52 protein-coding genes and 1 pseudogene (2 of these 53 cut by a window edge) are annotated in these 57,671 nt (G+C 56.4%); 22 read left to right on the plus strand and 31 right to left on the minus strand.

Annotated features, from left to right (window positions below; genetic code table 11):
* Nucleotides 1–147 (minus strand): annotated as a pseudogene (locus AVI_RS26275) (IS6 family transposase) (it extends 577 nt beyond the left edge of the window).
* A gap of 483 nt (nt 148–630) precedes the next feature.
* Between AVI_RS26275 and AVI_RS26280 the strand changes: the two are divergent.
* From AVI_RS26280 to AVI_RS26295, 4 genes are all read left to right on the plus strand, one after another.
* The gene (locus AVI_RS26280) at nt 631–2,001 is read left to right on the plus strand and encodes a cytochrome P450 (RefSeq protein WP_015918297.1); all 1,371 of its coding nucleotides are present in this window, start codon (nt 631–633) and stop codon (nt 1,999–2,001) included.
* Between the two features lie 89 nt (nt 2,002–2,090).
* Entirely contained in the window at nt 2,091–2,747 is a 657-nt protein-coding gene (locus AVI_RS26285; RefSeq protein WP_187152423.1) for a class I SAM-dependent methyltransferase, read from the plus strand.
* Between the two features lie 40 nt (nt 2,748–2,787).
* The gene (locus AVI_RS26290; protein WP_015918299.1) at nt 2,788–3,483 is read left to right on the plus strand and encodes a sulfotransferase family protein; all 696 of its coding nucleotides are present in this window, start codon (nt 2,788–2,790) and stop codon (nt 3,481–3,483) included.
* Between the two features lie 21 nt (nt 3,484–3,504).
* The gene (locus AVI_RS26295) at nt 3,505–4,443 is read left to right on the plus strand and encodes a sulfotransferase domain-containing protein (protein WP_015918300.1); all 939 of its coding nucleotides are present in this window, start codon (nt 3,505–3,507) and stop codon (nt 4,441–4,443) included.
* A gap of 102 nt (nt 4,444–4,545) precedes the next feature.
* Here the strand turns inward: AVI_RS26295 and AVI_RS26300 are convergent, their stop codons facing one another.
* Nucleotides 4,546–5,460 carry a phytanoyl-CoA dioxygenase family protein gene (locus tag AVI_RS26300; RefSeq protein WP_015918301.1) on the minus strand — a complete coding sequence of 305 codons (915 nt, stop codon included), beginning with the start codon at nt 5,458–5,460 and terminating at the stop codon, nt 4,546–4,548.
* Between the two features lie 319 nt (nt 5,461–5,779).
* Nucleotides 5,780–6,454, minus strand: a complete 675-nt coding sequence (locus AVI_RS26305; RefSeq protein WP_015918302.1) for an IS6 family transposase — start codon at nt 6,452–6,454, stop codon at nt 5,780–5,782.
* A gap of 449 nt (nt 6,455–6,903) precedes the next feature.
* On the opposite strand from AVI_RS26305, the gene AVI_RS26310 reads away from it, so the two are divergent.
* The 11 genes from AVI_RS26310 (at nt 6,904) to AVI_RS26360 (ending at nt 19,012) form a co-directional block, all read left to right on the plus strand.
* The gene (locus AVI_RS26310; protein WP_015918303.1) at nt 6,904–8,310 is read left to right on the plus strand and encodes an LLM class flavin-dependent oxidoreductase; all 1,407 of its coding nucleotides are present in this window, start codon (nt 6,904–6,906) and stop codon (nt 8,308–8,310) included.
* A gap of 125 nt (nt 8,311–8,435) precedes the next feature.
* On the plus strand, nt 8,436–9,230 hold the full coding sequence (locus tag AVI_RS26315) for an ABC transporter ATP-binding protein (RefSeq protein WP_015918304.1): 795 nt from the start codon (nt 8,436–8,438) through the stop codon (nt 9,228–9,230).
* Nucleotides 9,227–10,108 carry a branched-chain amino acid ABC transporter permease gene (locus AVI_RS26320; RefSeq protein WP_015918305.1) on the plus strand — a complete coding sequence of 294 codons (882 nt, stop codon included), beginning with the start codon at nt 9,227–9,229 and terminating at the stop codon, nt 10,106–10,108. Before AVI_RS26315 ends, AVI_RS26320 begins: the two co-directional genes overlap by 4 nt.
* Nucleotides 10,109–10,111: 3 nt before the next feature.
* Nucleotides 10,112–11,164 carry a branched-chain amino acid ABC transporter permease gene (locus AVI_RS26325; protein ID WP_015918306.1) on the plus strand — a complete coding sequence of 351 codons (1,053 nt, stop codon included), beginning with the start codon at nt 10,112–10,114 and terminating at the stop codon, nt 11,162–11,164.
* Nucleotides 11,165–11,181: 17 nt separating this feature from the next.
* Nucleotides 11,182–12,510: an ABC transporter substrate-binding protein gene (locus AVI_RS26330; RefSeq protein ID WP_015918307.1), complete on the plus strand. Its 1,329-nt coding sequence runs from the start codon at nt 11,182–11,184 to the stop codon at nt 12,508–12,510.
* Nucleotides 12,511–12,572: 62 nt separating this feature from the next.
* Nucleotides 12,573–13,922, plus strand: a complete 1,350-nt coding sequence (locus AVI_RS26335) for an ABC transporter substrate-binding protein (protein ID WP_015918308.1) — start codon at nt 12,573–12,575, stop codon at nt 13,920–13,922.
* A gap of 151 nt (nt 13,923–14,073) precedes the next feature.
* Nucleotides 14,074–14,874 carry an ABC transporter ATP-binding protein gene (locus tag AVI_RS26340; protein WP_015918309.1) on the plus strand — a complete coding sequence of 267 codons (801 nt, stop codon included), beginning with the start codon at nt 14,074–14,076 and terminating at the stop codon, nt 14,872–14,874.
* A gap of 39 nt (nt 14,875–14,913) precedes the next feature.
* Nucleotides 14,914–16,140 (plus strand): acyl-CoA dehydrogenase family protein, encoded by a 1,227-nt coding sequence (locus tag AVI_RS26345; RefSeq protein WP_015918310.1) that lies wholly within the window; start codon nt 14,914–14,916, stop codon nt 16,138–16,140.
* A gap of 154 nt (nt 16,141–16,294) precedes the next feature.
* On the plus strand, nt 16,295–17,305 hold the full coding sequence (tauA, locus tag AVI_RS26350) for a taurine ABC transporter substrate-binding protein (protein ID WP_015918311.1): 1,011 nt from the start codon (nt 16,295–16,297) through the stop codon (nt 17,303–17,305).
* Nucleotides 17,306–17,372: 67 nt separating this feature from the next.
* On the plus strand, nt 17,373–18,164 hold the full coding sequence (locus AVI_RS26355) for a taurine ABC transporter ATP-binding protein (RefSeq protein WP_015918312.1): 792 nt from the start codon (nt 17,373–17,375) through the stop codon (nt 18,162–18,164).
* Nucleotides 18,161–19,012 carry an ABC transporter permease subunit gene (locus AVI_RS26360; RefSeq protein WP_049777526.1) on the plus strand — a complete coding sequence of 284 codons (852 nt, stop codon included), beginning with the start codon at nt 18,161–18,163 and terminating at the stop codon, nt 19,010–19,012. Before AVI_RS26355 ends, AVI_RS26360 begins: the two co-directional genes overlap by 4 nt.
* An 82-nt stretch (nt 19,013–19,094) precedes the next feature.
* Here AVI_RS26360 and AVI_RS26365 read toward each other — a convergent pair whose 3' ends face one another.
* The 9 genes from AVI_RS26365 to AVI_RS26405 form a co-directional block, all read right to left on the minus strand.
* Nucleotides 19,095–20,165, minus strand: a complete 1,071-nt coding sequence (locus tag AVI_RS26365) for an LLM class flavin-dependent oxidoreductase (RefSeq protein WP_015918314.1) — start codon at nt 20,163–20,165, stop codon at nt 19,095–19,097.
* An 85-nt stretch (nt 20,166–20,250) separates the two neighbouring features.
* Nucleotides 20,251–21,309, minus strand: a complete 1,059-nt coding sequence (locus AVI_RS26370) for an isopenicillin N synthase family dioxygenase (RefSeq protein WP_015918315.1) — start codon at nt 21,307–21,309, stop codon at nt 20,251–20,253.
* Nucleotides 21,310–21,323: 14 nt separating this feature from the next.
* Complete coding sequence (locus AVI_RS26375) at nt 21,324–21,926, minus strand: alkylhydroperoxidase domain protein (RefSeq protein WP_015918316.1); 603 nt, start codon at nt 21,924–21,926, stop codon at nt 21,324–21,326.
* A 12-nt stretch (nt 21,927–21,938) separates the two neighbouring features.
* A complete protein-coding gene (locus AVI_RS26380; RefSeq protein WP_015918317.1) occupies nt 21,939–22,517 on the minus strand; it encodes a CMD domain protein in 579 nt (192 codons plus the stop codon).
* 32 nt (nt 22,518–22,549) lie between these two features.
* A complete protein-coding gene (locus AVI_RS26385) occupies nt 22,550–23,596 on the minus strand; it encodes a putative FMN-dependent luciferase-like monooxygenase (protein ID WP_015918318.1) in 1,047 nt (348 codons plus the stop codon).
* On the minus strand, nt 23,593–25,236 hold the full coding sequence (locus tag AVI_RS26390; RefSeq protein ID WP_015918319.1) for a dipeptide ABC transporter ATP-binding protein: 1,644 nt from the start codon (nt 25,234–25,236) through the stop codon (nt 23,593–23,595). The genes AVI_RS26385 and AVI_RS26390 overlap by 4 nt, the downstream gene beginning before the upstream one ends.
* Nucleotides 25,233–26,111: an ABC transporter permease gene (locus AVI_RS26395; RefSeq protein ID WP_015918320.1), complete on the minus strand. Its 879-nt coding sequence runs from the start codon at nt 26,109–26,111 to the stop codon at nt 25,233–25,235. The genes AVI_RS26390 and AVI_RS26395 overlap by 4 nt, the downstream gene beginning before the upstream one ends.
* On the minus strand, nt 26,108–27,052 hold the full coding sequence (locus AVI_RS26400) for an ABC transporter permease (protein WP_015918321.1): 945 nt from the start codon (nt 27,050–27,052) through the stop codon (nt 26,108–26,110). The genes AVI_RS26395 and AVI_RS26400 overlap by 4 nt, the downstream gene beginning before the upstream one ends.
* Before the next feature lie 62 nt (nt 27,053–27,114).
* Entirely contained in the window at nt 27,115–28,746 is a 1,632-nt protein-coding gene (locus AVI_RS26405; protein ID WP_015918322.1) for a TIGR04028 family ABC transporter substrate-binding protein, read from the minus strand.
* A gap of 118 nt (nt 28,747–28,864) precedes the next feature.
* Here AVI_RS26405 and AVI_RS31310 point away from each other — a divergent pair, with 118 nt between their 5' ends.
* Nucleotides 28,865–29,014 (plus strand): hypothetical protein, encoded by a 150-nt coding sequence (locus AVI_RS31310; protein WP_156600337.1) that lies wholly within the window; start codon nt 28,865–28,867, stop codon nt 29,012–29,014.
* A gap of 164 nt (nt 29,015–29,178) precedes the next feature.
* Here AVI_RS31310 and AVI_RS26410 read toward each other — a convergent pair whose 3' ends face one another.
* The 4 genes from AVI_RS26410 to AVI_RS26425 all read right to left on the minus strand — a co-directional run bounded on the left by AVI_RS26410 (nt 29,179) and on the right by AVI_RS26425 (nt 33,355).
* Entirely contained in the window at nt 29,179–29,418 is a 240-nt protein-coding gene (locus AVI_RS26410) for a hypothetical protein (protein WP_041699706.1), read from the minus strand.
* A gap of 26 nt (nt 29,419–29,444) precedes the next feature.
* On the minus strand, nt 29,445–30,629 hold the full coding sequence (locus AVI_RS26415; RefSeq protein ID WP_015918323.1) for an acyl-CoA dehydrogenase family protein: 1,185 nt from the start codon (nt 30,627–30,629) through the stop codon (nt 29,445–29,447).
* Nucleotides 30,626–31,660, minus strand: coding sequence for an ABC transporter substrate-binding protein (locus AVI_RS26420; protein WP_015918324.1), 1,035 nt, complete (start codon nt 31,658–31,660; stop codon nt 30,626–30,628). The genes AVI_RS26415 and AVI_RS26420 overlap by 4 nt, the downstream gene beginning before the upstream one ends.
* A 66-nt stretch (nt 31,661–31,726) precedes the next feature.
* A complete protein-coding gene (locus tag AVI_RS26425; RefSeq protein WP_015918325.1) occupies nt 31,727–33,355 on the minus strand; it encodes an ABC transporter substrate-binding protein in 1,629 nt (542 codons plus the stop codon).
* Nucleotides 33,356–33,620: 265 nt separating this feature from the next.
* On the opposite strand from AVI_RS26425, the gene AVI_RS26430 reads away from it, so the two are divergent.
* The 6 genes from AVI_RS26430 (at nt 33,621) to AVI_RS26455 (ending at nt 39,892) form a co-directional block, all read left to right on the plus strand.
* The gene (locus AVI_RS26430; RefSeq protein ID WP_015918326.1) at nt 33,621–34,610 is read left to right on the plus strand and encodes an ABC transporter permease; all 990 of its coding nucleotides are present in this window, start codon (nt 33,621–33,623) and stop codon (nt 34,608–34,610) included.
* Nucleotides 34,607–35,614 (plus strand): ABC transporter permease, encoded by a 1,008-nt coding sequence (locus tag AVI_RS26435; protein ID WP_015918327.1) that lies wholly within the window; start codon nt 34,607–34,609, stop codon nt 35,612–35,614. Before AVI_RS26430 ends, AVI_RS26435 begins: the two co-directional genes overlap by 4 nt.
* The gene (locus tag AVI_RS26440) at nt 35,611–36,609 is read left to right on the plus strand and encodes an ABC transporter ATP-binding protein (RefSeq protein WP_015918328.1); all 999 of its coding nucleotides are present in this window, start codon (nt 35,611–35,613) and stop codon (nt 36,607–36,609) included. Before AVI_RS26435 ends, AVI_RS26440 begins: the two co-directional genes overlap by 4 nt.
* Nucleotides 36,587–37,528: an ABC transporter ATP-binding protein gene (locus AVI_RS26445; RefSeq protein WP_015918329.1), complete on the plus strand. Its 942-nt coding sequence runs from the start codon at nt 36,587–36,589 to the stop codon at nt 37,526–37,528. The genes AVI_RS26440 and AVI_RS26445 overlap by 23 nt, the downstream gene beginning before the upstream one ends.
* Before the next feature lie 15 nt (nt 37,529–37,543).
* Complete coding sequence (locus AVI_RS26450; protein ID WP_015918330.1) at nt 37,544–38,593, plus strand: aldo/keto reductase; 1,050 nt, start codon at nt 37,544–37,546, stop codon at nt 38,591–38,593.
* A gap of 69 nt (nt 38,594–38,662) precedes the next feature.
* The gene (locus AVI_RS26455; protein WP_139192471.1) at nt 38,663–39,892 is read left to right on the plus strand and encodes an acyl-CoA dehydrogenase family protein; all 1,230 of its coding nucleotides are present in this window, start codon (nt 38,663–38,665) and stop codon (nt 39,890–39,892) included.
* Between the two features lie 50 nt (nt 39,893–39,942).
* On the opposite strand, the gene AVI_RS26460 is transcribed toward AVI_RS26455, so the two are convergent.
* The 15 genes from AVI_RS26460 to AVI_RS26530 all read right to left on the minus strand — a co-directional run.
* On the minus strand, nt 39,943–40,803 hold the full coding sequence (locus AVI_RS26460) for an NADPH-dependent oxidoreductase (RefSeq protein WP_041699709.1): 861 nt from the start codon (nt 40,801–40,803) through the stop codon (nt 39,943–39,945).
* A gap of 11 nt (nt 40,804–40,814) precedes the next feature.
* Entirely contained in the window at nt 40,815–42,509 is a 1,695-nt protein-coding gene (locus tag AVI_RS26465; protein WP_015918333.1) for an ABC transporter ATP-binding protein, read from the minus strand.
* Nucleotides 42,506–43,432: an ABC transporter permease gene (locus AVI_RS26470; protein ID WP_015918334.1), complete on the minus strand. Its 927-nt coding sequence runs from the start codon at nt 43,430–43,432 to the stop codon at nt 42,506–42,508. Before AVI_RS26470 ends, AVI_RS26465 begins: the two co-directional genes overlap by 4 nt.
* A 4-nt stretch (nt 43,433–43,436) precedes the next feature.
* Nucleotides 43,437–44,417 carry an ABC transporter permease gene (locus AVI_RS26475; RefSeq protein ID WP_015918335.1) on the minus strand — a complete coding sequence of 327 codons (981 nt, stop codon included), beginning with the start codon at nt 44,415–44,417 and terminating at the stop codon, nt 43,437–43,439.
* 106 nt (nt 44,418–44,523) lie between these two features.
* Complete coding sequence (locus tag AVI_RS26480; protein WP_015918336.1) at nt 44,524–46,110, minus strand: ABC transporter substrate-binding protein; 1,587 nt, start codon at nt 46,108–46,110, stop codon at nt 44,524–44,526.
* Nucleotides 46,111–46,325: 215 nt separating this feature from the next.
* Entirely contained in the window at nt 46,326–47,657 is a 1,332-nt protein-coding gene (locus AVI_RS26485; protein WP_015918337.1) for an LLM class flavin-dependent oxidoreductase, read from the minus strand.
* 42 nt (nt 47,658–47,699) lie between these two features.
* Nucleotides 47,700–48,485 carry an ABC transporter permease gene (locus AVI_RS26490; protein ID WP_015918338.1) on the minus strand — a complete coding sequence of 262 codons (786 nt, stop codon included), beginning with the start codon at nt 48,483–48,485 and terminating at the stop codon, nt 47,700–47,702.
* Between the two features lie 2 nt (nt 48,486–48,487).
* A complete protein-coding gene (locus tag AVI_RS26495) occupies nt 48,488–49,306 on the minus strand; it encodes an ABC transporter permease (protein ID WP_015918339.1) in 819 nt (272 codons plus the stop codon).
* Between the two features lie 23 nt (nt 49,307–49,329).
* Nucleotides 49,330–50,403 (minus strand): ABC transporter substrate-binding protein, encoded by a 1,074-nt coding sequence (locus AVI_RS26500; protein ID WP_015918340.1) that lies wholly within the window; start codon nt 50,401–50,403, stop codon nt 49,330–49,332.
* Nucleotides 50,404–50,469: 66 nt separating this feature from the next.
* Nucleotides 50,470–51,306, minus strand: a complete 837-nt coding sequence (locus AVI_RS26505) for an ABC transporter ATP-binding protein (RefSeq protein WP_015918341.1) — start codon at nt 51,304–51,306, stop codon at nt 50,470–50,472.
* Between the two features lie 125 nt (nt 51,307–51,431).
* Complete coding sequence (locus AVI_RS26510; RefSeq protein WP_015918342.1) at nt 51,432–52,772, minus strand: NtaA/DmoA family FMN-dependent monooxygenase; 1,341 nt, start codon at nt 52,770–52,772, stop codon at nt 51,432–51,434.
* Nucleotides 52,773–52,794: 22 nt separating this feature from the next.
* Complete coding sequence (locus AVI_RS26515; RefSeq protein ID WP_015918343.1) at nt 52,795–54,426, minus strand: dipeptide ABC transporter ATP-binding protein; 1,632 nt, start codon at nt 54,424–54,426, stop codon at nt 52,795–52,797.
* Complete coding sequence (locus AVI_RS26520) at nt 54,423–55,295, minus strand: ABC transporter permease (RefSeq protein ID WP_015918344.1); 873 nt, start codon at nt 55,293–55,295, stop codon at nt 54,423–54,425. Before AVI_RS26520 ends, AVI_RS26515 begins: the two co-directional genes overlap by 4 nt.
* On the minus strand, nt 55,292–56,338 hold the full coding sequence (locus AVI_RS26525; protein ID WP_015918345.1) for an ABC transporter permease: 1,047 nt from the start codon (nt 56,336–56,338) through the stop codon (nt 55,292–55,294). The genes AVI_RS26520 and AVI_RS26525 overlap by 4 nt, the downstream gene beginning before the upstream one ends.
* A gap of 48 nt (nt 56,339–56,386) precedes the next feature.
* Nucleotides 56,387–57,671: the 3' portion of an ABC transporter substrate-binding protein gene (locus tag AVI_RS26530; protein WP_041699712.1), read on the minus strand. 338 nt of this gene lie beyond the right edge of the window; only the last 1,285 of its 1,623 coding nucleotides appear in the window; the start codon falls outside the window, past its right edge — the gene reads right to left on this strand; the stop codon is at nt 56,387–56,389.

Raw genomic sequence — 57,671 nt, forward strand, 5'->3', positions numbered from 1 at the left:
AATACCGCGTTCGGCCAGCAAATCCTCGACATGCCGCAGGCTCAATGGAAACCGGAAGTACAGCCAAACCGCGTGAGCGATAATCTCGGCTGGAAAGCGGTGACGTTTGTAACGATAGGAGGCGAAGGTAGACGAAGAAATGTTCATGCCCACTGCTCTATCGTACAAAACTTAAGGCGACACTGTCATCTCTGATGATGGTCAACACCGCGTTAAGCCGAAAAATTTGCGAAAAGCCCATTCCCAGCGGCCCATTCAAAGGATAGTTGGAAATGGAATTTCAATTATTTATTATTATGTAAATTATATTTATCTTAAAAAAAATTGCAAAATATCAAGTTGTGAATCATATAAATGCAATTAAATTGACTTCTCCTATAATATAATATATTGCTATTTACCGGCGCTGTATTAGCGTCGACAAATAATAAAGGAGTAAGATATGAAGAAATTTCTTGCCGTCTTTATTGGCGCATCTAAGCTTAATCGTCGTAAGCCCCGTTATATCTATACATACTGATTACCTATTGGTCCTCGGGAGTTTAATTTTAAATTCCCGAGGACGCCGATTCCTTGTTTAAATTGATGTTAGTGAAATAGGCTTTCCAGTTTTGGCGGTTGCTATTTTAGATGATCTCAGTTGAGAATTATCAACAAAAAATTCCAAATATTCGGCAGCGATGCCTTTTCAACAATAGCTTCAGATTCCGCAAGGATCCTCTGTCATTGCTGTCTTCGTGCTGTCAAATTAACAGCCCTTTGATCGGCATCGATAAGGGCTTCTATGTTGTCACTGCCCCTGAACTGATTGAATTGGTTCTTCATGACAAGCATCAAGTCTTTCGAAAGTCCCTTCCTGATGACGATAGGGGCATGGTCAATTTTGCTTCTTCGATCATGAATAGCTCGGGTGACGATTGGCGCCACAAGCGAAAGGTGTTGCAACCCGGCTTTAATCTCGACGCCGTTGCAAAGGGCGTGGATGCAACAATCGAAATTACCCAGGGCCATCTCGATCAGTGGCAGGTCGAGCCTCCATCTTCCGACATCAGAAAATCCCTGCAACGGCTGTGTTTTGACATCGGCTGTCAATTTTTTCTCAAGACCACGCTTGGCGAGAAGGAACAATCCGCGTTCGTGATCCTATCAGATTTGATCATAGCGAAGACGCGCGACGGTATACGCTTTCCACTCGGTCCATTCGACAGGACGGAGGCACGACTTGCCAGCGCCCGCGATGCCGCGAAGGAACTGGCTGGCGCTGCCCTTGCCCGTGCGCGACAGCAGCGCGAGGGCAGAGACAAGAGCGTTGCATCGCACGACGGGTTCGAACGATCCTTCGATGAGGGGTCTGATGAGGATGACAACTGGCTGCGCGACGAGTTTTGCACCATGATCCTCTCGGGGCTGGAGCCGATGTCTGCCGGACTTGCCTGGACCTTGCACTTGTTGACAGCGCACCCGGACGTTCTGCAACGTGTGACCGCAGAAATAGATGCATTGGCTATGAGCGGCGACGGCCCGATCAGTCTTGACGGATTGCCCGAAACAAGGGCTGCGCTCAAGGAGGCCCTGCGACTGTTCCCACCGGCCTGGCTGACGGGGCGGACTGTCTTTGAGGATACGGTGCTCGGCGACTTCCTTCTTCCAAAGGGGAGCGCCTTGATGATCAGTCCCTGGGTCAATCACCGCAGTGGCCGCTATTTCGACTTGCCCGAGCACTATCGGCCCGACCGTTGGCTGGACGGCACGCTGGAAAAGCGCTTGCCGCGCTACGCTTTTTTCCCCTTTGGCGGGGGCAGCCGACGCTGCATTGGCGAGCATTTCAGCATGATCCACATGACAGCCATATTGGTCTGTATTTTGAGGCGCTTCACCTTGAAACGGATGCCACATACCAAAGTGCGACCCTATCCAGCACTCGTTTTACGCCCTTTGGGGGTCACTCTGACTTTAACACCCCGCGCTCCGGAAGCCGGACTAGATAGGAACTTCATATGACGGCAAGCTCGGTTAACAACTATGACAGCTATGCAGAATTTTACGATAGCTGGCAGGAATCCTGGCCCGAAAGCGTCATGGCTCCCTGCGTGAATGTTCTGGCGGACATCGCCGATGGCCGCCCTGCGCTTGAACTTGGCGTTGGGACAGGACGCATAGCCTTGCCACTGTCTCAACGCGGCCTTGATGTCTCCGGCGTTGACCTTTCCGAAGCGATGCTCGAACGGCTAAAGCGAAAGCCGGGAGCGGAAAAACTTTCCCTGGTTCTCGGCGACATGGCGGATGTGCCCATCGAGGGAGAATTCGGTCTCATTTATTGTGTGGCGTCGTTCGACTATCTCCTCACCCAAGAGGAACAGCTGCGCTTCTTCGCCAATGCAGAAAAGCATCTTGCAGAGGGCGGTTCGCTGGTTGTCCAAACGATCATTCCAAACGAGGCGATTTTTAGCAGCGACTTCCGGCTTAACCGCATGGGGGACCTGCCATCGGACGAGGACGGGATGGCGTCCGTCATGCTCATGGGGGTGAAGGGCGATCCGATCTCTCAAGTGCTTGAGCAGCGCATCATGGTCATCGGTCAACATCCCAAGGTCTTCCGACACAAGATCCGGTGCGTCTGGCCGAATGAACTGGATTTGCTCGCGCGGTCTGCTGGCCTCTTTCTTCATGCTCGCTGGAGCAATTGGCAGCGTGAATCGTTCGTTTCCGCCAGCCGAACAGCGATTTCAGAATACCGCAGATCCTGACTGGCATAGATGGCGCCATTGATAGAATGAGGGAAATGTTATGAGCCTTTGTGTTATTGGTGCCGGATTAGGTCGAACAGGGACTTTATCCCTTAAGCTCGCTCTCGAGCATTTGGGGATAGCGCCCTGCTATCACGCCATGGAAATCGCCGCGACGGTTCGGACCTCACTGCCACTTTGGAACGATGCTATTGGTGGAACGGCCGATTGGGACCGTATCTTCGAAGGATATCGCGCCACTGTCGATTACCCAAGTTGCCTGTTCTGGCGCGAATTGATGGAGCATTACCCGCAAGCGAAAGTCATTTTAACCAGACGAGACCCGGATGGCTGGTTCGAATCCGTCAGTGAAACAATCTTTCCAGCCAAGCGAAAAGGGATGTTGTTGGGCGATGATGGCCTTGCCCTCAGCGACTTTTTGCGCAGGGATTTCGGCGACAATATCAGCGATCGGACGTTCATGACCAACTATTTCCGTCGGTGGAATCAGTCCGTTATCGATGACGTTCCCGCCGATCGCTTGCTTGTGTTGGAGGCCGGTGACGGATGGGAGCCGCTTTGCGCGTTTCTGGGCGTTGCACGCCCCGATGTGGCTTATCCCTGGCTCCATGCGCGGCCTAAGAAATCCCGCTGGAACCTGTTCAGGAGGCGGTCGATGCCTGAACAAAAGCCAGAAGAGCTTGAAGACAATACGCGCGATTACCTGGACGGCTTACATCAAACGACATTTCGTTAAGACGTGGTTTCGGAGGACGTCATGGATGCGAACGATCACCTTTTGAAGAAGCGGGAGTTTGCCAACCGCTATTTTGATGCCAGCATCTGGAACGACATAAAATATCGTGATGGAGATATCGTTGTCGCAAGCTATGCCAAAGCAGGAACGACACTGGTTCAACAGATTATTGCGCAACTCATTTTTGATCAGGATGACGAGGTGGACGTGGCGGCTATTTCGCCTTGGATCGATTCAGTCTATCCCGACAAAAAGGTTAAACTGGACCTGATCGAGGCGCAAACCCATCGCCGGTTTCTCAAAACACATTTGCCCATGGATGCGCTGATCTTTTCGGAGAAGGCGAAATATATCTACGTCGGGCGGGACGGCCGAGATATCGTCTGGAGCCTTTTCGATCATCAAAATGCGGCCCGCCAAGATGCGCAACTGCTGCTAGACAAGGAAGCGGGGCCTTCTGGACGGCTGCGCGTGGCGACACCGCCGCAGTCGTCCATCACCGAGTTTTTCGATGCCTGGCTTGATAAAGATGGTTTTCCGTTCTGGCCGTTCTGGGAAAATCTACGGTCGTGGTGGTTGGCGCGGATTGTCCCGAATGTCCTGTTTGTGCATTATGCCGACCTGATCACGGATATGGCCGAACAAATCCTTCGGATCGCTGCCTTTTTAGAGGTCCCATTGTCGCTTGATCGGCTACCGCGCATTTTGCACAACTGTAGCCTCGGACATATGAGGGACCATGCCCGTCGCTATGTTCCGCATGGAGCAGGCCTGTGGAAAGACGATGGCAAGTTGTTTTTTAACAAGGGGCAAAACGGGCGATGGATCGATATACTGACGCCGGAGGCTAATGCAAAGTTTGAACAGCATGCCATGGCAGAACTTGGCGTCGATTGCGCCAAATGGATGATGTCTGGACGTGCGGGTCTAAAGCATGTCGCGTTTCATTGCCCTCAATGAAACGATAACGTACATGCGACAAAATAAGAGCTAAAGCGAGCTAAGATCTTGTTTTTTGAACTTACGCATTCAAAACCACCAGAAGCAGTTGGCGGACGCGCTTTAGCCTGCTGGTGCGCTCTCACCGATCCGGGAAGCCTTTGGCTCGACATAGCCCAGCGATCCCTTGTATCCCGCATACCCCAGGAGATGTCGCTCGTCGCTGGACAAGGCCTCGAATATTTCGGGCAGGATATTCGCCGGAAAATTCTCGTATTGCCTGATAAAAGGCAGTACATAGGATGACGCCACAGCATATCGGGTAACTCCGGGTGCGGCATGCGCTCCCGCGCCGTGCCATACGCGACCGTCGAGAATAAGGGCGCTGCCTGCCGGACCTTCTACCGCAATTGTAGTCATCGGCGGGGCTGGAATGCCCATGGTGCGGAAGGGGTAATCCGGGGCGGTATTGGGGCTGCGCGACCAGGGCGGGCGCGGCCAAAGGTGCGAGCCCGGAATCACCCGCGTGGCACCGTTTGCTTCTGTAAAATCGCTGACCATCACCAAGATGTTGGCGACGTAAGCCTTCGATGGATCGAGCGGCAACTGGTCCTGATCGGTGTGCAATTTCTGTGCGGGTCTGCCATGGTTGGTAATCTGGGCCGCAAGCCCGGACAGGTTGAATTCCCGCCCCCCAAATATGTGCCGCACGCAAGTGAGAAGGCTGGGGTTATGAGCGATTTCGCGAAACACCTTCCCCTTGTTGTACAGCATCATCAGGATCTGTCTGGGCACCAGATGTTGATCTATTGTTCGTGCCACTTCCTGCGATAGTGGCTTGTCATCCACATCATGCAAAAGTGCTACTCCGGCGGCGCATTCCGCATCCGCCTGTTCGACCAGTCGCTGGCGAAGAGCTTCCAGCCCAGAACCCGTCACCAAATCGGCCAGGATCGCATAGCCGAACTGATCAAGGTCTGCTTTCGCTTGAGAAACGTCGCGCGTTGCGACGGGCAGACTGCCAGATGTGAAATTCATTGCACTTCTCCCGGGAATGCAGGACACGGCTTCAGCCTGACTGAGCAAGCTTAATATGAAACAGAATGGATTTACGACTAAACTACCGAGGAAAATCGGCGGGTAAGATGACTAATTGATGCCAACCATTGTGATTGATGTGGTTGCATAAAATTCAATATTGTATTTCATTGTGAGCAATCATGATTTTCGACGAAACCCAAAGAGCTTAGTCGCCTGGTCAGCGATGTTCAAGTGATTTGCGCGCCGTGGAAAGCCGCCGAATGGGCTTGTCGCAAAGATTTTCGTGGGCCTGGATTATCCCCTAAACGGTGTGCATTTATACTTTGTTAACCTTTTGTAGTCCGAAGAGGCGCGCAAGCAGATCGTTCTGGTCGTTGACGGTCCAGCCGCCGGAATAGCCGAAGCCTTTCCTCAACCACAGCATCGCCTCGAAACCCGCGATGGTTCGCCGCGCAGTGTTGAATGACTGAAACCCGCCGATCTTCGGCATGTTCTTCTTCAGCCGGAAGTGGTCGCTTTCGATGCCTTGTTGGAGATGCTTGGTGGCATAGTGCACAGGATCTGGATGCAACAGCCCGCTATCGACCGATGTTTTGATCGCCGACGGAAACGTATTGGCGGCATCAAGATCGCGCTTTGCCGTCAGCAGGAAGTCGACGGGATTTCCGTGCTTGCCGATTGCGCGATACACGTATCGCCACTTGCCGCGGATCTTGACGTAGGTCTCATCGACGCGAACCGAGCCGCAATGTGGCCGACGAAACTGACGTAACCGCTTCTCGATCATCGGTGCGTAGGCCAGAACCCAGCGGTTGATCGTGCTATGGTCAACCTCGAAACTGCGTTCCCGGAACATTTCCTCCAAATCGCGATAGCTGAGCGGATAACGCAAATACCATGCAACCGCCTGCACGATCAGCCACGCCTCAAAATGTCGTCCCTTGAAATCGTCTTTCGATTGGCGTTTCAGCTTCTCGGTAATGGCATTCAGACCATCGGTACGCTCCGCAACAATTGGAGCGGAATTTCTCTTCCGATGGTCAACATACCGTTAACCGAAAAAATTTGCGACAAGCCCCACGATCAGATAAACGCCATCTTTCCTCCCCGCCGGTACAACCTCTCAACTCTCATATCGCCACGCAAGCGCAGATTTCTTCTGACTTTGGGCCGATTATACTGCAGAAATGGGGGCTTGAAAAAGCCAAGGCATCACAGCCTTCCAACCAATGACAATTAAGTTGGCAATGCCCCCTAGTTTTATCACTCGACATTAAACAACCATAGCGAAAGCTGTCAAACTCGAAATTTACTGACGAAGAGTGATCATGATCAGGCAAAATTATACCTCTATAAAATCTATAAAGATAATAGATTTTCTGTCTTGTCCGTCAGCCTGATCTTACGCTGCACCAGCATTAGACACGGCTGGAAACTCTCATGACAAAGACGATACGCTTCAATGCCTTTGAGATGAATTGCGTTGGCCACCAATCGCCGGGTCTATGGCGGCATCCGCGCGATCGGTCCTGGCAATATAAGGATCTGGAATATTGGACGGATCTTGCCAAAATTCTGGAGACTGGCTTTTTTGAATCCATCTTCATCGCTGACGTTATCGGTTACTATGATGTCTATAAGGGTAATCTGGATAATGCGCTGCTTCAGGGCGTGCAGATACCCGTCAACGACCCGCTGCAATTGGCCAATCCCATTGCGCAGGCAACAAAGCATCTTGGCATTGGCATCACCGCTTCCACCAGTTTCGAGCATCCCTATACCTTTGCACGCAGGCTCTCTACGGCGGACCACCATACCAAAGGGCGTGTGGGCTGGAATATCGTCACGTCCTATCTGGAAAGCGGTGCCAAAAATGTTGGTCAGGGTGGCTTGCGCTCCCATGACAATCGCTATGATGTGGCGACAGAGTATGTCGAGGTTCTCTACAAACTGTTCGAGGGCAGCTGGGAAGAAGGGGCGGTGATCCGCGATAAGGAGCGCGGCATCTTTGCTGACCCTGCCAAAATTCACGAGATCGGCCATAAGGGCAAATATTTCGAGGTTCCGGGCTATCATTTGAGTGAACCCTCGCCGCAGCGCACACCGGTGCTGTTTCAGGCGGGGGCCTCGGGTGCGGGCAAGCAATTTGCCGCAGGCCACGCCGAATGCGTGTTTATCTCAACGCCGTTGAAGGATGCCACTCGCGCTTATGTCGCGGATATTCGCAAGCGTGCAGCGGAACAGGGCCGTGATCCGAAGAAGGTGCTGATCTATGCCATGGCCACCATCATCGTTGATGAGACAGATGAAAAGGCGCGGGCGAAATACGAAGACTATGCAAAATATGCCTCCTATGATGGTGCGCTGGTGTTGATGTCGGGCTGGACCGGGATTGATTTTGGTCACTACCAGCCGTCTGACACCGTGAAAAAGGTCAAGACCAACGCGATTATCTCCGCTGTCGAGCATCTGTCCGAAGGCAATAAAGTCTGGACCATAGAAGAATTGGCGAAGTGGGGCGGGATTGGCGGCCTTGGGCCGTTGTTTGTGGGATCACCCACCACGATTGCCGATCTGTTGCAGGAATGGGTCGAAGAAACCGATATCGATGGTTTCAACCTCGCCTATGCGCTGGCGCACGACAGTTTTGCCGATGTGATTGGCTATGTGGTGCCGGAGCTGCAAAAGCGCGGCGTTTATGCCACCCAGTACCGCGAGGGGACTTTGCGCGAAAAACTGTTTGGCGAGGGGCCATACTTGCCACGAACCCACCCCGCCCATCAGTTCCGCGACATTGAGCGCGTCAAGCGTGAGGAGGCAAACAAGGCTTCCGGCGAGGCTGCCTGATGACAGGTTAAGCCGCCCGCTCTACCGAAATATCTCTTGGCCAATATGCAAAACGCCACGCCGATCGAGCTGTGGCGAAGGACTTTGTTTGTCCGCTTCACAAAAGAAAGACGGAGCATGACCCGATGAGCACGCCCACAGGTCCAGCGCTGGAAGTTAAACACGTATCGCTCTCCTTCAAGGGGGTGAAGGCGATTTCTGATTTGAGCTTTCAGGTCGAGCGTCAGGAAATCTGCGCCTTGATTGGTCCCAATGGTGCGGGCAAAAGCTCGCTTTTGAATATCCTCAATGGCGTCTATGTGCCGGATTCCGGTGAAATCGTGTTTGAGGGCGAGCATTTCCGGCGCATGCAGCCGCTGGAGGCGGCACGTCGCGGCATTGGTCGCGGGTTTCAAAACAATGCGCTGTTTTCCGGCATGAGCGTGCTCGACAATGTGATTGCGGGGTTATCGCGGCATTCCAAAGTCACGCTGCTTGAGGAGGCTTTCCGGCTTCCCCGTGCGTTAAAGCAGGAGAGAGATTTTCGCGAGCGGGCGCAGGCCGTGCTGCATCTTTTCGATCTGGAAAAACATGCGGCAGCCATTGTTGGCACTCTGCCCTATGGCGTTCAAAAGAAAGTGGAGATCGCCAGAGCCGTTGTTGGCAAGCCCCGCCTGCTGTTGCTGGACGAGCCACTGGCCGGAATGAATGCCGAGGAAAAGCAGGAAATCGCCGCCGTCATTGCCCGGCTGAACACAGAGATGAAACTCACCATCGTGTTGATTGAGCATGACATTGGCATCGTGCTCAAGCTCGCCCACCACGTTGTGGTGCTCGATTACGGTCGCAAACTGGCCGATGGCTTGCCCGAAACCATCCGCGACAACCCGGATGTGATTGCCGCCTATCTCGGCTCCGACCACAAGGAGATTGCGGCATGAACATGTTTATTGAAACCCTGATTGGCGGGCTGCTGGCAGGCACGATGTATTCCTTGGTCGCCATTGGTTTTGTGCTGATTTACAAGGCCTCTGGCGTGTTCAATTACGCGCAAGGCTCGCTTTTGCTGTTTGCCGCGCTGACCTATGTGACGCTGACCGATCAGGGTGTGCCTGCCTTTGGTGCCATTGCCGTCACCATTGCCCTTTTGATCCTAACTGCCATTGCCATCGAAAAACTCTTGCTGCGCCCTTTAACCAACCGCAGCCCGATGACGCTGTTTATGGCAACGCTCGGCCTGTCCTATGTGGTGGAAGGCGTGGCGCAAGGCATTATGGGCTCTCAAGTGCGGGCGCTGGACCTTGGTATTGAAGATCTGCCGATCTTTCTGGGTGATATCATGATCAGCCAGTTCGACCTGATCGCAGCTGGTGTTGCCCTTGCCATTGTTGTTATCCTGTCCCTGCTGTTCAGCAAAACACGCATCGGCATTCAATTGCGCAGCGTCGCCGATGATACGCGCGCGGCCCTTTCCATCGGCATCAATATCAACCGAATCTGGCAGATTGCCTGGGCCGTTGCCGGGTTGGTGGGGCTGGTTGCGGGCCTGTTGTGGGGTGCGCGGCAGGGTGTGCAATTTTCCCTGTCACTGGTGGTTCTCAAGGCGCTCCCGGTGCTGATCATTGGCGGCTTTACCTCCATTCCCGGTGCCATTGTTGGCGGGCTGATTGTGGGTGCGGGCGAGAGCCTGGCCGAGACCTATCTTGGCCCCTTCCTCGGCGGCGGTATCACGCCGTGGTTTGCCTATGCGCTGGCCCTTGTCTTCCTGTTCATCCGCCCCGCCGGTCTTTTCGGCGAACGCCAGATTGAAAGGGTTTGATCGATGACGAACCTTGAATTGCCGTTGGTGACCCATCCCGTGCAGAACATTGGCCTGAAGGCTGTGGGCCTTGTGGCACTTGTTATCCTGCTGTTGGCTGCTCCCTTTCTGACCTCTGAATATTGGATCAATGCCATCATTGTGCCCTTCCTGATCCTGTCGCTTGCAGGGTTGGGGCTGAACCTTCTCACCGGTTATGCGGGGCAATTGTCTCTGGGCGCAGGCGCTTTCATGATGGTGGGGGCCTATGCAACCTTCGCCTTCCAGCTTCGGGTTCCAGAATTGCCCTTGCCGCTGGCGCTGATCATCTCCGGCCTGATTTCTGGCGTGGTTGGCTTGGCCTTTGGCCTGCCCTCCACGCGCATCAAGGGCTTTTACCTGATTGTCAGCACACTCACGGCGCAGTTCTTCTTTGAGTGGTTGTTTTTGAAATTTCCGTGGTTTTACAATGGCAATTCATCCGCAACCATTGCCCTGCCGCATGGACTTTCCGTGTTTGGGCTGGATCTCAACAATCCCCACGGTCGGTATTTTCTCACCCTTGGCAGTGTGGCATTGCTGACCTGGCTGTCGTTCAATCTGGTGCGCAGCCAGACAGGCCGCAACTGGATGGCCATCCGCGATATGGATACGGCGGCAGCCGTGATTGGTGTTCCCACCTTCCGCGCCAAGCTGCAAGCTTTCGCGGTGTCCAGTTTCATCCTTGGTATTGCCGGTGCGCTGTGGGCCTTTACCTATCTCGGATCGGCCAGTGTTCAGAGTTTTGGCCTCACCCGTTCTTACCAGATCCTCTTCATCATCATTATCGGTGGCCTTGGCACCATCAGGGGTGCCTATCTGGGGGCGGCTTTCGTCAGTCTGCTGCCTTTGGCGCTCGATTGGCTGTTTCAATATCTGTTCAGCGGCCATGTGGATGCAGGGCTGCTGCAAAATATCCAGAAGGCAATCTTCGGCATTCTCATCATCTGGTTTCTGATCAAGGAACCTGAGGGTCTGTCGCGCCTGCTCGGTTTGCGGCGTGCGCATGGCGCACGTCGGCGTCTCTTTCCCTCCTAACCACAAGAGTGAACCCTATGAAACGTTTTGTTATTGCTGCACTTTTTGCCAGCACCATCTTCTCGGCAAGCGCGCCAGCCTTTGCCGCAGATGTCAGTCAGTACATTCCCCTGCCAACCTATCGCGTCGGGGCCTATGCCTCCTCCGGCGAACTGTGGTGGGCGGGAGAGCGCGACTATTTCCGCTATATCAACGAGGTGGAAGGCGGCGTTGAGGGCGTGAAGCTCAACTATGAAGAGTTTGAAACCGAATGGAGCCCGGACCGCACCGTTGAAGTCTATGAGCGGGTCAAGGCGGGCAAGGACGGCTCGCCGCTGGCCTTCTTCTTCACCCACGGCACCCCTGCCACCTATGCCCTGCTGGAAAAAGCCGCAGCCGACAAGATTCCGCTGATTGATCCCGCAGGCGGCAAGACGGAAACCGTGGATGGAACGGTGTTTCCCTACGCCTTCCCGCTGCTGTTCAGCTATTACAGTCAGGCCTCTACCGGCATCAATTATATTGCCTCCAAGGTCGGCGGTCTTGATAAGCTGAAAGGCCTGAAGATCGCAACCCTCTATCACGATAGTGCCTATGGCCGCGCCAGCCAGCCAGCAATTGAGCTTCTGGCCAAGAAATATGGCTTTGAGAATATTCAGATTCCGGTGGCCGATCCCGGCAACGAACAGTCACCACAATGGCGCCAGATCCGCGAGCAAAAGCCGGATTGGGTTTTCCTGCGCACCTGGGGGGTCTCCACCGTTGTTGCCCTCAAGACGGCACAGCGCTTTGGCTTTCCAGCCGATCATATCATTGGTGATGTCTGGGCCGGATCAGAGTCAGACGCGATCCCCGCAGGCGCTGCCGCCATCGGTTATTCAGCACTCGCACCTTATCCCGGCGGCACGGATTTTGAGATCCACAAACGCCTGAAGGCCGAGATCCTCGACAAGGGCAAATCCGATTTGCGCGATCCGAAACTGTTTGGTGCGGTCAATTACAATATCGGTCTCGTCAACGCGGCATTGGCGGTTGAGGCGCTACGCACCGGCTACAAGCATTTCGGCCCAAAGCCGCTGAATGGTGAGCAAGGCCGCTGGGCCTTTGAGCATCTGACCATTGATGACAAGCGGTTGGAGCAAATCGGTTTCAAGGGCCTGCTGCAACCGATCAAAATCACACCCACCGACCACGAAGGTGGTGGTGCTGCCCGCATCCAGAGCTGGGATGGCAAGAAATGGGTGCTGAAGACCGATTGGATCAAGGCAGATCACGATCTTCTCAATCCGCTGATCAAGCAAGGGGCGGAAGCTTACGCCAAGGAACACGGCATCACGCCTCGCACACCGGAAACAGAAACCAATTGATCCATTGAGATCGGGCGCGCGCGGTATCGCCGCGCCCATTTTGGGAACACAGGGGATATCGGATGTTCAAGATATTTTTGCGAAATGCCCTTGCTGTCGCAGCATCGGCTTTTGTCTTCGCAAGCGCTGCACAGGCCATTGAGACGACGCCGGGACCAGATAGCAACAAGCAGTTTTTCCCAATCGCCAGTTTTCGCGTCGGTCCTTATGCGGCCTCCGGTGCATCCATCTGGGCGGGACGTATCGATTACTATCGCTATATCAACGAGGTGGAAGGCGGCATCAATGGTGTTCCCATCGTCTGGCAGGAATGCGAAACGGAGTGGACCGCCGAAAAGGGTATTGAGTGCTATGAACGTTTCAAGCGCGGCCTGAATGGCGCGCCGATTTCCGCCTATTTCCCCAATGGTGCTCCGGCAGCCTATGCTCTGTCTGATCGCGCCACCAAAGACAAGATTCCGCTGGTAACTCTGGCCTATGGCCGCACAGAAGCCACCGATGGCCGCGTCTTTCCTTACAATTTCCCCGTGATGGTGACCTTCTACAGCGAAGCCTCAGCGGTGGTGAATTATATTGCCCAGCGTGAGGGCGGGTTTGACAAGCTCAAGGGCAAGAAGATCGCCACTGTCTATCATGACAGCGCCTATGGCCGCGAAACCCTTGATCCGCTGGCGCTGCTGGCCAAGAAATATGGTTTTGAAAACATCCAGATTCCGGTTGCCGATCCCGGCAGCGAGCAATCATCACAATGGCGGCAGGTGCGCGAGCAGAAGCCGGATTGGGTTTTTCTGCGCACATGGGGCGTGTCCACGCCCGTTGCCATCAAGACCGCCCAGCGCTTCGGTTTCCCCGCTGATCATGTGATTGGCGATGTTTGGGCTTCGTCCGAAGAGGATGTGATTCCGGCAGGGGATGCCGCCAAGGGGTATCTCGCTCTGACACCATACCCAGCAGGTGCGGATTTCGACATCCATAAGCGTCTGAAGCAATCTATCATCGACACGGGCAAATCGGACCTGCGCGACACCAAGGCTTTTGGCAGCGTCTATTACAATTCCGGTCTGGTGGATGCGCTGATTTCGGTCGAAATCGTGCGACAGGCGCAGGCCAAATTCGGCAACCGCCCGATCACCAGCGAAGAGGCACAGTGGGCTCTGGAACATTTCAAGCTCGATGATGCCGCGCTGAAAAAGGCAGGCTTCCTTGGCCTTGTGCAAAACCTGCAACTGACACCCGCCGATCACGAGGGTGGCGGTGCCGTGCGCGTGCAGCAATGGAATGGTAAAAACTGGACGCTGATCAGTGACTGGGTGCAGGCGGATCGCCAAACCCTTCGCCCGCTGATTGACGCGAAATCCGCAGCCTATGCCAAGGAAAACGGCATTACCCCGCGGGATGTTGGCACCAACTGATGGGTCATGCACCGGAGCGGCCCCCGCTGCTCCGGTTTTTGGCGTTTGTCAGGGAAAAGTGGAACCCGGTTTTCCCGAAAAGACAAACGAAAACAAAAGAATCGAGAGTCTGTTGGGTTCAATCTGAACCAGACAGACACGAAGGAGATGGATGATGTCATTTGCGCTTGAGCCAACTGAGAAACAGCCGGAAGTGACTGATATTGTTGCAGATAATCTTCTGGACGTGTCCGGCATTGAAGTTGTCTATGGCGGTGCCATTCTGGCGGTTGCAGATGTTTCGCTCACCGTTGGCGCAGGCGAGATTGTGGCATTGCTTGGTGCCAATGGTGCCGGCAAAAGCACGGTTTTAAAGGCGATTTCCGGTCTGGTGAGCGCTGACAGGGCAACCGTGCGTAAAGGCCACATCCGCTTTGATGACAGTGATATTCTCGGCTCTGCTGCCAATCATCTCGCAGCACGGGGCATTGTCCATGTGCTGGAAGGCCGCCATGTGTTTTCTCATCTGACGGTTGAGGAAAATCTACAGGCAGGCGCATTCCTGCACAGGCCTCGCCGCCGCGATCTGTTGCGGCAGATTGAGGAGGTCTACGATTGGTTTCCGAGGCTCAAGGAAAAGCGGAAGACACTGGCTGGTCTGACATCCGGCGGTGAGCAGCAGATGCTGGCCATTGGCCGCGCTCTTCTCACCCAGCCCCGGCTGGTGTTGCTGGACGAGCCATCCATGGGTCTGGCCCCGCGCATTGTGCAGGAAATTTTCGAGATCATCGGCAGGCTCAACCGTGAAAAAGGGGTGGCCTTTCTGCTTGCCGAGCAAAACGCCGCCTTGTCGCTGGCCCATTCCAGCCGCGCTTACATTCTTGAAAGCGGCAAGGTGGCTTTGGTGGGAACCTCTGCTGAGCTGACTGCGCGCGATGATCTTCACCACATCTATCTCGGAGCGTCCGCTTAAATCCGGACACCAACAACGACCAACAGGAAAAGCATCTTCATGTCACAAATTGATCTAGGCTGGGGCGAGGGCCCTTCAGAGCGCTATGAAAGCCTTGCCGAAAAATTCCGCCCGATCTTCGCTGAAATTTCCACCGGTGCCATTGAACGCGAGCTCAACCGGACACTGCCCACCGAGCAAATCGCCAAGCTCAAGGCGGCTGGTTTCGCAGCCCTTCGGGTGCCGGAATCTGAAGGGGGTACAGGCGTAACACTGCCTGAACTGTTCAATCTGCTGATCGAGCTGTCTGCTGCGGATTCCAATATCACCCAGGCGCTGCGCGGTCATGTTGGCTTTGCCGAGGATGTGGTGAACAAGCTTGATGGCCCAGACCGCCGACGCTGGACGGAACGTCTGGTGCGGGGCGACCTTGTTGGAAACGCATGGACGGAAATTGGCAACGCCCAACAGGCCAGCTTTTCAACCACCGTATCCAAGCGGGATGGTCAATTCGTCATCAACGGCCAGAAATATTACACAACAGGTTCGCTGTTTGCCGACTGGATCAATGTGGGTGTCACCGGGCTTGATGGTGCCAGCAGCGCCGCGCAGGTCCGACGTGATGATCCGGGTGTCGAGGTTATTGATGATTGGAATGGCTTTGGCCAGACATTGACGGCAAGTGGCACAACGACATTCACTGACGCCGCCGTTGATCCGTTAGACATCGTTGCCGATGACAATCAGTTTCGCTATGGCGCGGCTTTCTACCAAACAGTTCATCTCGCCACGCTTGCGGGCATTGGCCGCGCCATTGCCGACGAGACGGCTGCGGCCGTTGCCAAACGGGTGCGAAACTACTCCAACGCCGCAGGCCCGCGTTCCAGCCAAGACCCGCAGGTGTTGCAGGTTGTCGGTCGCATCCGCAGCAATGCCTACACGGCAACCGCAATTGTGTTGCAGGTGGCACGCGCCATCGAGAGGGCCTATCAGGCCCATTTCAGCGGTGATCGTGACGCCGAAGATCGTGCCAATATCATTGCAGAGCTGGAAACATCTCAAGCCCTGACGGTGGTGACCAACCTCATTCTTGAGGCCTCAACCATTATTTTCGATGCTCTTGGCGCATCGTCGACAAGCAAACCCATTGGTCTTGATCGCCATTGGCGCAACGCCCGCACTTTGTCCTCTCACAATCCCCGGATCTACAAGGATCGCATTGTCGGTGATTTCGCCGTCAATGGCACGCCTCCGCCATTTCAATGGCGCATTGGGCTTGCTGGGTGACGTTGATACGAAATACTTCAAAATTGAGTACAATATTCCCGCCAATAAACTACAAAAATATATATTTTCTATTCTTTAAGTATCCAATCCTTAAGATCGTCTGCATACAAGTGAACGGCATTTCGCCAGTTCTCGACTTGGAGGAAATCACAAAATGTCGCTTAAAAAACTCGTCACATTTGCATTGGCATCCGTTGGCATTGCCCTTGTCGCGCTTCCAACATTTGCTGCTGACAAAAAGGTGGTTGTTGCCTATCAGACCGATGCGCTTCCGTCTTCGGTGGCGATTGCCAATGGCGAATTGGCCAAGGCAACGGGCTATGACATCGATTTCCGCAAGTTTAATTCCGGCGCAGAAATTTTTGCAGCTATTGCCTCCGGCGATGTCCAGGTCGGTTATGTTGGCTCCAGCCCGTTTGCGGCTGCGACATCGCGTGGCCTTGATGTCAAGGCCTTCTATCTGGCATCGATTTCCGGAACGGATGAAGCGCTTGTGGTGCGCAATGGGTCCGGAATCAATTCTGTCAACGACCTGAAAGGCAAGAAGCTGGCGGCAGCGCCCGTGTCCACCGACCATTACCAGCTGTTGGCGCTGATCAAATCCTTGGGTTTGAGCGAAAAGGATGTGCAGGTGTTTGCCATCCCGCAGCCGGAAATTGTTGCCAGCTATAATCGCGGCGACATTGATGGCGGGTTTGTCTGGGACCCGGCGCTGACCGAACTCAGCAAGAATGGCAAGGTGCTGGTGACATCCAAGGATGTTGCAGAAAAGGGCGCTCCCACATTTTCCGCCTGGGTGGCCGCTGGAAAATTTGCCAAGGCCAATCCTGATTTTCTGAAAGCCTATGCGGGCGTGATCAACAAATATTACGCCTCCTTCGCCAAGGACAAGAGCGCATGGGGTGCCGATAGCGACAATGCCAAGCAGTTGGCCAAACTGCTGGGTGGCACAGCCGAACAACAGGCTGCCGCCTTGAAGAACCTCAACCTGCTGACACCTGAGGTGCAGGCTTCTGCTGCATGGTTGGGTGGCGGTGAGAATTCCGGTGCCGCCAAGATCCTCAAAGACACAGCACAATTTCTGAAGGCACAGGGCAAGATTGGCGATGTGCTGCCGAGCTATGCCGCATTTGTCACGCCAGAGGCGCTGCAAGTCACCAATTGATTGATTGTTAGAGGCTTTCATCCCGCTGGCACGATTGCCGGCGGGATTGTTTTTGAAAGAGAACCCCATGCTGCGGATTCAAAATGCCACGGTTTACTTTGACGCCCGCGACGGTGGAGATGTCCACGCGCTGGAGAAGGTCAATCTCGATATTCCCGAAGGTGCTTTTGTCGTCGCCCTCGGTGCATCGGGCTGTGGCAAATCCACGCTTCTTAACGCCATTGCCGGGTTTTTGCCCCTGTCGACGGGCTCCATAACCCTCAATGGCCGCGCCATCAGTGGGCCGGGGGCAGATCGTGGGGTGGTGTTTCAGAAAGACACTTTGTTGCCTTGGGCCAATGTGCTCGACAATGTCGCACTCGGTTTGAAATTCGCAGGTGTGTCTGCCAGGGAGCGGCGTGATCGCGCCGAAGAACTCCTCAATCTCGTTGGCCTTGGCGATTTTGCCCGCAGCTTTCCCTATGAACTCTCCGGCGGTATGCGCCAAAGAGTGGGCATCGCACGGGCCTTGACCACCGAGCCGGAGGTACTGTTGATGGATGAACCTTTTGGTGCGCTCGATAGCCTGACCCGGGAGCAGATGCAGGAACTGTTGATTTCCGTATGGCACCGGACGGGCAAACGCATCTTTTTCATCACCCATTCCATCGAAGAGGCTTTGTTTCTGGGAACGCATCTGGTGGTCATGTCCCCCAGGCCCGGCCGGATTATTGCCCGCTATGAGCTGGATTTTGTGCGTGAATTCGTCAAGACCAATGATGTCCGCGCCATTCATCTCTCGCCCCAATTTGCCTTGCTGCGCGAGGAAATTCGTGAACTGCTGCACGCAACCCATTCTCCGAAAGAGGCTTTCGCATGACCTTGATCAGCAATGATGTGCGCCCCGTCGTGGTGCCAACACCGGGTATCAAAACGGTGCGCATGCGCGAGTTCGGCATTGGCCGAAAGCCGACGGTGTTGATCAGCGTGGTCACGGCGCTTGTGCTTTTATTTGCGTGGTGGCTGGTCTCAGCGCTGGGCGTGGTGCCGCATCTGTTTTTGCCGCGCCCAGATGAGGTTGTGCATCAATTTGTGGTCATTTTCAGCGATGGCTATGCGGGGGCATCGATTGGCGATCATGTGGGAGCCAGCCTGTTTCGCATCGGCGTGGCCGCCATTCTCGCCATTGCTGCGGGGATTCCGATTGGCTTGCTGATGGGCCTTAATCGTTGGGCCAAGGGCATTCTGGATACGCCCATCGAGTTTTACTGGCCTTTGCCGCCGCTCTCTTATCTTCCCCTGATGATCATCTGGCTGGGTATTGGCGAAACCTCGAAAATCATGGTGTTGTTTCTGGCGATGTTTGCGCCGATCTGCCTCTCTGCACAGGCGGGCGTGAAGTCGGTGCCGATTGAGCGGGTGAATGCGGCGCGATCCTTGGGCGCAAACCGCTGGCAATTGTTCTCCAGCATTGTCTTTCCCTCGGCGCTGCCGGAAATTCTCACGGGCATCAGGATCGGACTTGGCATTGGTTGGGGCACGCTGGTGGCCGCTGAACTGATCGCGTCCACGCGCGGCATTGGCTATATGATCATGTCTGCGTCGCAGTTTCTGGCCACCGATGTCGTCTTTGTCGGTATCGCGATTATCTCTGTCTGCGCTTTTGCCTTTGGTGCCGCCATTCGCCTGTTGGAGCGCGTGCTTGTTCCCTGGAAGGGCAAGGCATAGTTGCGGCCTCAAGAACGCTCTATAAAAACATCACGAAGTCCTGTTGAGATGGCCTTCGTGATGGTCTTGCTGTGAGCAGTCTTTATCCGCGAAGCAGAGGCAATAATTGCTGTCCCTGCCGCGCAATTTCGCCGAGATACGGCGTATCGGATAAAACAAAGTGGGTGATGCCAAGCTCCTGATATTTTTTTAAGGAACGGGCAACATCCTGTGCAGAACCCACCAGCCAGGTGGTGCCAGCGCCGCCGCCGCCAAATTTGCCGGGTGCAGTGTAGAGATTGTCGTCCAGAACATCGCCGCGCTTGGCCAGATCATAGAGCCGCTGTTGGCCAACGGCAACCGTGCCAGCATGATCGTGCCAAACGACCCCACTGCTTTTCGCCATCGCTTCAACTTTCGCCTCGGCGTCCGTCCATGCCTGTTCTGTTGTGTCACGCACCAGCGTGGTCACGCGCAGACCAAACTGGAGCGGGGGCAGATCACGATCCAGTTTACGACTCAGGTCTTTCAGACGGTTGATCCGCTCCCCGATATCCGCAAGCGGCTCACCCCAGAACAGCTGAACATCGGCCTCGGTTGCCGATACTTCTTCTGCCGCTGCGGAGGCACCACCAAAATAGAGCAGGGGGTGTTTGCGCTCCCCGCGTGGCTGAAGCCTCGGCTGAACGGTGGACTCTGTGACGTGATAATATTGGCCCTTGAAGGTGACGTTTTCCTCGGTCCACAGGCGGCGGGTCAGCCGCATGAACTCGCGCGTGCGGCCATAGCGCTCGGCCTGATCGCCCTCGGTATCGCCATAGGCGGAGACCGAATCTTTGCCGGAAACGATATTGATACGCACACGCCCGCCAGTCAGATGATCAAGCGTCGCCGCGGATGACGCAAAATGGGCGGGCTGCCAATAGCCCGGCCGGATGGCAATCAAGGCTTCAAAACTGCGCGTGCGTGTCGCCAGCGCTGTTGCGACGGTGAATGTATCCGGGCGCCCCCACCCGGCACCAATCAGCGCCCCCTGCCAGCCGTTTTGTTCCAGCGCTTCCGCCTGTTTTACCAGCGTTTCAAGAGCATTATGGCCAACGACAGTATCGTCACCGCGATGCCCCGGCACCGTCTGGTTTGGAATATACCAGAGAAATTGTAAATCACTGCTCATGATGTTCTCCAACATGCCTCACCCGTGGTGAGCATGCCAATTGCCGGATTTTCGGCGTGTCGATCATTGTTTTGCAAAGCCGCTGTTAATAGGCCTGCGCTACCGCCTGTCCGGCCAATTGCTCAGGCGTGAGCAAATCAGCGTGGTGGGCGCGGGCAACATCGGGGTGCGACCGCAGGCGGCTTTTGAGATGGTTCTGGCCAACTTCCCGAAAGATCGGGTTCAGCAGATCAACCGTGATGCCGCGCTCTTTTCGATGCAGCTCGTCTGGAAGCGTAATCACCGGAATCGTTGCGTCGTAGCGCGAGCCTAAGAAGAAGGCGACGGAGAAGCGCTCGATACCGGCAGGCGGTGCAACCACATCATGCACGTCGGCCCGCACGAAGCCATTGGTGGCCAGTTCCAGCAATTCCCCGGTGTTAACCACGAAGGTGCCCGGTACGGGCGGAGCATCCAGCCACACGCCGTCTTCAGTCTGCACCCGTAGACCTTCGACCTTGTCTTGCAAAAGAACCGTGACGAAGCCGCCGTTCTTGTGGGCACCAACGCCCTGATCTGTCTCAGCCACATCCCGCCCGGGATAGCGAATGATTTTCAACAGTTGCGATGGTTGCGGCTCGTAGATCTGCGCAAACACATCTTCCGGCTGGTCAAGCGCCACGGCAATGGCCTTCAAAACATCAATGCCAACGCAGGTGACTTCTGCCTGATAGGTCAGCAGCAGGGGCTTTAGTTCTGGAATAGCCTCTGGCCATTGATTTGGCCCGAGCAAACGTTTCCACGCAGGTGTTTCCGGGCCAATCTCGACAGGCGTGCCTTCCGTATTTATATCCAGTTGTTCGCGCCAATCCTGCTGACCACGGGTGTGCTCATAGCCCGCACGATTGTAGCCGCGAAAGTGCCGGGATTTCACCATTTCAATCTTCAGCTTTTCCTCAAGCGGCAGCGCAAAAAAGCGTTTGGCGGTCTCGAGCACATCCGCAATCAGCTTTGGATCAACGCCATGGCCGGTGAGATAGAAAAAGCCGTGATCAAACAGAATGCGACGCAGGTCTGCGATGAAGGCTGCGCGCTCCTCTGGTCCCGCATGGAAGCGGCCAATATCCACAAAGGGCAGGGTTGCGATTTTTTGTTGAAGTGTCATGGGATTATCTCCATTCAAGCCGCTGGCGTTGGCTCGCCCAGCGAGAGCATCAAGCGGTTTGCCCAGTTGAAGAAGGCCGCGCCATGCACGACATCATAGATCTCGTCATCGGAAAGACCGGCGGCGCGAAGCCGCTCCACATGGGTAGTCGCAAACACGGGCGGGGTGGCGGTTAATGCAACAGAGGCGCTGACAATTGCGTTCCAACGTTCATCCAGATCAGCCCCCACGCCTTCATCCAGCAGTTTTTGCACATCATCCTTGCGCGGTGAGTGGTGCGATGCGAAGCGGGAATGGACGGAGGCGCAAAAGATGCAGCCGTTATAGCGCGATGTGGCGGTGGCGCTCAGTTCGCGCTCGGCGCGGGGCAGGCCATCGGCGGTGTTGTAGAAAATATCCTTATCTGTCTTGGTGCGGGCTTCCAGAATATCGGGATCGCGCACCAGAAGAGAGAAATAGGGCGATTTCGCCCGTGCCTTGTCCACCAGCGCTTCGTAGTGGCGCTCGGTCAGCTCAGTCTCGGTCAATGGTTCAAGCCATGGTGTCCAGCCGATCTGGTCTTGCGTGAAGACATTGGGGGCGTTTTCCACCTTGGGGTCGATAATGGTGTCGGTCATGATGGATCGTCCTTATGTGGCGTTCAGGACTTTCAGACCGGCAACAACGCGGATCTGAAAGGCGAGGAAAGAAATCAGCTGCGACAGCGTGACAATGCCGGTGGTGCTCCAGCCTGCTTTGAGAAGGGCATCAAGCGCCTGTGACTTGGAATCGCGCAGGTGAAAAATCAGAAGATGGGCGTGTTCCAGCGCAGCACTCAAGCGCGCACCGAGGATGGCTTTTTCGCTGTCAGCCACGGTAAAGGCAGGCCCTTCGGTGTTTTCGGAGGACAGCGGCCCGGCGGGATAATGGCCATAAGGCCCAATGGCCGTTCCCTTGGATGCAGCGGTCTGAATGGCGCTCAGAAGCGCAGGGTTCGTCGCAAGCTTTTCCGCGTAGAAGGCCGCAATCTCCGGCTGCCCGTGCAGGGCCGCCACAAAAACAGCAACGGCAAAGCGCTCTTCGATTGAAAACTGGCTATCATCGCCGGGTGCAAATAGCGCTTGCCAGCTGGCTTGCGCCCCGTCTTTCGTCACCGGGCGGCGGGCGCGTAAAGCCTCGCCCTTGGAGCCGGGAGCAATGCCGCTGAGAGTGTCAATAATATCGGTCATCAGACTTTACTTTCCTGATTAAATTCAATGGATTATTCTGCGGCGGCCAGCGCTTTGGAAGTCTTGCGGCTCCAGCCCAGTTTGGGGGCAACTTCAGTGGCAATCAGCTCAATGGAGCGCAGAATATCGGCATGGGGCGGATCGATGGAGTGAACCTGAAAGACCAGTTCTGTGGAGCGGGCCAAGGCCGTGTCGGCCTTCAGCGAGGCAATCACATCATCCGGTGTACCCACATGGCTATCCAGCGCCTTGATCAGATCCTCCACGCTGGTGCCATCGATGCGATGGCCTGCGGCGGCAAAGCGGGCGGCGACTTTGGTGAGGCCCTCTTCGGCCAGCTTCAGAGCGCGCTTGCGGTCTTCAGCCACAAACAGGCTGCGAGAGCCAAGAATGCGCGGTGCGCGGCCTTGGGGCAGGGCGCTCAGATAGGCATCGATGATCGGGTTTTGCAATTCATCAAGCCGCGCATGGGGCCTGTCTGCCGGGCGTGGTTGGGTGCGTGATAGCATCAACCCATCGCCGCTTTCCCCAGCAAGCTTTGCGCCAACGGGCGAAAACGTCGCAAGCCAGACGCGATCCAGCAGATGCGGGGCATTGGGATAAAGCCGATTGCCCGCGCCCACATCCTTGCCTGCCCAAGCTTTGCGAACGATGTCGAGATATTGGCCATAAACCTCACCGCGCTTGTCGGCAGCAATGCCAAACGCCTCAAAGGACTCACGGGTGCCGCCCGTGCCAAAGCCCACTTCCAGACGGCCACCGGACAAAAGATCGGTCACGGCAGTGTCTTCTGCCACCCGCAGCGGATTTTCCATTGGCAAGGTGATCACCCCGGTGCCAAGCCGAATGGTGGATGTGCGGGCCGCAACATGGGCGAGGAACACGGCGGGCGATGGCAACCCGCCTTCTTCGGCATGAAAGTGATGCTGGGCAATCCATGCGCTGTCAAAACCATTGGCTTCTGCGTGCTGGATTTGCTCTTCCGCCAGACGATAGCGTCCCGCTGCATCGGTATCATCCAGCAAGCGTGTGAAAAAGCCGAGCCGTTTTGCCTGCTTTGCCAGTGTTATTTGGGTCATGATGGTGATCCTGCTGTCAGTGAATGTTGATGTCTCTTCGGAAAAGCCCGGCCCGGAATGGCCTCGATCAACTCGCGGGTGTAGGCGCTTTGCGGGTGGGTGAAGACCGTCTCAACCGGGCCGTAATCAACCTGTTTGCCATTGTGCAAAACCGAGACCGTGTCGGCGATCTGGCGCACGACGGCCAGATCGTGCGAGACGAAAATATAGGTCAGGCCAAAATCGCGCTGCAAACTGCCAAGCAGGGCAAGGATTTGCGCCTGTACCGTCACATCCAGCGCCGAGACGGCCTCATCCAGCACAACCACCTCAGGCTCCAGCACCAGAGCGCGGGCAACGGCCACTCGCTGGCGCTGTCCGCCTGACAGCGCATGGGGTTTACGGTTGAGAACCGAGAGCGGCAGGCCAACACGCTCAATCATGGCTTCCACGCGGGCGGCGCGCTCTTGCTTGGGAAGCGGTTCAAAATTCAGCAGCGGTTCTTCGACAATCGAGAAAATCGTCTGCTTGGGGTCCAGAGAACTCCACGGGTTTTGATAGACAAGCTGCACCTTGCGCCGGAACGCGCGCAGGCTTTTGTGGTTCAGGCTGCCAAGGTCAAAATCACCCACGCGGATGCTGCCAGATGTGGCTTTCTGAAATCCGGCAATGCTGCGGATTGTGGTGGTTTTGCCAGAGCCGGATTCGCCAACAATGGCGTGGGTGGTGCCTTGGGGAACGGTGAAGGAAAGACCATCCACGGCGCGGAAACGCTCACCCGTTGGCAGTTTAAACTCCTGCACGAGATTATCGACGGTAACACTGATGGGCCGATCCGCCGCAATGGCAGGCCGCACAACCGGGGCCGCCAACGAGGGCGCATCGGATAAAAGCCTTGCCGTATAGGCGCTTTTGGGCGCGACCAGCACCTCTGCGGTTTTGCCTTGCTCCTGAATACGGCCGGACTGAAGGACCACCAACCGATCCGAGCGGTCGGCGGCAACACCCAGATCATGGGTCACCAGCAGCACGGCGGTGCCGTAAGCTTTGCGCAGATCGTCAATCAAATCCAGGATGCGACGCTGCACGGTCACATCCAACGCCGAGGTTGGCTCATCGGCAATGATCAGTGCTGGTTTCAGCGCAATGGCGATGGCAATCAGCACCCGCTGTTTCATGCCGCCAGAGAGTTCGTGTGGATATTGTCTGGCGCGAAGCGCTGGCTGCGAGAGGCCCACCTGTGTCAACAGCTCCACCACCCGCCGATCTGCATCCCGGCGGGAAAGCTTGCCGTGGATTTCCAGAATTTCGCGCACCTGCGCGCCAACCGTGAGTACCGGATTGAGCGAATTCGACGGGTCTTGCGGGATCAGGCTGAGAACGGGGCCGCGAATGCCGCGCAAGCTCTTTTCACTCCAGCGGGAAATCTCCTCGCCATTCAGGCGAATAGAGCCGCTATCAATCTGCCCATTGCCAGAGAGGAGGCCAATGATGGCCTGTGCCGTGGAGGTTTTGCCAGAACCGCTTTCGCCCACCAGTGCCACAACCTCGCCAGCACCGACTTCGAGCGACACATCATGCACCACGCGGGTGCGGCTCTCTCCATCTCCATAGGAAATATTCAGTTCTCTGATATCGAGAACAGAAGGGGTCTTACTCATCGGCTGGTGCTCCCCAAGGATTGGCTGATGCGGTTGGCAGACAGCACCACGGCGACCACAATCAGGCCGGGGGCTGTGGTCAGCCACCAGGCGGTGGCGAGGTAATTGCGCCCTTCGGAAATCAGCAGGCCCCATTCCGGTGTTGGCGGCGGTGCGCCATAGCCGAGGAATCCTAGGGTGGACATTTGCAGAATGGCCCAGCCAAATTGCACGGCGGCATAGGCAATCACCGAGGTCAGCGAATTGGGCAAGATATGCCGCCACAGCACGCTCAAAAACGTACCGCCACTGCCATAGGCCGCTTCAACAAAATCCGCCCGCCGCACCCGCACCACTTCGGATCGGGTCAACCGGGCAAAACCGGCAATGGCCGTAACACCCACCGCAATCGCGGCATTGATCGTGCCAAAGCCAAGCAGAATAATGATGCTGAGAGACAGAAGCAGGGTGGGAATAGACAGCAGCACATCGACAAAGCGCATGATGATCATATCCCAGCGCCCGCCAATGGCTCCGGCAAAAAGGCCAAGCAGGGTGCCTGCCACCAGTCCCACGCCCACGGCGGCAAGGGCACCCGACAGCGAATGAACGGAGCCATAGACCATCCGCGCATAAAGATCGCGCCCAAGGGAGTCCGTGCCGAGAAGATGCGCCGCTGACGGCGCTTTCAACTGCCCGCCGGGAATGCCCTCCAGCGGGTTATAGCTGGTAAAAAGCCACGGCATAGCTGCCCAGAGCAGTACGGTGACCATGACCACCCACGCCAGCACAAGACCGGGGCGCAAGCCTTTAAAACGGGTGAGGGACGCCCGGCGCTTGACGCTATCCGATTTCACGCCATTGGCTTGCAGGGAGAGAATTTCAACACTGCTCATGATGCGGCTCCGTTCCGGCTTCTCAGGCGGGGATCGAGAAGGGGATAGGCAAGATCGACCAGAAGATTGATGATGACAAAGGCGGTGGCGGAAATCACCACAATGGCCTGAAGCACGGCAATATCCTGCGTGCTGACGGCTTTTTCCGTCAATTCGCCTAGGCCGTTCAGGCCAAATACGGTTTCGGTCACCACGGCTCCGGCCAGAAGCTCGCCAAACAGCACCCCGGCAATGGTCAGCACTGGCAAAGCCGCATTGATGGCGACATGCCGCCACAGCACACGGGCGGGCGTGGCCCCCTTGGCAATGACGACAGAGATGAAGGGCCGGGTGCGGATTTCATCAATATTGCGGATCAGGATTTGCGCCAGCGGTGCGGCAATGGGAACAGACAGGGTGATCACCGGCAGGACGAGACTTTCCCATGGTCCGGGATTGATCACCGAGACCAGCTTGAGCCGAAACGAGAAAATCTGGATCAGCATAATGCCCAGCCAGAACACTGGAACCGAGATCAACAGCGAAGGCACTGCCTGTACCAGATTGCGCAAAAATGAAAATGGTGCGAGCGAAGACAGCACCGCCACAAAGACCGCAAGGACGATGGCAGCAAGAAAGGCGAGAGCTGCCAGCGTGAGCGTTGCAGGCAGACCTATGGCCAACTGCGCCGTCACCGGCACGCCCGCGTGCAGCGAATAGCCAAAATCACCCTGTAAGAAATTCGCCAATGTGTGGAAATATTGGACGAACACAGAGGAATCCACGGCATAGGCGGCGCGAATTTCCTTGATTTGATCAGGGCTTAACCCATAATCAGGGCTGAGAAACTTGATCAGCACCGCGTCCCCAGGCATGGCCTGCAACAGAATAAAGGACAGGGTAAAGGCTGCCCAGAGCACCAGAACCGCCTGTCCTATCCGGCTTGCAACATATCGCGTCATCATCGATCTCCGCAGATTTCAAAACCGGGTGGCGGCTGTTGCTGTCACCCGGGTGCTGACCATTACTTATCCAGCCAGACGCTGTAGAAGCTGGGGCGGGCCACGGCATCAAAAGCCACACCCTTCACGTAAGGCGCTCCGGCAAAGACTTGCGGCTCTTCAAAAATCGGGATGGCATAGGCCTGATCGAGCACATAGGCCTGTACCTCTGCCACAACCTTCAATCGCTTCTGTGGATCAGGTTGAGAGCTGATCTCCTCCAGTAAGCTATTGAGCTTATCATCAACAAAGGTCTTGGCTTTATCGCTGAGACCACCCTTCTGACGCAGCGCGTCGCGGTTTTTCGGGTAATATTGGCTCTTGATCACATCCGGGTCGGCGCGACCAACGATGGCAGGAGTCACCGGGGTTTTCAGCGGATCAAGATCATCCAAAGCGGCGCTTCCCGCGTCGCCGGCCAGCACGTTGAGCTTCACGCCCACTTTTTGCCATTGCTGGGCAATCAGCTGCAAAGCCGCGCGGTTTTGCGGTTGCGGCAGGGATTCATAGGCTGTCAGCACCAGTTTTGCCCCGTCCTTGGCACGAATGCCATCGGCATCTGGCTTATATCCGGCTTCATCCAGCAGAGCCTTGGCCTTCTCAACATCAAAGCCCAATTTGTCGGATTGATCGACATAGCCAATGGCCGTGGAGGCGATGATGGAGGTGGCGCGTGGATAGTTCTTGGAGAATAGGGTCTTGATGATTTCATCGCGGTTGGTGGCCAAAGACAGCGCCTTGCGCACCCGCACATCAGCAACCAACGGATTGTCTGGTCTGAACACCACCGAATTGTTCACGCCGCGGGTGCCGGGCGCATAAATCTTGAAATTCTGCGTTTCAACCTGTGCCTCATCATAGGCCTGAATCTGGCGGATCAGATCGGCCTGACCGGCCAGAAGCGCGCCAATGCGCACGCCATCTTCACGGGTGATGATATATTTGATGCCATCGAGATAGGCGCGGCCCTGATGCTCCAGCTTTTTCGGACCCCAAGTGTAATCGGCCCGCACTTTCAAATCGAGCGATTTGCCAAGCGTCTCGGCGCTGACCACAAAGGGGCCGGAGCCGATGATTTTGGTGGCATCGCCCAATTGCTCAAAGGGCAGGGAGAGTGTTTTCAACGACAACAGACCGGAGCCGATAACGGATGTTCCCTGAAGAAAGCCCGGCGACGGCTTTTTGAACACGAATTTCACCGTCAGCGGGTCAATCACTTCACTGTGGTCGTAATTGTTGACCACTTCCGAAACCGGCTGCTTCAAACCCTTATCGCCAAGCCCGAAGCGATCAAAGTTTTTGGCCACCGCATTGGCGTCCACCGGGGAGCCATCGGAGAACGTCACGCCGGGGCGGATTTTGAAGGTATATTCCGTGTTATCGGCATTGACCGTCCAGCTCTCGGCAATCCACGGCTCGATTTCCAGTGTCTTGGGGTTTTGATAGGTCAGCTTATCGGTGATCTGGTTGAGAATGCCGCTGTTGGGGTAAAAGCCGCCTGCTGGTGGGTAAAGATTGGTATGCGCCTGCTGCTCAAGATAGACCAAGGTTCCGCCCTTGACCGGCGCATCAGATGCATGGCCGATGGTCGATAGGCTTACAGAAGCGGCCAGCGCGAGGCTGAGGCCAAGAAAAGTGCGGCGAAGCGTCATCATCAATGTCCCTGGGTAGTGAGTGAATGAACCCGTGGACCAAGGGTAAACTTTTGCGTGTTGCAATCAATATTGTCTATTGATTTACTATTCTAATTTTCAACACCCCTCTGGAAGATTCATGCTTCCCGTTGATGAGTTGGAAAAATTTTATGGAAAGACCGGTTTTGAAGATCGAAAAATCGCGTTGAAAAGCGGATATCGGATTGATTTTTGGCATTTATTGGCTGGCGTTCAAATTGCGCGCAGGCAAAATTTTGCTCAACCCTAGAGTTTGCCAGGGAAAAGTGGTTACCAGTTTTCCCGAAAAGACAAACGACAACAAGAAAAGCGAGAGTCTGTCTGGTTCAATCTGAACCTGGCATACTCGCGCAAGGAACCGATATTTGAAGCATCCTTGCTACGCTGACCTTCTCACGCTGTTTTTTGCCAATATCATCGGCCGCTGATATAGTAAGACAATCCGTGACTGTCTCCCCGGTTCTCTTGTTGTTGTTCAAGCCTGTGTTGGCGTAGATCATAGTCCACGTCAGCCAGCCTCTCCCGCAGGTCCATCAGTCTATCGTCAACGCTATCATCGCAGGAATAACCGCTGAACGTTTCCTGCATGTCGATCATGGTGCTCAGCTCGGCCCGGCGCTGCTGAAGTCTTGCGCTATAGGTGCAAATACTCATGGCTATATCCTTCCAAAGGTTGGGTTTCAGGGCGTAGTGGCAGCTCGCTCCAGTGCGGCCTTGCCGAAAATGGATCGGATCATGTGGCTTTGGGGGGCATGGGCACGGGCGGTAATGGCATCACGATGATGCCGCTCCAGATGATAATCTCGCCTCAGGCCACGGTTGCCGCCGTATTCAAGGGCCAGATCGGTGACGGAGACAGCATTGTCGATCACCACGTGGCGCACGGCCAGCGCGTCGGTGGGGCCTGCTTTTTTTTGGTCAACGTCGCGTGCCAAAGAGCGCAGCAGCCGGGCATTGGTGGCCAGCAGCACTTCAATTTGGCCCACGCCTTCCTGAAGACGCTGAATAGAGGCCAAGGGCGCGCCTAGGCTGGTGGGGGCATGGCTGGTGAGGTGCTTCAAAATATCATTCCGGGCCGATAGAGCCACGCCGTGATAGACCGAAGACAGCAGCGTGAAGAAAATATTGCCGAAATCCGGATCGCGGCGCAGTGGCTCGCTGGCCGGTTGTTCAAAGATCAGGTCAGACAGCGGCACCTGCACGTTTTCCAGCAGAAGATCATCGCTGGCGGTGGAATACATGCCAGTCGCCTCCCATGTGCGCACCTTGCGAATACCCGGCGTATCCAGTGGCACCAGCACCTGAATGAGGCGCGGCACCTCCTCCGTGGTCAATGCCAGCACAACCGCCCATGTCAGCCCGGCAAGCCCGGTGACAAAGCCCTTGTGACCATTGATTACCCAATGATCTCCCTCAATGTGGGCGATGGTTTCGGGCAATCCGCCATGGGCGGGGGAGCCCATGCCCGGCTCGGCCTGCGCATTGTTGACCAGCACCGGCTTGGCTCGGCTGGCTGCCAGCACACGCGCTGCCAAGGCCTCTGGCCAGCGCCCCAGATTGATCACACCATGAATGGTGTAATGCATGGTGAGAATAAGTGCGGTTGAAGGATCACCAACCGCGATTTCAGAAACCACCTTTTGCGCGGTTTCAAGGTTCGCTCCAAGACCGCCGTGGTCTTTGGCAATCAACAGAGCCAGCAAACCGGCTTCGTGAAGCGCTGCGATGTTGTCATGGGGGAAATCACCGCTGCGGTCATATTCGGCGGCACGCGTTGCGAAATCGCGCGCCAGTTCCCGTGCGATCTCGACCGGATCAGGGCTTGGTGCCGCATTGGGCTTGATGGCAGAAACGGTGGCACTCATGCAACAGCCCTCCGATCCAGCGTTTCATAAGGGCGCTGATCCACCCAGGCCTCGAGGTCAAAATCAGCCTGCAAGAAGCCCCATTGATACAGAAAATCCTTATAATGCTTCACAGCAGCCACATGGGCAGGCTCCAGCCCGATGCCGAGATGGCGATGCACATCCCGCCCATTGGCGGCCAGCACCTGCTCTTCGCTGGCTCCCGCCTCGCGGGCAATGAAGCGGCGCGTCTCGTCCGGGTGTGCCTCCGCCCAGCCGGAGGCCTTGCGGATCACCGCAATCAGCCGCTCCACCAGATCGGGGCGTTCATCGGCCAGTCTTGCATCCACCGTGAGAATGCGCGGTGAGCCGGAATTGATGCGGATGGTTGGGTCGGGATGAAAACCGAAGTCAGAGACCGTCACCGCGCCAATCAGATTGGCAACGGCAATGCCCGCCGTGCCTTTCACAAAAATCGCGTCCACCTCGCCACGCAACAGGGCTGCGGCCTCCTCGCCAAAGGATTGGCGCCGTTTCAGGCCAAACAGCGATGCGCCAGTTTGTCCATCCAGCACGGACTCAGTGATGGTGATGTCAGTCAGATCAACCGCGTTGATCGAAACCCCGTCCAGCGACAGAGCCGAGACAAGGCCTTTCAGGGCGGTTGCGCGCATAAAATCAACAATCCCATCCGGTCGCTTTGGCACGCCAAACCGACGGCCAACAAGGTCCTTCAGGCTTTTTATGCCAGTCTGCGGCAGGGTGATGATGGCCTGAAACTCATCGGTCCAGGTAATGCCCACCAGCCGGGTGTTGCGGCCTTCAGAGCGGGCGCGGATGGGTGGCACGTTGCCGCCATGGCGGAAAGACCATTCCAGCGTATGGTTGAAATGGCTCTGCCGGACGGCTTTATCGGGGGAATCAATGATGGACTCCAGTGTGATGCCAATCTCGGCAAAGCTTTGTTCAAGATAGCCAAGCTGGGCAGCAAGCCCCACGGGCGTTGGCACCGGGCAGCGCGTATACCAGAGTTTGGAGATGGGAGTGACCATAATATCCTCAACAAACAGGAGATGAAACCGGCTCAACGCCCGGCGAAAACCTTGAGAAATCCAGCCTTACGTTGACGCGATATAGGCGAAGGCGAGGCTGCTGATGATGCCTTCCGCGCCCAGCGTGTGATCGGCGATACGCTTGTTATAAATGGTGATTTCGGGAGCCGCAGCGATATCGATGGCAGGCACATCCTCCACCAGAATCTGCTGGATTTCCTTCCACTGCGCCACGCGCTTTTTCGGATCAATCTCCACCGCTGCTGCTTCCAGCAGGGCATCGACTTTCGGGTTGCTATAGGCCGCACCATTGGAGAAAGGCACGCCTTTTAGGAAGTTCTTGCTCCAATAAAGCCGCTGTACACCCACGGTGGGATCAAACAGATTGCTCATGCCTTCATAGGCAAAATCGAAATCACGGTCAGTGTAGATGCGTTTGGTATAGGTGGCGAAATCCTGTGTGCGCACTGTGACCTCAATGCCCACCTTGGCCAGTGCTTGACGAATATAATCCGCGCCACGCGGATAGCCTTCACCCGGTACATAATCGAGTTTGAGGCGGGCGCGAATGCCATCTGGCCCACGCTTATAGCCAGCGTCATCCAGCAGGGCTTCCGCTGCTTTGAGATCAATGGGATAGGTCTTCAGGTCCGAAACATACCATTTTGACAGTTTGGGATTGATGGGGCCGGTAATCGGCGCGCCATAGCCGTAATTGACCGTGTTGAAAATCACATTGCGATCAATCACATGAGCGAAGGCGCGGCGCACCCGCACATCCTTGAAAAACTCTTTTTCCAGATTGAATTCAACCCGCGTGACACCGTTGGAGTATTGGTAGCCCTGCGTTTCAAAGCCGATATGCGGCAAGGCTTTCAACCGATCCAGGTCGCCGTAGGACACCGGTGTGCTTGGCGCCAGATCAATCTCACCCGCCTCAATCGCAATCGACCGCGCTGCCGAATCCGAGATGAAGCGCACGATCAGGCTGTCGAGATAGGGGCGGGGCTTGTCCCAATAGTCCTCATTGCGGACATAAACGATATGGCTGCCGCGCACCCATTGCTTGAACTTGTAGGGGCCGGTGCCAACAGGGGCAAGATTGACCGGGTTTTCCTGCACTTTGGTGCCTTCATAGAGATGCTTTGGTACAATCGGCGTCTCGGAAGAGGCAAGGGCGGTGATGAGATAGGGGGCTGGCTTGGACAGCACGAGCACCACCGTGCGTGCATCCGGGGTTTCCACTTCCGTCAAATTGAGGAATGTGTTGCGCCCACGCGGATGGACTTGGGCAATGGTTTTGATGGAAAACGCCACATCTGCCGAGGTGAAGGGCTTGCCATCATGCCATTTCACCCCATCGCGCAGTTTGAACGTATATTTCAGCCCGTCCGGGCTGATCTGCCATTCAGTTGCCAGCAAGGGCTTAGGCGTGAGGTCAAAATCATAGGTCAGCAACCCCTCGGTGACCTTTGGCGAGACATAGACCGAGTTGAACGCGGTATGGGCAATGGTGGTCAAAACCGGAGGCTCAGACGACAAAAGCAGCGTTGCCGTGCCACCCTTTGCCGGCGTTGCGGCGCGCAAATTTGTGCCGCTCACAGCAAATGCGCTGACTGCTGCCGATGCCAGCAGAAAGCCGCGACGGGTTGTGGAATGGGCGGCGTGTTCGGTAGACGGGCGGTTGACGATCATTGTTTTCCCTCGCTGCGTGGGCAGGCTGCAACCAGAGCGACATTTTCCAATAGCTGGATGGCTAAGTGAAAATTCTTCTGTCGCGCAACGCTTTCGTAGTTGGAGTTGGTTAAAATGTCCGATTTATCGGCATATAATTCCTATTATGCGCGACACATCTCATTTTTTCAGAAAAATATTCTTTTCTCATGTTTGACAAAATATATAAAATTAGTCAACTACTGACATAGAACTCAATTTCAAAACTGCACTTCAGGCGATAGTGATGACCGCATCAAACCGAATATTGAAACGCGCAAGCCGTGTGACGTTGCAGGCCATACCCACCGTTGTGGGCATCGTGATCCTGAACTTTTTTCTGCTGCAACTGGCACCGGGCGATGCCGCCGATGTGCTGGCCGCAGAGGCTGGCTCCGCCACCGTCGAGACAATGGCGGATATTCGCGCGCGCTTTGGTCTTGATCTGCCCGTGCTGCACCAACTGGGCAATTATCTTGGTAATCTTGCTCATTTCAGTCTGGGGTATTCGCCGCGCTATGGCATGCCGGTGGCCGAGCTGATTGGGCAACGACTGCCCGGCACATTGGTGCTGATGGGGGCGGCCTTTATCATTGCGCTTGTGCTTGGGGTGGTGCTTGGCTCCGTCATGGCGGTGTTTTCGGGTCGCCTGCCGGACCGGGTCATCTCCCTTGGTTCGCTGCTGTTTTATTCCGTACCCGGTTTCTGGATCGGTTTGATGCTGATCCTGCTGTTTTCCGTCAAGCTGGGTTGGTTGCCTTCCGGCGGTGATAGCACCATTGGCAGCCCGCTGACCGGCTATGCGGCGCTTTTGGATCGCGCTCGGTATATTGTTCTGCCAGCAACTTCGCTGTCGCTTTATTATTTGGCGATCTATGCCCGACTCACCCGCGCCGCCATGCTGGAAGTGAAATCACAGGACTATGTGCGCACCGCCCGCGCCAAGGGTGTCACACCGCTTCGGCTGACGTTGCGCCATATCCTGCGCAACGCTTTGATCCCTATCACCACCATGGCCGGAATGCATCTTGGCGGCATGCTGGGTGGCGCTGTTGTGGTGGAAACCGTGTTCAGCTGGCCGGGTCTGGGGCGGCTGGCATTTGAAGCGGTCATGGCCCGTGATTTCAGCGTGCTTTTGGGAATTCTGCTGCTGTCATCCTTTTTGGTGATCATCATCAATGCTGCCGTGGATCTGTTTCAGGCCTGGCTCGACCCGCGGATTGGAGAAAGCCAATGACAATTATCAATGCAACGACACCGCTCGCCGAGGCTACGCGCCAGCGTGAAGGGGAAAAGGCAAGCGTTGAAACGGCCAAAGAGGCCAAAGCCCCCAAAGGCTGGCCCTATGTCCATGCACCCGACGCGCTGACAGCCCGCACCAGTCTGATACCAAAACGGGGTCTGCGCCGTGAGGTCAAAATCTTTCTCACCAACCCCAATGCGTTGATTGGCGTGGCGTTTCTGGCCATTGTCATCATCACAGCGCTTCTGGCTCCCTTGCTTTATCCCGGCGATCCGCTGGAAATGGTGTCGCGGCCCTTCCTCTGGCCGGGGCAGAACCCCGCCTATCCACTGGGAACCGATTCCATGGGGCGTGACGTGCTGGCGGGTATTGTGCACGGGGCACGGGTTTCGCTCACAGTCGGCATTGCCGCAACCGTGATGGGGCTGACCATCGGCGTCACCATTGGTGCATTTGCAGGCTATTTCGGTGGCGTGATCGATGATGTTCTCGTCAAGATCATCGAGATTTTCCAGACGCTTCCCAGCTTTGTGCTGCTGGTGGTGTTGGTGGCCATTGCACAGCCGTCGATCACCACCGTGACCTTTGCCATCGGTATCATTACATGGCCGATGGTGGCCCGGCTGACCCGCGCCGAATTCCGCGCAATCCGCGAAAAAGATTATGTGCTGGCCGCGCGAAGTCTCGGCTATGGCCATGCCCGCATCGTGTTTGCAGAAATTCTGCCCAATGCCCTGCCGCCGATTATTGTCACATCGTCGGTGATGGTCGCGGGTGCGATTTTGATGGAAGCGGCCCTGTCTTTCATGGGTCTGGGCGATCCAAACCGGGTCTCCTGGGGTTCGATGATTGGCTCTGGCCGTGAGGTGATCCGTACGGCCTGGTATCTCACGGCCCTGCCGGGGCTGGCCATTGTGTTTACGGTCATCTCCCTCAACCTGATCAGTGACGGGTTGAATGATGCGCTCAATCCCCGCTTTTCGGAGGAACGTCGATGAGTGCTTTGATTGATGTTCGGGATTTTTCCGTTGGTTTCGGCAGCGCCCAGCCGGTCAAGGGCGTCAGCTTTTCGGTGGAACGCGGCGAAATGCTGGCGATTGTTGGCGAATCCGGCTCTGGCAAATCCTTGACGGCGCTGGGTCTGATCGGGCTTTTGCCATCGCATGCGCAAAAGGGCGGCTCCATCCGCTTCAAGGGCCGCGAGCTTTTGACCTATAGTGAACGGCAATGGCGCGCCATTCGCGGCGGCGAGATCGGCATGATCTTTCAAGAGCCGATGACCTCGCTCAATCCAGTGCTGACGGTGGGCGAGCAAATCACCGAAGTGCTGCGCATTCACGAAAAGCTGGACCGCAAACAGGCGCGTAAACGTGCTATCGAATTGCTGGATCTCGTCAACATCCCTGAATCGGGAAAAAGGGTGGATGATTACCCGCATCAACTCTCCGGCGGCATGCGTCAGCGGGTGATGATTGCCATTGGCGTGGCCTGCAATCCCGAACTGTTGATTGCCGATGAGGCGACCACAGCGCTGGATGTGACCATTCAGGCACAAATCCTGCAATTGCTGGATAATTTGCGCCGGGATTTGAACATGGCGGTCATTCTCATCACCCATGATCTGGGCATTGTCGCCCAATGGGCGGATCGGGTTATGGTGATGTATGCCGGGAGAAAGGTGGAAGAAGGTCTGCCGCAGCCGGTGTTTGATCAGCCTTATCATCCCTATACCCGTGGTCTTCTGGCTGCGTCTCCGCGCGGCGGGGCAGGGCAGCATTACCGCGATGGACCCTTGGTGGAAATTCCCGGCTCCATCACCTCTTCGGTCAATGAGAAGGGATGTGCCTTTCGCCCTCGCTGTTCCAGCGCGCGCACGTCTTGCGGTCAGGCCGTGCCGTCTTTGACGCAAGTGTCGCCGGGGCGGTTTGCAGCCTGTCCTGTGGTGTCCGCAAACTTTTCGGAGGTGTCCCATGACGCTCTTGTCGGTGCGTAATCTTTCCACCCAATATGCCGGCGCACGGGGAACCGTGCGGGCTGTGGATGATGTGTCGCTGGAGATTGAAGCCGGTGAAACCGTGGCGCTGGTGGGCGAATCCGGCTGCGGCAAATCTTCGCTTGGCAAATCGCTGATGCGGCTGGTGGAGCCATCCTCTGGCCAGATCACCTTTCAGGGCGGCGATGTCACGGCCATGCCAGCCAATGAGTTACGCGGCATTCGCCGCCGCATTCAGATGATCTTTCAAGACCCGTTTGCCTCGCTCAACCCACGCCAGACCATCCGCACCATTTTGACCACGCCGCTGAAAGTGCATGGCATTGGTGATGGTAAACGCCGCCGCGAGATTGTTGAGGCGATTATTGAACAGGTGGGATTGCCAGCCGATTCACTGGATCGCTACCCGCATGAATTTTCCGGCGGCCAGCGCCAACGCATCGGAATTGCCCGCGCCATCATTCTGGAGCCAGAGCTGGTGGTGTGTGATGAGCCGGTCTCCGCACTGGACCTGTCCATTCAGGCACAGATTCTCAATCTGCTGGTGGAGCTGAAGAGCCGCCTGTCGCTGTCCTATCTGTTTGTTTCCCATGATCTATCGGTGGTGCGCTATTTTTCAGATCGGGTGCTGGTGATGTATCTGGGCAAGATCGTTGAAAGTGCGCCCACGGCAGAGCTATGGGCCAACCCGAGACATCCCTATACCCGCGCACTTCTGGCAGCTGTGCCAGACCCGGCGAGGCGCAAGCAGGCAGCCCCGATTTCCGGCGATTTGCCAAGCCCGCACAATCCGCCCTCTGGCTGTCGCTTTCACACCCGCTGCCCGCTGGCGACAGATCTCTGTCGTGAACAGGCACCGGATTATCAACTGTTTGGTCAAGCCCATGCCGTGGCCTGCCATCACGCCAACGAACACTGAAATGGAGTAAGGACTATGGTTGACTATCGTTATCTGGGACGCAGTGCGCTGAAAGTTTCACCCCTCAGCCTTGGCACGATGATGTTTGGCGGCCCAACGCCGGATGAAGTGGCCTTTCGCATTATCGACAAGGCGCGCGAGCAGGGCATTAATTTCATTGATACGGCAGATGTCTATCACGATGGCAAATCCGAGGAAGTGGTCGGGCGTGGCATCAAGGCAAGCCGTGATCACTGGGTTTTGGCGACAAAATTTGTCAATTCCCGCGAAAAAGGTCCCAATCTCGGCGGCCAGTCGCGCAAATGGGTGATCGAGACGGTGGAAAATTCGCTGCGCCGCCTCAACACCGATTACATCGACATTCTCTATTTCCACCGTGCGGTGTTTGATGCCCCATTGGAAGAGCCGGTGCGCGCCATTGCCGATCTGATCCGTGCAGGCAAGCTGCGCTATTTTGGCGTCTCGAATTTCCGTGGCTGGCGCATTGCAGAAATTGCGCATCTGGCCGATCAGCTCGGCATTGATCGCCCCATTGCCAGCCAGCCGCTATACAATATCGTCAACCGCACCGCAGAGGCTGAACAGCTTCCCGCCGCCCATCATTACGGGCTTGGTGTTGTGTCCTACTCGCCGCTGGCGCGTGGGGTTTTGACGGGCAAATATGAGCCGGGCAAGGCACCCGCCGCCGATACCCGCGCAGGCCGTGGCGACAAGCGCATTCTGGAAACCGAATGGCGGCCTGAATCGGTGGAGATCGCCCGCAAGGTGGCCGCCCACGCCCACGCCAAGGGCATTTCCGCTGCCGATTTCGCCCTCGCTTGGGTGCTGAACAACCGCTACATCACCGCCGCCATTACTGGTCCTCGCACAGAGGAGCATTGGGATGGCTATATCCGTGCTCTGGATGTGCGGCTGGATGCAGAGGATGAGGCGCTGGTCAACAGTCTGGTCGCTGAGGGGCATCCGTCTACGCCGGGCTTTAATGACCCAAGCCACCCGGTTGAAGGCCGAGTGCCACGCTATAACGATCAGCCCTCGGTTAAGCCGGTTCGCGCCGTTGCCTGATCATGGATGTGGCAGCCGGGGTGAAGATGAACACTCCGGCTGCCTGCTCAGTTTTGAAGGATGATGACCATGCCCCACAGCGCGCGTGTTCCAGATAGCACCGAGGCCTTAACCCGCGATGGCTTGCTTGCGCAGGCCCGCACCCTGTCCGACACCTTTGCCAAGGATGCAGCCCGCAGCGAGCTGGAACGGGAATTGCCGTTTGAGGCTTTCCGGCTGATCAAGGAGGCACGGCTCGGCACGCTGCGTATTCCCAAAGCCAAGGGTGGACCGGGTGGATCAATTGCCGATTATATCGAGCTGTTGATGATTTTGGGTGAAGCCGATAGCAATATACCCCACGCCTTGCGCAGTCATTTCAACTTCACCGAAGGGCTGGCGCTTGGCCCAACCGTGCTGGAAGACCGCCGACATCTGGACCATGTGCTGGAGGGAAAACTGTTTGCCGGAGCCAGCACCGAGCAGGGCACGAAACGGCCCGGCGAAATCACCACGGTTCTCAGCCGTGAGGGCGATCACTATCGGCTGAATGGGCGCAAATGGTATGCCACCGGCACGGCCTTTGCCGATTTTGGCTCCTTCAGCGCGGTGGATGAACAGGGAGATCCCATCGGCGTGCTGATCCCGCTGGATCGCAAGGGCATTACCATTCTGGATGACTGGGATGGCATGGGCCAGCGCATGACGGCCAGCGGTGGCGTGTTGCTGGAAAATGTCGAGGTGCTGGCGCATGAAGTAACTGGCCGCAAGCTCTCCAGCCAGATTGGTCGCCATTGCGGCGCGCTGCGGCAACTGCATCTGGCGGCATCGGCTGCGGGTGCCGTGCAAGGGGCGGTGAAAGATGGCATTGATTATGTGCTCAACCACGCCCGCACCACCCTGCACAGCACAGCAGAAACCGCCAATGACGATCCTTTTGTGCAAAAAATGCTGGGTGAAATCACCTCGGGTGCCTTTGCGGTTCAAACCTTGATCCGCGAAGCCGCACGCGCACTGGACCGCACGGCAGAGACCTTTGCAATGGGCGATGAAGAGGCGATTGAAACAGCACTGATTTCTGCCTCGCTCATCACCGCCCAGACGCAGATCATTACCTCGCAACTGGCACTTTCGGTGGCCACCAATATCTTCGAGCTGGGCGGCGGCTCGGCCACCTCGCGCCGATTTAATCTTGATCGCCACTGGCGCAATATTCGCACCGTCTACAATCACAATCCGTTGCTGCACAAGGCGCGGGTGGTCGGCGATTATTACCTGAACGGCACCACCACGCATTTGAAAGAAGGCCGGGTGTTCTAAAGTTTGATGCCTGTCTGGTGGAGAGCCACCAGACAGGCTTTATCAGGGCTTTACTTCAAGGCAAAACCAAAGCGCCGCAAAATGGCGGTCAATTCAACCCGGCCTTTGAGAGCGCTCGCACTGCCAATGCGCTTGGCAATCACGCTGGTCCATCCCGCTTGCGGCAGATTTTGGCCTTGCTGGAAGGTTTTTAGCCGCTCATCATAGCTGGCCAGATCCTGTTCACTCACCGTGCCATATTGCTCCCGAAACAGCACTGCCGATTGCGGCAGGCGCGGCTTTACATCGGTTTTTACCGCTGGATCGGGATAGCCCACTGTGAGGCCAAACACAGCGATGGTTTCAGGCGGCAGATTCAATTCCCGCGCCACATCCTCTGGCCGATTGCGGATGCCGCCGATATAACACGAGCCAAGACCAAGCGAGTCAATGGCCGCCACCGCATTCTGGGCGGCAAGGGCGGCATCAATCGCGCCAATCACAAAGCTTTCCAGATAATCCAGTCCTGCACCCTCGCTGTCATTGCTGCGGGCAATGGCTCTTAGCCGGGCGAGATCGACCAGCCAGACCAGAAACAGCGGCGCAGCATTGATTTGCGGATTGGGAGCGGCAAATTCTTCCAGACGCGCCTTGCGCTCCGGGTCTTCAACAGCCACCACGCTCCACGCTTGCAGATTGGAGGAGGTGGGAGCCGATTGTGCTGCTGCTACCAGCAGTTCCACCGTGCCTTGCGGCAGGGCTTTGGGCAGATAGGCGCGTGCGGAACGATGGTTCAGCAACACATCCAGCGTCTCATTCCAGCTGGGTGGCAAAACACTTGGCGGGACGCCATAGCGGGCTTTGATGCGTTCTGCGGCAGAAGCCTGCGGTACATCAGAGGCCGCAGTGAGTGATCCAGAATGCACCGTCATGGTTTTTCCTTTCAATGATCGGATAAGACTTTTGGACGTTGTTTGACATCTGTTGATGGCACGACACTATCATCGATGTCGGGGACGGCTGCGATTAACATTCGGGTGTAGTCATGCTGAGGACGTTCGAACACCTCCTCGACAGGCCCTTCCTCCACCAGAACACCGTTTTTCAACACGCCAACCCGGTCTGCCATTTGCCGCACAACAGCCAGATTATGGCTGATCAACAGATAGGTCAGGCCGAATTCTGCTTGCAGGCTAGCCATCAACTCCAGCACTTGTGCCTGCACCGACACATCCAGCGCCGAGGTTGGTTCATCACACACAATGAAGCGCGGGCGGCTGGCAAGGGCGCGAGCAATGGCTATGCGCTGGCGTTGCCCGCCGGAAAACTCATGGGGAAAGCGGCTGCGCGCATCGGGATCAAGCCGGACTTTTTCCAGAAGATCTGTAACACGCTGCTCAATCACGCGATTGTCTGTTTCCAGGCCAAGGGTTCGGATGGGTTCGGCAATAATGTCACCAATCCGCCAACGGCTGTTGAGGCTGGCATAGGGATCTTGAAAGATCATCTGCACAGCGCCTTTCAGGGCGGGGGCCTTATCCTGCCCCAACACCGTACCGCCGATGGTGACCTTGCCCGCTTGTGCGCCGAGAAGGCCCACGACAATGCGGGCAATGGTGGACTTGCCAGAACCGGATTCGCCCACCAGCGCAAAGGTCTGGCCCTCGCCAATCGAAAAACTGACATCATTGACGGCGCGAAGACTGCGCTGCTTTCGATTTTTGCTGAAAAACGGCAGGCCACCGCCACCCGGCAGGGCAAAATCGCGGATCAAGCCTTCCACCTTGACCAAATCCCCTTTGGATGCCACCGAGGCCCGCGTGTTTTTACGCCTAATCGAAGGGATGGCGGCAATCAGCGCCCGGGTGTAATCATGCTTGGGACTGCCAATCACCTCAGCCACGGACCCGCTTTCCACAATCCGGCCCTTGTGCATCACCACAACGCGGTTGGCGATTTCCGCGACCACGCCCATGTCGTGGGTGATCAGCAGAACAGCCAGCCCGCGCCGCTGGCAAAGAGACTTAAGCAGCGCAATAATCTGCGCCTGCACGGACACATCCAATGCCGAGGTCGGCTCATCGGCAATCAGCAGGTCGGGATCGGCGGCCACGGCCAGCGCAATCACCACCCGTTGGCGCATTCCACCGGAAAATTCATGCGGATAGGCATCCAGCCGCCGTGCTGGCTCATCAATACCCACCTCACGCAACAGGTCTATCGCCCTTTGCCGCGCCTGCCCCTGATCCAGCGGCAGGTGGCGGCGAATGGTTTCAATCAGCTGTTGACCAATGGTGTAAAGCGGATTGAGGCTGACCAGCGGGTCTTGAAACACGGTGCCGATCCGCCGTCCGCGCAAAGTTTCCAGCGCTTTGTCACCGAGGTTATCAATCCGCTCGCCTTGCAGGTGGATTTCGCCAGAGGTGATGCGGCCGGGGGGATCAATCAGGCCAATGATCGCAGCTCCGGTCATGGATTTGCCAGCGCCGGATTCGCCAATCACGCCCAGCACTTCGCCACGGGCAATGGTGAGCGATAGGTCATCGACTGCACGAAAATTGCCATCAAAACCGGGAAAATCCACGCTCAGACTATTGATACGCAGAACGGGTTTTGTTTTGGATAAAGACAGGCTCATCGGCGATTGTTCCTCAGGCGCGGGTTGAGCGCATCGCGCAAGCGGTCTCCCAACAGATTGACGGACAGGGCCAGCAGAACCAGCGTGGCAGCGGGAAAACCGATAATCCACCATTCCCCCGAAAACAGGAATTGCTGGCCAATGCGGATCAGCGTACCAAGCGACGGCCGCGTGGGCGGCACGCCAACACCAAGATAGGACAGGGTTGCCTCTTCAATGACAGCAAGCGCCAGACCGATGGTGGCAATCACCAGAGCCGGCCCGGCAATATTGGGCAGGATATGCGTGAGCAGAATGCGGCTGCGGCTGACGCCGATGAGCTTTGCAGCCGCCACATAATCCTTGCGTTTTTCCACCAGCACGGCCCCGCGCACGGTGCGGGCAAATTGGGGCCAGTTGGAAAAGCCGATGGCGAAAATCAGAATCCACACCGCAGCCTGTTCCTGCTGTGATGCCGGAATGATGCCGTGGGCAATGCCAAAGATCAGCAGGGCGACCAGAATGGTCGGGAAGGTCAGCTGCGCATCGGCAACGCGCATGATCACGGCATCCACGGCATTGCCTGCGTAACCGCTGATTAGCCCCGCACCAACACCCAAAGCCAGCGATAAAAGCGTGGCGGAAAAGGCAACCAGCAAGGACACCCGGCTGCCATAGAGAATGGACGAGAGAATATCACGGCCCTGATTGTCTGTGCCCAGCCAAAACACTTTGCAACTAAAGGCATTGGCGGCCATGGGCGGTGTCATGCCATCCATCAAATCCAGCGTTGCCGGATTGAACGGATCATGGGGCGCAAGAAGCGGGGCAAACAAGGCAGCCAGCACCAACACGACGGCCAAGGCACCCGCCAAGATCGTGACGGGGGAAATCCTGCGCCACCTGTGGCGTTTCGAAAAAGGACGTAGGGTTTGGGTGGTCATGGCATCACTCCGTGCCCGTGCGCACAATCCGCAAACGCGGATCAACAGCGTAATAGAGGCCATCAACAATCAGATTGATGAGCACAAACAGAGCCGAGATAAACACCAGATAAGCCGCCATCACTGGCACATCCACGGACTGCACCGAATTGATGAACAGGGAGCCAACACCCGGCCATTGAAACACCGTCTCCGTCACCACGGCAAAGGCGATGACCGAGCCAAATTGCAGGCCAGCCACAGTGATGACCGGCACCAGCGTATTTTTCAAAGCATGACCAAAGTGGATGCTGCGGCGGGACAGGCCTCTGGCGCGGGCAAAGCGGATATAATCCTGCCGCAGCACCTCCAGCATTTCTGCCCGGATCAGCCGCATCAGCATGGTCATCTGAAAGAGCGACAGGGTGATGGCGGGCAAGATCAGCGAGCGCCAGCCCGAAAGGGTCAAAAGGCCCGTGGTCCACCAGCCAAGCTTGACCGTTTCACCCCGTCCGAAAGACGGCAGCCAGCCAAGCTGCACCGAAAAGACTGCGATCAGGCCAATGCCGATTAAAAACGTGGGCAGCGAAACACCAACCAGCGACAGGGTCATGATTGCATGGGTCAAAACACCCTTGGGCCGCAAAGCACAATAAACGCCGAAAAGACCGCCAAACAGCAGCGCAATCAGGCTGGATGCCGTGGCAAGCTCCAGCGTGGCGGGCAATCGTTCAAAAATCATCCGGGTGACAGGTTCTTGCTGTTTGTAGGACGTGCCGAAATCGCCGCTGATGCCGCGCTTGAGAAAGGTGAGAAACTGGATGGGCACGGGCTGATCCAAACCAAGCCGCGCCTTAAGCTCAACCCTTTCATCCAGCCGCGTTTCCTGACTGGTCAGCGATTCCAAGGGATCGCCAACAAAGCGGATCACAGCAAAGGCAATCAGCGCCACCGCCAGCATGACGCCTATGGATTGAAAAAACCGTCTGAGAATAAAACCTGCCATGCATCCTATCCAATCATCCAGCGCCGGGCGTTTGAGAAACCGCTCGGCGCTGTCAATGTATTGCCTTACAAGATTATCCCACCCCCATTGGGCGGGGTGACAAAGGTTAACTGCCTGTTGTGCCGCGGTTAAACCGAGGTGTGTTATTGGTTGGAATTTCAAGACCAAAACCGTCGCGCACAGCCCAGGCAATGATCTGATTGTGCAGCGGCAGATATAGATGCTGGTCCTTCACGTAGGTCCAAAGCTCAGAGATGGTTTTATCGCGCTTGGCCACATCCACCTCTGTTCCCAGAGATTCGATTTTCGCATCAATGGCGGCATCCGAGAAATAGGTGGCATTCCACGCGCCGTAGTGATCGTTGCGCGAATGGATCAGGTCGTTGAAATTATAGGCACTATCATAGGTCGGAACACCCCAGCCGTAGAGGAAGAAGTCAGATTTCCGATCTGCCAGCAGCGGAGAATGCTGGGTGAAGGGCCGTGATGCCAGCGTGACCTTCACGCCAATGCGACCCAGAAAGCCGACGACGGCTTGAGAAATCGCCTCGTCATTCACATAGCGGTTGTTGGGCGTATCCAGCGTGATGGTGAAGCCGTCCGGGTAGCCAGCTTCTGTCAGCAGTGCCTTTGCTTTGGCAATGTCTGGCTTGGAATAGGTGTCCAGCGCCGGTGTCCAGCCATGCACAAACGGCGGAACAATAATGCCGGTTGGCACGGCATTGCCACGCAGCACCACGGTTTTCAGGGCTTCGCGGTCAATGGCCAGATCAAAGGCTTCGCGCACGCGCAGGTCGCTCAACGGGTTCTTGTCCTTGGCATTCGACGATGCCAGAGGGGCCTTGTCCAATCGATAGCCGAGGAAGATCGAGCGATTTTCCGGGGTGGTCAGCAGTTTGACACCGGATGTTTTCTTCAGGCGCTCAATATCCTGCACAGGCACATCCTGCACAAAATCCACTTCGCCGGAGAGCAAGGCGGCAATGCGCGTGGCGTTGTCGGCAATCGGCGTGTAGACGATTTCCGTAATGCCCTGATTTTTCTCACCCCAATAGGCAGGGTTGGCTTCTAGTACGGTGCGAACACCCACTTCACGGGATTTCAGAATATAGGGTCCGCTGCCATTGGCGTTGCGCACAGCAAAATTGTCTTTGGAGGCTGCGGCATCTTGCACCTCCAGCGCATTGTTCTTTTCTGCCCAGCTCTTGCTGAGAATATCGGTGCCTGTGAGGTTGTTGGGATAGATCAGGTTGGGGGCACGCAACGTCACCTCAACCTTATCCTCGCCAACTGCCTTTACATCCACAACATCGGCATGCAATTGCCGCAGCTTGGATTTGTCCGAGCGGGCGCGATTGATGGAAAACACCACATCTTCTGCCGTCAGAGCGGAGCCGTCATGAAACTTGACGCCCTTGCGGATGGTGAACACCCAGGTTGCCGGAGCGCCATCCTTAACCTTCCATTCTGTCGCAAGCCTTGGCTCCAACGCGCCCTTGGCATCGCGGGTGACAAGCGTGTCATAGATCTGGTCCAGCAACGCACCAGTCACACCATCATTTTGGGCATTCGGGTCGAGTGTCAGCGCGTCCGATGCGCGCGCCCAGCGAAGGGTGGCAGCATCCGCTGTTGTTGCCAGCAGAGATAGGCCCAGAAATGCGGCGGCGAGGCCTGCAATATGCGTTTTGATCATCAATAACTCCATCACGGTGAGGGACAGTGCAGGGGTGCCATGTCCCGTGAAAGCCAAGAGGTTAATTGATGATAAAATATATAGTTTATATGTATTTATAAGGTTGTTTTGTGCTCTCCTGTCACGGTTTAGGAATTGATCCTGCTCTATCTCGGCTTGGTTGTGTTATTCCATTCTCGAAAACGCAATTGCCGACGGTTGTTCAGAACAGTCGATCACGCACCTGGGAAAAACCGGTTTTCCGGGCGCGGCAAGCCCAGATTGTCACGCAGGGTTACCCCTTGATAATCCTTGCGGAAAAGCCCCTGACGTTGCAGCTCAGGCACCAGTTTTTCCACCACGTCATCCAGCCCCTGCGGCAAATAGGGGAAGACCACATTGAAGCCATCCGAGCCATGTTCCTGCAACCATTCGGCCATTTCTTGAGCAACGCTTGCGGCGGTGCCGACAAAAGCAAGGCCGGCGTAACCGCCATAGCGCTGGGCAAGTTGGCGTACGCTCAAACCTTCTTCGCGGGCCAGTTTGAGTACCTGTTCGCGGCTGGATTTGCTGGCATTGGTGTCTGGAATCTCTGGCAGTGGTTGATCGGGGTCGAGCCCGGAAACGTCATGCCCAAGTGCAATCGACAGCGAGGCAATGGCGCTGTCATAATGCACAAGACCGTCCAGCTTCAGCCGCTTTGCGCGGGCCTCTTCCACGCTGTCACCAATGACAACGAAGGCGGCAGGCAGAATTTTCAGATGGTCGGGATTGCGGCCAATCTTGCCCATCCGGCCTTTGATATCGGCGTAGAGTGCTTTGCCAGCCGCCAGATCGCGCGGTGCGCAAAATACCACTTCGGCCGTTTCTGCGGCAAGCTGACGCCCAGGCTCCGATTGACCGGCCTGGACAATCACCGGCCATCCCTGCGGGGGGCGGGCAATGTTCAGCGGTCCGCGCACCGAGAGTTCGGCACCCTTGTGGTCCAGCACATGCATTTTCGCGGGGTCAAAAAACTGACCGCTTTCAACATCACGGGTGAAGGCATCATCGGCAAAACTGTCCCAAAGGCCGGTGACGACGTCATAAAATTCTCGCGCCCGTTCATAGCGTTCGCCGTGTTCGACATGGGCATCGCGACCAAAATTCAAGGCAGAATCGGGGTTGGCGGTGGTGACAATGTTCCATCCCGCCCGGCCACCGCTGATATGATCCAGCGAGGCAAAGCGGCGGGCAAGGTGGTAAGGCTCTTCAAATGTGCTGGAGGCTGTGGCCACAAGACCAATATGACTGGTGAGTGCGGCTAAAGCGGATAACAACGTGAAAGGCTCAAACGAGGTGACGGTGTGGCTGCGTTTGAGCGCCTCTACCGGCATGTTGAGTACGGCCAGATGATCCGCCATGAAAAACGCATCGAATTTCGCAGCTTCAAGCTTTTGCGCAAAGGAAACGATATGGCCGAAATTGAAATTGGCATCGGGAAAGGCTCCCGGATAGCGCCATGCACCCGTGTGAAGACTGACCGGACGCATGAAAGCACCCAGATGCAATTGTTTCTGTGTTGTCATATCAGCACGTCTCCGGAAAATTCCATTCGCAGCATGATGGTGTCAGTTGACCCGCCAACGCAACAGATGTGTTTCGAGGGCAGCGGCGAGACGGTTGAATATAAAGCCAACCAGTCCCAGAATGATGACGCCGACCATCACCAGGGACATATCAAAACGTTCGCGTCCGGCAATTACCAACCCGCCAATGCCCGGGCCAACGGCAAGAAAATATTCTGCACCCACGGTGGCCAGCCAGGAATATATCAGGCCAAGATGAACGCCCGTGGCAATCATCGGCAGGGCCGAGGGCAGATAGATGGTGAAGATCCGCTGGCGTGGCGAAAAACGCAGCGCCCGGCCAACTTCGATCAGGTCACGCGGTACCTGACGGATACCGTCAAATGTATTGAGCGCAATGGGGATGAAGGCCGCCAGCGCGACAAAGACAATTTTTGCCTGTTCGCCAAAGCCGAACCAGATGGAAATCAGCGGGATCCATGCCAGAAGCGAAATCTGTTTCAGCCCGTTGAAGGTTGGCATCACTAGCCGTTCGCCAAGTTTTGTCAGCACCACAAGCGTGCCAAAGCTGATGCCCAGCACGGCACCAATGCCAAAACCCGAGAGATTGCGCAGCAGGCTCGCACCGAGTTCGCCCGCAAGGCCGTTGTCCAAAATCTCTCGCTTTGCCGTGTGCGCCACCTCTTCCAGACTGGGTAGAAAGCGGGGATCGACCAGATGCGTACGGCTGGAAATCTCCCAGATCAGCAGCAACAGCAAAGGCAGAACAACGCCGCGCCGAACACGGGTCCAGTTCACGGCAGAATGAGAGGATGCTGTCTGCGCCATGATCACGCCTCCTCCTGCTTCCAGCGTTGCAGCAGGTTTTCGGTGCGCCGCAAGCCGCGATCCATGATAAAACCAACCAGCCCGATCACCACCATGGCCACAATGACCGTATCCAGCCAAAACATTTGCCGACCCCAGACCAGCAGATAGCCAAGGCCCTCGGATGAGGCCAGCAGTTCAACCCCCACCAGAGAGGTCCATGCATTGGTCAGGCCATAGCGAATGCCGGTGAAAATGGTTGGAGCGGCAGCGGGCAGCACAATCAGCCGAAGTTGCTGCCAAGGGCTGAAGCGAAAACTGCGGCCAATCTCCCGATATTTCACGGAAACATTGCGGATGCCGGAAAAGGTATTGAGCGTCACAGGCACAAACGCGCCCTTGGCGATGATGATGATTTTCAGCGTTTCTTCAATGCCGACCAGCAACATCAGCAGGGGAATCCAGCCCAGCGTGGGGATTTGCGCAAGCGCCAGAAACAACGGTTTGATATAATCTTCAGCCCGCGGGGATAGGCCCATCAACACGCCAAGCGACAGGCCAAGACTGGCCCCGATGGTAAAGCCGATCACAACGCGCCGCAGGCTAACCCCGGTGTGATAGAGCAATTCTCCATCACCAATCAGATTGCTGGCTGTTTCATAGACATAGCGGGGTGCGGGTAAAATCTGTTCCGGCAGCCACCCCTGAACAGAGGTCAGCCACCACAGCAACAGGAGAGCGAACGGCAGCACCAGTGCCAGCAAGAGCGATGTGACACTCTTTGGGATTTTGATCTGTCTTGTTCCCGCATGGGGAACCAGAAGTTCTGCAACGGATGCCATCGTTCGCGCCTCCTTCTCGTGTTTTAAGACGCGCTCGGCTTGCCGTCTGCGCCATAGGCCTTCCAAAAGGTTTTCAGGCCAAGGCGTTCAAAAGAGCTGTTGAGATATTTCGGCTCAAACCAGCCGTTCAGATCGACATCGCGGCGGATCAGGCCAAACTCTTTGCTTTTCACAGCCTGCTCCTTGTATTGCGAAATCAGCAGCTCATCGAGCAGTGGCGCGTTGCGATAGGCCAAAGTGTCGTTGCTGAAATAATCTTCCAGGATTGGCACGGGCGTGCCGGATTTGTGCCACAGCTCAAAAAGCGCGGCACGGTTTGGCTCATCTGACGACCATTTGGCGGCTTTCACAAAGGCATCCACCACCTTCTGGGTGATCTCTGGATGGGCGTCGATAAACGCTTCGCGCGCGACAATGCCAGCGTTGCGGCCAAAGCGCGGATCATCACCCTTGGTGGTGTAAACAATCTCGGCAGAACCGTTGGCGGCCAGATTGATCAAGGCTGTATCACCAAAGGCAGCATCAATATCTTTGCTGGTCAGGGCAGCAACCGTGCCTGCGCTATCCAGATTGATCACCTGCACATCGCGCTCTTTCAGTCCGTGGGCTTCCAGAATCTTGACGGCAGCAAGATGGCCATTGGTGCCGCGTTGATAAGCGACTTTTTTGCCTTTCAGCTCTTCAACCGTTTTGATCCCCGATCCGTTGGCAACAGCCAGGTACAGCGGCTTTCTAGCGCCACTTGCCAGCAAAAATTTGGTTTTCAACCCATTGGCGCGGCCAATAATGGCAGGCAAATCGCCCTGATAGGCAAAATCCAGCTGGTTGTTGGCAAAGCCTTCATTCACCGCTGGCCCTGCACCCTTGAAAAAGGTCCATTCGATCTTGACGTTTGGATCATTGGCGAATTCTTTTTCGAGATATTCGCCAGCGCGGGCCGTGGCCGCCGATGTTCCCTCGGCAAAGGGACGATTATCGACACCGATCGCCGCGTAGCCCACATGGATCACCAGAGGGTCTGCCGCCTGCAAAGGGCCGGATACAAGCGCCAGCAGACCAAGGCTGGTTGCGATACGCAAAAGAAAGGCAGATTTCATCAATAACTCCGTTCATGTCAGGCTACCTACATCGCGTATTTCGGCGGTAAGGGCAGCCAATTGATATTATCCGTGGGAAAAGGCGGGTTGCGCCAAAGTGTTTTCGCGGGTGGGGAGGGGCCTTGCACCGCTTGACTGCCTCACCTCATCGCTTCCATGCAGGCTTTGCAACACGCGGTCGCGGGCAGCCACAATCTCTGCGGAGGTGCGTCTACGTGGGCGCTCAATCTCAACCGGGATGATGTCGCGGATGCGGCCGGGCCGTGCCGACATCACCACCACACGATCGCCAAGATAGACCGCCTCTTCCACATCATGGGTCACAAGCACCATGGTGATGCGCTCCCGCGCCCAGATCTCCTGCAATTCATCCTGAAGCCGGGCTTTGGTCATGGCATCCAATGCCCCAAACGGCTCATCCAGAAACAGAATATTGGGTCGATTGACGAGACCACGCGCAATACCCGCCCGCTGTGCCATGCCGCCGGAAAGTTGGTGGGGATAGGCTTTGGCAAACCCCGTCAGCCCAACCAGTTCCAGATGGTCCCTCACCAATTGCTGACGCGTGGCCTTGGGCAGACCGCTATTTTCCACGCCAACAGCCACGTTGCGCTCGACCGAGAGCCATGGAAACAGGCGCGGCTCCTGAAACACGATACCCCGCTCGAGGCTTGGCTCATTGACCACCTTTCCCGCATGGGTAATGGTGCCAGAGCTTGCGATATCCAACCCAGCAGCAATCCTCAGCAGGGTGGATTTTCCACAACCGCTGGCCCCGACAATGGTGACAAATTCACCCTCAGTAATGTCGAGATTAATGCTATCCAATGCATTCAACACCTTACCATTGATATCGAATAATCGGCTGATATCTCTTATTGTCAGGTGCGCGCCTGCGGTCATGGATGGAATATCTCCCTCGTTTGGAGGGAGTTTAGTTATATTCGATAAAATCCATAGGTAATATATTCTAATTGTCGAACAGTTGTCGGATTTTCGTTTTTACCGAAAATCCGACATTGGCTGTGTCAGCCGAAAACAGCTTTTTGCACCGGACTTTCCTGAAGTGCCGTTTGTTGCCTTGAAATCTCTGGCAGCTCCAGATTGGAGCGGAAATCATGCCCGACATAATCGGTATCGATCAGATCGCGGCGGCGAAGCTCTGGCAAAAGCCCGTTCAGCAACAGGTCTTCCTGATCGGGGTTGCCAAGGCCATGCAGGGAAATGACATCCAGCACACCTGCCCGGAACCGTTCTTCAATTGCATCGGCCAATTGCTCCGGCGTGCCAGCAACCGACCAATGGCCAGTATCCTGCGCGTGAATGATCAATTGCCGCAACGTCAAACCTTCGCGGGCGTAGCGGCGGAAAATCTCCACCCGTCCGCGTCTGCGGTTGATGCTAGTCACTTCCGGCAAAAGCACTTCGGGCAGGGGCTTATCCAGCGGCAGATCGGATAGATCCAGATGGCCACCGAGCATATCGGCCAGTTTCAGGCGGCCTTGCTCATAGTCGATTTTCTCGTGCTTTGCCTTCACCCGTCGCGCCACATCGGCATCGCTTTCACCGATCACCGAGTGGAAGGAGTTCATGATGAAGGGCAGATCATCCCCACGCCCAAATCCCTTGGCCCGATTGCGAAGGTCGGTCGCAAAGGCAATGGCATCCTCCAGCTTCGGCTGGGAGGTATAGACCACTTCCGCATAGCGCGCACCTACATTGACACCAGCATCCGATTGCCCAGCCTGAAACTGCACCGGGCGGCCCTGTGGCAGCGGCGGCACATTCAGCGGCCCTTCGACTTGAAAATGCTGGCCGCGATAATTGATCGGGTGAAATTTGGCGGGATCAATGGAAATACTGCCGGAATTGCGGCGGGTGGCGGCGTCACGCTCATTGGCATCGTAGAGGGCGTTGACCACTTCAATGAATTCGGCTGCCCGTGCATAGCGCTCCTCCGGGCTTGCCAGTGTTTCGCCAAAATTTTCCTCGCCAACAGAGGATGTCACGGCATTCCATCCGGCACGGCCACCGCTGGCGTGGTCCAGCGTGCCAATCTGGCGGGCCAGATTATAGGGGTGATGGAAGGTGGTGGACACGGTGGCAATCAAGCCGATGTGCGATGTCACCTGACTGAGCGCTGCCAGCTGAATGATCGGCTCATTGGTGCCGGTGGTGCCTGCCAATCCTGCCGGGTCAGTTTGCAACAAATCGGCGGTGAACAGGCCGGTGATTTTCTCGGCTTCTGCCTTACGGGCAAGATCAGCGGCGCGCTTGGCTCCGGCCTGCGGGCTTGCATCATTGGCGGCGGCGGTGAGATTGCCTGCTCCGACCAGAGTTTTCAGACGGCGAGACGATGGGCGGGTCATGGGGAACTCCTTTTTTGTATTGTCAGGCAAGTGTGGGAACGGCATCCAGAAGAGCGCGGGTGTAGCTGTGGCGTGGGGTGGAAAACACGTTTTCCACCTGACCGGCCTCGACAATCCGGCCATCCTTCATCACCACCACACGGTCTGTCAGGTGATGCACAACGCCCAGATCATGGGAGATAAACAGCAGCGATGTGCCCGATGCGGCTTGAAGTTCGGCCAGCAAATCCAACACCTGCGCCTGCACCGAAACATCCAGCGCGCTCACCGGTTCATCGGCCACCAGCAGTGTGGGGTGTGGGGCAAAGGCACGGGCAATGGCCACTCGCTGGCGTTGGCCACCGGACAATTCACGGGGATAGCGGGAAAGGAAGCTGCGGTTGAGCCGCACGGCATCCAGCACTTCAATCACCCGCGCACGGCGGGCATCGCCATAGACGCCAACGGAATCAAGGCTTTCGCCAACGATTTTCTCCACCGTGTATCGGGGATCAAACGAGCTGAGGGCATCTTGCGCAATCAATTGCATATGGGCGCGTCTGGGTCTGCGCTGGGCCTCGCTGATATTGCTCCACGGTTTGCCATCAATCAGCACAGAGCCACCATCTGGCTCCACAAGCCCGAGAATGATTTTGGCAACGGTGGTTTTGCCCGATCCTGATTCGCCAACAATGCCCAGCGCTTCGCCAGCTGCGAGATGGAAGGAAACGTCATTGACGGCAAGCGAGGTGCCATAGCGTTTCACCAGATTGTTGGCGCTCAAAACAATGCGGCCATCGTCAATCTGCTTAGGCGGCAGGGCAATGCGGATAGGCTCAGCAGGGCGTTTCAACTCGATCTCTGTCGAAGGCGACAAACGAAAGCCTTTGGAGCTTGCCGATGGCACCGCATCCAGCAATTGCCGTGTATAAGGATGCTCCGGGGTCTTCAGGATTTTAGCGGTTGGGCCTTCCTCAACAATGTATCCATTGTTCATCACCAACACCCGGTCGGCCAACCGTGAGACAACAGCAAGATCATGGCTGATCAGCAGCAGTGTATGGCCCGCCTTGCGCCGTTCTGCCAACAGATCAAGAATTTGCTTTTGCACCGTGGCATCCAGCGCCGTGGTTGGCTCATCGGCAATCAGCAGGGCAGGGTGGCGGGCAATGGCTGTGGCAATCAATGCGCGTTGGCGCAAGCCGCCGGAGAGCTCGTGCGGATATTGCGGCAAGCGTCGATCAGGATCAGGAATGCCGACCGATTGCAGCAGAGCGCGGCTATTTTGCAGCAAATCCGGGTGTTTGAAAAAGCCGCGCCTGCCAAAGGCATCGGACAATTGCTGCGAAACGCGGCGCAAGGGATCGAGCGACACCAGCGCATCCTGAAGCACAAAGCCCACCTTTGTGCCGCGCAAAGCGCGCCATTGTTTTTCACCAAAACCCAACACCGACTGGCCTTCGATGTCGAATTGGTCAGCGCTGATTTTTGCGCCCGGACCAGACAAGCCAAGCAGCGCGCGTGCCGTAACAGATTTGCCAGAGCCGGACTCGCCAACAAGGGCCAGGGTTTCCCCAGCATGGATTGTCAGATCAAGGCCATGCACAACGTTATGGTCACGCCCGTCTTTTGGAAAGCCGATGGTGAGATTGCGGATCTGGATCAGCGGGGTCATGCCTGTCTCCTGCCTTCAAATGCTGCCTGCCAGCGGCGTCCCAGCACGCTGATGGCAATCACGGTGGCGGTAATGGCCAGTCCCGGCCACACGCCAATCCACCACGCCACGCGCAAATAATTGCGCGCATCGGCCAGCATCGCCCCCCATTCGGGTGCTGGCGGCTGCGGACCCATGCCGAGAAAACTCAGGCCCGCCGCATTGATGATGGCAGTGCCAAGGCCGATGGTGGCCAGAATTGGCACCTGCGCGATGGCATGGGGCAGCACATGGCGAAACACCAGAACAGGGCGGGTCAGCCCAAAGGTCTTGGCCTGTTCCACATAGCCACTTTGGGCAATCACAAAGGTTTGGGCGCGCACCACCCGGGCAAAGCGGGGAATGGAGGCAACGCCCAGCGCAAAAATAAGATTGAGCGTGCCGGGGCCGGTAAAGGAGATCAGCACCAACGCCAGCAGCAGATCGGGAAAGGACGAAACCACATCGAGAAAACGGGTGATGAACTCATCCACAAGCCCGCGTGACAGCCCGGCCAGCAAGCCGAGCAGAGAGCCGAACACGGCAGCAATGGTAATGGCGCTGACGCCAATCAAAATGGAATAGCGCGTGCCATAGACCACACGGGAAAACACATCCCGCCCCAGATGATCGGTGCCAAACCAATGGTCTGCTGAGGGTGGCAATTGTGCTTGCAAGGGATCGGCAGTGATAGGATCAGCCGATGTGAGCAGCGCGGGCCACAGGGTGGAAAGAGCAACGAGAACCACGAACAGAGCTGCAATCAGCAAGCCCGGACGGGCGAGAATGCCGCGCAAAATATCACTCGTGCGGCCAAGGTTGCGATCAAGCAGTGTGGAGGAAAGGCTCATCGCGCATCCTCCCGCGCCTTCGTTCGCAACCGTGGATCAAGCCGCAGATAGAGCACATCCACCGCCGTGCTCAACACCACATAGACAAAGGCCGAGAGAATGGCCACCGCCAGCACCACGGGCAGGTCATGGGCGAGAACGGCATTGACCGTGACACGCCCCAACCCCGGCCTGCCAAACACGGATTCGGTAATGACCGCACCCGACAAGAGATTGCCAACCAGCCAGCCGGTGAGCGTTACCGCTGGCAGGGCCGCATGGCGAAGCGCGTGGCGCAACCGCAGCACAAGGCTGTGTGTGCCCCAGCTGCGCACCGTCAAGGCAAAGGGTTCTTCCAGCGCCCGCTCCAATCCCTCACGCAACACCTGCGCAATCACCGCCCCCAGCGGCAGACCGAGGGCGAAGGCTGGAAGCACCAGCGCCGAAAAGCTCCTGTCGCCAGAGACTGGAAACAGTTTCAGCGTGAAGGAAAACACAAACAACAGCAGGATGCCGAGCCAGAAGGATGGCGTGGAAATCAGCAGCAATTCCAACCCACCAGCGATGATGCGCGGCACCCGTTTGGCTGCCGTCAGCACAGCAATGGTGACGGCAAACACAATGGCGACCGTGAGCGCTGCTGCCGTTAATTTCAGGGTTGGCAAGATCTGCGACAACACCAGACCGGAAACATCGGTTTGCAAAATGTAGGACCGCCCGAAATCACCATGCAGAACCCGGCCCAGATAATGGATATATTGCACATACACGGGATCATTCAGCCCCCACTCGGCGCGAATAGCGGCCTCCACTTCCGGCGTGCGCAGCTGTTCGCCAATCAGCAGGCTGACAATATCGCCGGGAGCCAGATGCAGGCTGATGAAGCTCAACGTCACCGCCGCCCACAACACCAGCAAACCAGAGCCAATCCGCGTCAGGATCTGCCCGGTCAGACTGCTGCGTCTGAGCCGGAACCGGCTTGAACGCCAAGTAGTGGGGACCTGACTATGAGTGGCATTAGTATGAGTGGCCGGGCCAAGGGTGGTTGTCTGTTCGGCATCCATGGTGGTCGCTCCTGTTGGGGGTGTCAGAGGGGTGGTAAAGCTCTGGAATTACTGGCTGCGCCAGATGTCGTAGGCGCTTTCCGGCAATTGCTTGAAGGGACGAAACGCAATGCCCTTGATCTGGCTTGCGGCTGCAATCTGGTCTTCCGGCTCATAGAGCGGCAGGGCATAGGCCTGATCAACAATGGCAAATTGTTGCAGTTTGGAGTAAAGCGCAAAACGCTTGGCGTGATCCAGCGTGCCTGCCGCCTCTTTCAGCCATTGCTCCAGTTCCGGGGCTTCTGCGCGGCTGTAATTGATCGAGCCACCCTTGGTCAGCGGTAGATAGTGGAACTCGATATCCACGGCATCGGTTGGGGTGTTGGAATTGGCAATAGAGCCAAACTGTCCGGTTTTGCGCCGCTCCGTATAGGTTCCGGCATCGACAAACACGATGGCCAGATCAATACCGGCGTTTTGCCGCGCCTGCGCCTGCAAGGCTTGCAGCAACACATCGCGCTGGTCGCGCACGGTGGCCTGTGCTTGGATCACCTCAATGGTGAGCCGTTTGCCGTCCTTGGTGCGAAAGCCTTGGGCATCGCGGCTGGTCCAGCCTGCCTCGTCCAGCAGTTGATTGGCCAGCTTGGGATCGGCTCCATAGGTCTTTTCGATGCTCTTGTCATAAAATTGCGTATCGATGGGCGAGGTAATGCCCCAGGCCCGGGTGCGCTCACCCCGATAGACAGCCTTTAGCACCGCATCGACATCAATGGATGCCACCAGCGCCTTGCGGATTTTCACATCCTGCGTTGGTCCCCAGGTGACATTGAGAAACAGTGAATAAGGCGTGCCGGTGTTGAGCGCTGTCTGGTAGCTATACTCGGCATTGCCCTTGAACAGACTGGCATCATTGCCGGAAACGCCTTCAATCACATCCACCTGCCCGGAGGTGAGCGCACCGATGCGCACAGAGGATTCTGGCAGAAAACGATAGGTCACCTCATCCAGATAGGCGGGGCCTTGATGGCCTGCATTGGCGGATGCCCAATGATAATCGGGATTTTTGACAAACTGGATGTCTTGCCCCTTGGTGTAGCGCTTGAGAATAAAGGGTCCGGTTCCAGCAATTTCCGGCCCACCGGATTTCAATTGCTGAGAGTTGAAAGCCGCAGGAGAGAGAATTTCAAGGCTGGCGGCATAATCCAGAAAGGGCGCATAAACATCACTCAACGTGAACGCCACGGTGTGGGCATCCACGGCCTTCGCTTCTGCGATACGTGAGACCGGCCCTGCGCTGGTGCTGCCCGAATAGGCCGCATCCTTCAGCCACTCAAAATTGGTGACCACCGCCTTG

This window comes from Allorhizobium ampelinum S4 (assembly GCF_000016285.1).
Classification (GTDB): domain Bacteria; phylum Pseudomonadota; class Alphaproteobacteria; order Rhizobiales; family Rhizobiaceae; genus Allorhizobium; species Allorhizobium ampelinum.

Coding starts and splice junctions, on each gene's coding strand:
- AVI_RS26280 (WP_015918297.1), top strand. CDS start 631: ATGATCTCAGTTGAGAATTATCAACAAAAAATTCCAAATATTCGGCAG.
- AVI_RS26290 (WP_015918299.1), top strand. CDS start 2,788: ATGAGCCTTTGTGTTATTGGTGCCGGATTAGGTCGAACAGGGACTTTA.
- AVI_RS26295 (WP_015918300.1), top strand. CDS start 3,505: ATGGATGCGAACGATCACCTTTTGAAGAAGCGGGAGTTTGCCAACCGC.
- AVI_RS26300 (WP_015918301.1), bottom strand. CDS start 5,460: ATGAATTTCACATCTGGCAGTCTGCCCGTCGCAACGCGCGACGTTTCT.
- AVI_RS26310 (WP_015918303.1), top strand. CDS start 6,904: ATGACAAAGACGATACGCTTCAATGCCTTTGAGATGAATTGCGTTGGC.
- AVI_RS26315 (WP_015918304.1), top strand. CDS start 8,436: ATGAGCACGCCCACAGGTCCAGCGCTGGAAGTTAAACACGTATCGCTC.
- AVI_RS26320 (WP_015918305.1), top strand. CDS start 9,227: ATGAACATGTTTATTGAAACCCTGATTGGCGGGCTGCTGGCAGGCACG.
- AVI_RS26325 (WP_015918306.1), top strand. CDS start 10,112: ATGACGAACCTTGAATTGCCGTTGGTGACCCATCCCGTGCAGAACATT.
- AVI_RS26330 (WP_015918307.1), top strand. CDS start 11,182: ATGAAACGTTTTGTTATTGCTGCACTTTTTGCCAGCACCATCTTCTCG.
- AVI_RS26335 (WP_015918308.1), top strand. CDS start 12,573: ATGTTCAAGATATTTTTGCGAAATGCCCTTGCTGTCGCAGCATCGGCT.
- AVI_RS26340 (WP_015918309.1), top strand. CDS start 14,074: ATGATGTCATTTGCGCTTGAGCCAACTGAGAAACAGCCGGAAGTGACT.
- AVI_RS26345 (WP_015918310.1), top strand. CDS start 14,914: ATGTCACAAATTGATCTAGGCTGGGGCGAGGGCCCTTCAGAGCGCTAT.
- tauA (WP_015918311.1), top strand. CDS start 16,295: ATGTCGCTTAAAAAACTCGTCACATTTGCATTGGCATCCGTTGGCATT.
- AVI_RS26355 (WP_015918312.1), top strand. CDS start 17,373: ATGCTGCGGATTCAAAATGCCACGGTTTACTTTGACGCCCGCGACGGT.
- AVI_RS26360 (WP_049777526.1), top strand. CDS start 18,161: ATGACCTTGATCAGCAATGATGTGCGCCCCGTCGTGGTGCCAACACCG.
- AVI_RS26365 (WP_015918314.1), bottom strand. CDS start 20,165: ATGAGCAGTGATTTACAATTTCTCTGGTATATTCCAAACCAGACGGTG.
- AVI_RS26370 (WP_015918315.1), bottom strand. CDS start 21,309: ATGACACTTCAACAAAAAATCGCAACCCTGCCCTTTGTGGATATTGGC.
- AVI_RS26375 (WP_015918316.1), bottom strand. CDS start 21,926: ATGACCGACACCATTATCGACCCCAAGGTGGAAAACGCCCCCAATGTC.
- AVI_RS26380 (WP_015918317.1), bottom strand. CDS start 22,517: ATGACCGATATTATTGACACTCTCAGCGGCATTGCTCCCGGCTCCAAG.
- AVI_RS26385 (WP_015918318.1), bottom strand. CDS start 23,596: ATGACCCAAATAACACTGGCAAAGCAGGCAAAACGGCTCGGCTTTTTC.
- AVI_RS26390 (WP_015918319.1), bottom strand. CDS start 25,236: ATGAGTAAGACCCCTTCTGTTCTCGATATCAGAGAACTGAATATTTCC.
- AVI_RS26395 (WP_015918320.1), bottom strand. CDS start 26,111: ATGAGCAGTGTTGAAATTCTCTCCCTGCAAGCCAATGGCGTGAAATCG.
- AVI_RS26400 (WP_015918321.1), bottom strand. CDS start 27,052: ATGACGCGATATGTTGCAAGCCGGATAGGACAGGCGGTTCTGGTGCTC.
- AVI_RS26405 (WP_015918322.1), bottom strand. CDS start 28,746: ATGATGACGCTTCGCCGCACTTTTCTTGGCCTCAGCCTCGCGCTGGCC.
- AVI_RS31310 (WP_156600337.1), top strand. CDS start 28,865: ATGCTTCCCGTTGATGAGTTGGAAAAATTTTATGGAAAGACCGGTTTT.
- AVI_RS26410 (WP_041699706.1), bottom strand. CDS start 29,418: ATGAGTATTTGCACCTATAGCGCAAGACTTCAGCAGCGCCGGGCCGAG.
- AVI_RS26415 (WP_015918323.1), bottom strand. CDS start 30,629: ATGAGTGCCACCGTTTCTGCCATCAAGCCCAATGCGGCACCAAGCCCT.
- AVI_RS26420 (WP_015918324.1), bottom strand. CDS start 31,660: ATGGTCACTCCCATCTCCAAACTCTGGTATACGCGCTGCCCGGTGCCA.
- AVI_RS26425 (WP_015918325.1), bottom strand. CDS start 33,355: ATGATCGTCAACCGCCCGTCTACCGAACACGCCGCCCATTCCACAACC.
- AVI_RS26430 (WP_015918326.1), top strand. CDS start 33,621: ATGACCGCATCAAACCGAATATTGAAACGCGCAAGCCGTGTGACGTTG.
- AVI_RS26435 (WP_015918327.1), top strand. CDS start 34,607: ATGACAATTATCAATGCAACGACACCGCTCGCCGAGGCTACGCGCCAG.
- AVI_RS26440 (WP_015918328.1), top strand. CDS start 35,611: ATGAGTGCTTTGATTGATGTTCGGGATTTTTCCGTTGGTTTCGGCAGC.
- AVI_RS26445 (WP_015918329.1), top strand. CDS start 36,587: ATGACGCTCTTGTCGGTGCGTAATCTTTCCACCCAATATGCCGGCGCA.
- AVI_RS26450 (WP_015918330.1), top strand. CDS start 37,544: ATGGTTGACTATCGTTATCTGGGACGCAGTGCGCTGAAAGTTTCACCC.
- AVI_RS26455 (WP_139192471.1), top strand. CDS start 38,663: ATGCCCCACAGCGCGCGTGTTCCAGATAGCACCGAGGCCTTAACCCGC.
- AVI_RS26460 (WP_041699709.1), bottom strand. CDS start 40,803: ATGACGGTGCATTCTGGATCACTCACTGCGGCCTCTGATGTACCGCAG.
- AVI_RS26465 (WP_015918333.1), bottom strand. CDS start 42,509: ATGAGCCTGTCTTTATCCAAAACAAAACCCGTTCTGCGTATCAATAGT.
- AVI_RS26470 (WP_015918334.1), bottom strand. CDS start 43,432: ATGACCACCCAAACCCTACGTCCTTTTTCGAAACGCCACAGGTGGCGC.
- AVI_RS26475 (WP_015918335.1), bottom strand. CDS start 44,417: ATGGCAGGTTTTATTCTCAGACGGTTTTTTCAATCCATAGGCGTCATG.
- AVI_RS26480 (WP_015918336.1), bottom strand. CDS start 46,110: ATGATCAAAACGCATATTGCAGGCCTCGCCGCCGCATTTCTGGGCCTA.
- AVI_RS26485 (WP_015918337.1), bottom strand. CDS start 47,657: ATGACAACACAGAAACAATTGCATCTGGGTGCTTTCATGCGTCCGGTC.
- AVI_RS26490 (WP_015918338.1), bottom strand. CDS start 48,485: ATGGCGCAGACAGCATCCTCTCATTCTGCCGTGAACTGGACCCGTGTT.
- AVI_RS26495 (WP_015918339.1), bottom strand. CDS start 49,306: ATGGCATCCGTTGCAGAACTTCTGGTTCCCCATGCGGGAACAAGACAG.
- AVI_RS26500 (WP_015918340.1), bottom strand. CDS start 50,403: ATGAAATCTGCCTTTCTTTTGCGTATCGCAACCAGCCTTGGTCTGCTG.
- AVI_RS26505 (WP_015918341.1), bottom strand. CDS start 51,306: ATGACCGCAGGCGCGCACCTGACAATAAGAGATATCAGCCGATTATTC.
- AVI_RS26510 (WP_015918342.1), bottom strand. CDS start 52,772: ATGACCCGCCCATCGTCTCGCCGTCTGAAAACTCTGGTCGGAGCAGGC.
- AVI_RS26515 (WP_015918343.1), bottom strand. CDS start 54,426: ATGACCCCGCTGATCCAGATCCGCAATCTCACCATCGGCTTTCCAAAA.
- AVI_RS26520 (WP_015918344.1), bottom strand. CDS start 55,295: ATGAGCCTTTCCTCCACACTGCTTGATCGCAACCTTGGCCGCACGAGT.
- AVI_RS26525 (WP_015918345.1), bottom strand. CDS start 56,338: ATGGATGCCGAACAGACAACCACCCTTGGCCCGGCCACTCATACTAAT.